This is a genomic window from Campylobacter estrildidarum (assembly GCF_005406205.1).
Taxonomy (GTDB): Bacteria; Campylobacterota; Campylobacteria; order Campylobacterales; family Campylobacteraceae; genus Campylobacter_D; species Campylobacter_D estrildidarum.
Genome location: NZ_NXLZ01000011.1, coordinates 1 through 57,671, shown reverse-complemented (window position 1 = coordinate 57,671; position 57,671 = coordinate 1). Strand labels below are relative to the sequence as shown.

The following is a 57,671-nucleotide window of genomic DNA, read 5'->3' as shown; positions in this document are numbered from 1 at the left end:
CCTGAATTAACAGCATCTTGCATATCTGAAATGAATTTAATATTTATTTTAACATTTTTGTCAAGCCCAGCACGTATAATACCTACATTCTTAAAATCAACATCTCGAAACTCTAAAAAATTACTAATATCAAATTTATCTCCGTCTTGAACTACAAAACCTTTTTTTAAAGCAACGTAGTCTGTAAAATCTTCTTCTTCTATAGCTTTAAAAGCAGAAGAGCAATTAAATTTTACTTTATTTTCATTTGCACTTAATACTTTTAAAGTACGTAAATTAAGATCTTTACCTTCTTTTCCCTGTTTAAATTTAGCGTGTCTTAATACTACCTCGTTTTCATCTACAGCTATAATTCCTGATCTTTTTTCATCAATTGTATAATCTTTTGTTTTTTCTTTATAAAGCAAAATTAACTTTTCATCTTGACTTTGCATAGGTTCAACACCTCTTGCTATAACAACTTGAATTAACTTATTTATAGGATTTTTTCTATGTTGATTGCAAATAGCAATAAGTTCTTTTTTAAAATTAAAAATGCGTATGCCTATTAAAAATTTAAGCTTAAGCATTTTTTTGTAAATATTTTGTAGAATTTCAAAAGCTAGTTTTTCGTGAAAATCCAATACGCTAAAATCAATTTGTGCAACAATTTTTGTAAGATTTTTATTAGCTGTAAGTTTAATAGCTTTAGCGACTTTATCTTGGTTTGCATGATGAAAAATTTCTATTTTATATTCTTGTTTAATCTGTAAATCATTTCTTAAAAATACTTCATCTTTTTCGAAAAAGTTCAAATCTTTTTCAGAAATTTTTTCCCATTTACCATCACCAAAACAATATTGAGTTGAGAAAGCCAAGAGATTAAAATCAAGCTCATTTAAATTAATGCTTGTTCTTGAAGAAACTTCAAGTAATTCTTGATCCGGGCTTTCAGTATAAGAAATAATTTTTTCATCTAGTGCCAAGACTTTTCCTTAATTATAGTAAATTGATTTTTGAAAATTAATCTTTATAAAATTATAGTCAATTTTTAATCAATTTTAGTTAAAATAAAATCTTTAATATCTAAAAAATTATGAAAAATTTTCAAAAAAATATGAAAAATTTAGTATTTAAAAATTTTATTATCAATGCTTTGGGAATTTTATGTTCTCGAGTTTTAGGTTTAGTTAGAGATATTTTAATAGCACTTTTTTTAGGAGCTGGCCTTTATAGCGATATCTTTTTTGTAGCTTTAAAAATGCCCGCTTTTTTTAGAAGAATCTTTGCGGAAGGCGCTTTTGGACAAAGTTTTTTGCCAAATTTTGTAAAAGCAAGAAAAAAAGGGGCATTTTGTGTTAATATAATGATGCAATTTAGTTTAATTGTATTACTATTTTGCCTTTTAGTGAGCTTTTTTTCTTCTTTTTTTACTAAAATTTTCGCTTTTGGTTTCAATCAAGAAACTATAAATATTGCTTCTCCTTTGGTGGCAATTAATTTTTGGTATTTGTTTTTTATTTTTTTGGTTACTTTTTTAGGTGCAATTTTAAATTATAAACAAAAATTTTTTATTACTTCTTTTAGTGCAGCATTTTTTAATTTAAGTATAGTTATAGCCGCATTTTTTGTAGATAAAAATTATCCTTTAAAAACTCTTTATTATTTTTCTTACGCAACGGTTTTAAGTGGTGTGGCACAATTGATTTTACATTTAATTATCTTAAAAAATAATCCGGTTATTAAGGCAATGATATTAAGCATAAGGTTAAAAAAATCCAAAACAAAAATGAAATCATTTTATGGGAATTTTTTTCATGGAGTTTTAGGATCTTCTGCAACCCAAATCAGCTCTCTTTTAGATACCACAATAGCGAGTTTTTTAATCAGCGGAAGTATTTCTTATTTGTATTATGCAAACCGTGTCTTTCAGCTTCCTTTGGCTCTTTTTGCTATAGCTTTAACTCAAGTTTCTTTTCCTAAGATTTTAAAACACATTAAAAGTAATCAAGAAGTTTTAGCTTCTAAATTTATGCAAAAGGCAATGGCATTTTTAAGTATTTTACTTTGTGTTTCTAGTATAGCAGGTTCTATTTTTTCTTTAGAAATTTGCCAACTTTTATTTCAAAGAGGTAATTTTACCCGCGAAGATAGTATTCAAACAGCTTATGTTTTAATAGCTTATCTTGCAGGGCTTTTACCTTTTGGTTTGCAAAAACTTCTTTCATTATGGCTTTATGCGAAATTTAAACAAAAAACAGCCGCTTTAATTGCCTTTAAAGCTTTATTTATAAGTCTTTTGTGTTCGATTGCTTTTGTAATTTTAATCAAAGATGAAAATTTGAAAGTTATAGGAGTGGCTTTTTCTAGTTCTTTAAGTGCTTTTTATTTGCTTGGAGCTAATATTAAAGAATTTGGTTTTAAGAAATTTTTTGGTTTAATATCGTTTAGATTTTGTTTTTTAACAATAATTGCTTTAATTATTTTTGCTGCAATGCTTTATTTAACAAAACCTTATATTTTAAACCTTTTTATTTGGATTTATATGGGTATTAAAGGGTGATTTGATGAAGTTGATGGATAGTGTTAAAAAAGAAAAAATTCATTTAGATCAAAAAAAAATCAATATTTATTTGTGCGGTCCTACTGTTTATGATGATGCGCATTTAGGACATGCTAGAAGTAGCGTTTGCTTTGATTTATTACGTAGGGTTTTAATTGCTCAAGGCTGTGAAGTGAATTTTGTTCGAAATTATACAGATATTGATGATAAAATTTTAAAAAAAATATCTGAAAGCGGGAAAAGTATCAAAGAATTGACTGAATTTTATATACAAAGCTATGAAGAGGATATGAAAAAATTAAACGTTTTAGATCCTAATTTAAAACCTAGGGCAACTCATTTTATTGAGGAAATGATTGACTTGATTTCAAGATTAGAAGAAAAAGGTTTTACTTATATTTTGAAAGATGGTGTGTATTTTGATACAAGTAAGGATAAAGATTATTTAAGTCTTTCTAAGCGAAGTTTGGATGAAAATATTTCTCGTCTTGTAAATGATGTTAAGAAAAAAAACGAAAGCGATTTTGTACTTTGGAAATTTGATAAAAATTTTTATGAAAGTAAATTTGGAAAAGGTCGTCCAGGCTGGCATACAGAATGTGTAGCTATGATTGATTCTATTTTTAAAGATACGCTTGATATTCATGCGGGTGGAATTGACTTGCTTTTTCCTCATCATGAGAATGAATCAGCGCAGTGTCGTTGTGGCTGTGAAAGATCTTTAGCTAAAATTTGGCTTCATAATGGTTTTGTCAAAATCAATGGCGAAAAAATGAGCAAAAGCCTTAACAATAGCTTTTTTTTAAAAGATGCACTTAAAGATTTTATGGGTGAGGCATTGAGATTTTATCTTTTAAATTCGCATTATAGGGCGCATTTTAATTATTCTTTGGAAGATTTGTATGCTACTAAAAAACGTCTTGATAAATTTTATCGTCTTAAAAAGAGACTGGATATGGATGAAATTTTAGATTTTGATATGGTGCAAAATACAACATTTCAAAGCGATATTGCACAAAAAATTTTAGAAATTTTAAATGATGATCTAAACATCTCTAAAGCTTTAGCCTGTTTGGATGATTTTATCAATAATGCTAATTTAGAATTAGATAAAAAAAATAAAACTTTAAAACAAGATATTAAGAATTCTTTAGATGAATTAGCTAAAATTTTTGGCTTTGGTTTTATAAATACAAAAGAATATTTTCAATGGGGTGTGAGTGAAGATAAAAAAGCTTGGATTGAAAATGAAATTTTAAAAAGAAATGAAGCAAAAAAAGAAAAAGATTTTAAAAAAGCTGATGAAATAAGAGAGAATTTAATCAAAGAAGGTATCTTTTTACAAGATACACCAAATGGAACAATTTGGGAGTATGAAAATGCATAAAGAAATGAATTTAAAAGAGGTTTTAATCCGCTTTAAACCTTTTTATAAAAGGTATTGGAAGCAATTTTTTATTGTTGGAATTGGAATACTTTTGGCAAGTGGCGGAACTTCGGCAACTGCTTATATGATAAAGCCTATTTTGGATCAAATTTTTATAGAAAAAAAAGAAACTATGCTTTATTTTGTTCCTTTTTTGTTCGTTTTGGTTTATTTTCTTAAAAATGCAGGTTCTTATTTGCAAACTTATTATATTTCTTATATTGGTACAGATATGTTAAGGGTTTTGCGTTCTAAGGTTTTGAAAAATATTTTGCGTTTGGATATGGATTTTTTTAAGCAACATAGAAGTGGGGAATTAATTAGCCGTTGTACTAATGATATAGGTGCTTTACAAAGCATTGTTTCTAATATTATCCCAGATTTTTTAACCCAATTAATTACCGCTATAGGGCTTTTAGCTGTAGTTGTGATTCAAAGTCCAAAATTGGCTTTTTTTGCTTTAATTGTTTTACCAATTGCTATTATTCCTTTATTTTATCTTGTTAAAAAACTAAAGCTCTATGCAAGAAATATCCAAGAAAAAAATTCAGATCTTTTATCTCGTTTGGGAGAAATTTTTTCAAATATAGAATTAGTCAAAGCTAATAATGCACAAGAAAAAGAAAGACAAAAATTCGATCAAGAAAATGAGTCTTTTTGCAAAGTTATTTTAAAAAGCACAAGAATTAATGCTTTAACAAGTCCGATGATGGAAATTGTAGGTTCTATCGGGGTTGCTGTTGTTATCATTGTTGGAGGACGAGAAGTTATTAATGGAACTATGAGCGTTGGAAGTTTTTTTTCTTTTATTTCGGCACTCTTTTGGGCTTATACACCTATAAAGAGGCTTTCAGCCTTATATGGAAGTATTCAAGGAGCGGTAGCAGCAAGTGAGAGAACTTTTTATTTGTTGGATTTAGAGCCTCAAATTAAAGGAGGAAAAAAAGAATTAAAAAATATAGAAAATATAAAATTTGAAAAAGTAGAATTTGCTTATGATAATTCATTTAAAAATGTATTAGATGGTATCGATTTTGATTTTAAAAAAGGAGAAACTTTAGCACTTGTTGGTGCTAGTGGTGGTGGAAAGTCTTCGATTATTAATCTTTTAATGTATTTTTATGAAAAAAAACAAGGTAAAATTTTGCTCAATGGTTTAGATATTAGTGATTTTAATATCGAGAGCTTAAGAGATAGAATAGGACTTGTAACTCAAAATATTTATCTTTTTAATGATAGTTTTGCTGAAAATGTAGCTTATAGTGAATATTTGGATGAAAAAAGGGTGGTTGAAGCTTTAAAACTTGCAAATGCCTACGAGTTTGTAGAGTCAATGGGTGGAATTTACGCCGAAATAAAAGAGCATGGAAAAAATTTAAGTGGAGGACAAAAACAACGCATTGCTATTGCTAGAGCTTTGTATAAAAATCCGGATTTATTGATTTTTGATGAAGCAACATCTGCGCTTGATAATGAAAGTGAAAAAGCTATAATGAAAACCATAGAAAATCTTAAAAAAGAGAGATTGATTTTAATGATCGCACACCGGTTAAGTACAGTTGAAAATGCCGATAAAATTGTAATGATAGATCAAGGAAAGGTTTTAGCTATAGGAAAAGATGAAGAGCTTTTGAAAACTTGTGAGCTTTATTGTAAATTTAAAAATAAAGAAAAGGAAATAAAAGCTTAACTTTATTTTCATTTAGTTAAAATTTACATTATTTTTTATATTTTTAAAGGAAAAAAATGTATGAACAAATAAAACCTTTGCTTTTTAAACTTGAACCAGAGTCCGCTCATTATTTAGTAGAGCATTCTTTAAGAGGTCTTAATGCTATTTTTCCAGCTGCATTAGGTTTGATGGCTAAAAAATTTGTCATCAACGATGCAAGCTTAAAACAAAATTTACTAGGGCTTAATTTTAATTCTCCTGTTGGTATAGCAGGTGGTTTTGATAAAAATGGAACTATGGTTAAGCCTCTTAGTGCCTTGGGTTTTGGGTTTTTAGAATACGGCACTTTTACTCCTAGACCGCAAGAAGGAAACGAAAAACCAAGAGTTTTTCGTTTGGTAAAACAAGAAAGCATTCAAAATGCTATGGGCTTTAACAATAAAGGATCATATGAAGTGCGTTCGCATGTTTCAAAAGTTTATCCTTTTGCTTTGCCTTTGGGTGCAAATATTGGTAAAAATAAAGACAGTCAAAATGCTTTGGAGGATTATTTTATTTTGCTAAGAGAATTTAAAGATTTGTGTGATTATTTTGCTATAAATATTTCATCTCCAAACACTAAAAATTTAAGAGATTTACAAAACGATCAGTTTTTAAATGATTTATTAACAGAAGCAAAAAAAATCACTTCAAAGCCTATTTTTATAAAAATAGCGCCTGATTTAGAAATTCCTATAGCTATAGCTCTTTGCCAACAAGCTATAGAAAAGGGAGCTGATGGTTTTATAATTGCCAATACAAGTACAGATTATTCTTTAATTGACAATGGGCGAACCTTTGGAGGTATCAGCGGAAAGCTTATTCAAAAGAAAAATGGCCTTTTCTTTAAAGAGTTAGCCAAAGAGTTTTTCTCTCATACTCTTTTAATTTCTTGCGGGGGTATTGATAGTGGAAAAGAAGCGTATGAGCGTATTAAAAATGGGGCAAATTTAGTTCAAATTTATACTGCTTTAATCTTTAAAGGACCGAGTATAGTTAAAAATATCAATCAAGAATTAATTTCTTTATTAAGGCAAGATGGTTTTATGCATATTAGCGAAGCTGTGGGAGTTAATCTTAAATGATTCATTTTGAAAAAATTCGCCTAAAGAATAAACTTGAAGTTTATTCTTTTCCAATAAATAAAAATAGCGATGTAATCAGTGTCGATATTTTTTATAAAGTGGGATCAAGAAATGAAGTTATGGGTAAAAGCGGAATTGCTCATATGCTTGAGCATTTAAATTTTAAAAGCACAAAAAACCTTAAAGCCGGTGAATTTGATGAAATTGTTAAAAGCTTTGGAGGCTTAGATAATGCAAGCACGGGCTTTGATTATACACATTATTACATAAAATGTGCTAAAAAAAATTTAGATAAAGCCTTAGAGCTTTTTGCTGAATTAATGGCTAATTTAAATTTAAAAGATGAAGAATTTCAGCCTGAAAGAAATGTTGTTTTAGAAGAGCGTAGATGGAGAACGGATAATAATCCGCTTGGTTATTTATACTTTAGACTTTTTAATCATGCTTTTATGTATCATCCTTATCATTGGACTCCTATAGGATTTTACAAAGATATAGAAAATTGGACTATTGAAGATATTAGAGATTTTCATAGTGTATATTATCAACCTAAAAATGCTATTTTACTTGTTAGTGGAGATATAGAACATCAAGAAGTTTTTGATCTTTCTAGAAAACATTTTGAAAACATTAAAAATACAAAAACTATCCCAAAAATTCATACACAAGAACCTAAACAAGATGGCGCAAAAAGAATTATTGTAAAAAAAGAAACTCAAACTCAAATTTTTGCAATAGGATTTAAAATTCCAAATTTTAAACACAAAGATATTCCAACCTTAAATGCCTTATCAGAGCTTTTAGGAAGTGGAAAAAGTTCTATTATAAATGAAATTTTAGTAGATAAACTCCATTTAATCAATGATTTTTATGCTTTTGCTAATGATTGCATTGATGAAAATTTATTTATTTTTATTTGCAATTGCAATGTAGGAATTAAAGCTGAAGAAGTTGAAAAGGAGCTTTGGAAAATTTTAGAGCAAATTAAAAAAGGAAAATTTTCAGAAAAAGATTTACAAAGAGTTAAAAATAATATAAAAAGCGATTTTATTTTTTCGCTTGATACAGCGAGTGCAGTTTCTAATATTTATGGATCTTATTTGGCAAGAGGAGATTTAAATCCGCTACTAAGCTATGAAGAAAAAATTGAAAAGCTAACCTTATTGGATTTGCAAAAATGTGCTAAAAAATACTTTAGTGAAGAAAATTCCACGACTTTGATTTTAAGAAAGGAATAAAATGGATAGTAATGTCATCATTGGAGCAATGACCGCGCTTATTACTCCTTTTAAGGATAATAAAATCGATGAGCAAGGTTATGCAAAACTCATTCAAAGACAAATTGATAATGGGATTGATGCGGTAGTACCTGTAGGTACAACCGGCGAAAGTGCAACTTTAACACACGATGAACACAAAGCTTGTATCGAGATCGCAGTAGATGTTTGTAAAAATACAAGAGTTAAAGTTTTAGCAGGTGCTGGAAGTAATGCAACACATGAAGCGGTTGATCTAGCACAATTTGCAAGAAATTGTGGAGCAGATGGTATTTTAAGTGTAGCTCCGTATTATAACAAGCCAACGCAAAAAGGGCTTTATGAGCATTATAAAGCGATTGCAATGAGTGTGGATATTCCTATTCTTTTATATAATGTTCCAGGAAGAACAGGTTGTGATATTGCAACTGAAACTGCTATTAATCTTTTTAGAGATTGTGAAAATATTTATGGGATTAAAGAAGCAAGTGGAAGTATTGATAAATGCGTAGATTTACTTGCCCACGAACCTAAGATAGTTTTAATTAGTGGTGAAGATGCGATTAATTATCCTATACTTTCAGATGGAGGAAAGGGAGTTATTTCCGTCACTTCAAATTTATTGCCCGATAAGATTAGCTTACTTACGCATAAGGCTTTGGAAGGAAATTATAAAGAGGCAAAACAGATCAATGATGAGCTTTACAATATCAATAAAATTTTATTTTGCGAAAGCAATCCAATCCCTATAAAAACAGCTATGTATATAGCTGGATTGATAGAAAAATTAGAATTTAGACTCCCTCTTTGTCCTCCTAGTAAAGAAAACTATGCTAAAATACAAGAAGTAATGAAAAAATATGATATTAAAGGATTTTAATGAATCAAGAATTTCAAGGAAAAACTTTAGTAATTAGCGGTGGAACGCGTGGAATTGGGAAGGCTATTGTATATGAATTTGCAAAGGTGGGCGCGAATATAGCTTTTACTTATAATTCCAACGTTCAAATCGCAGAAGAAATGATAAAAGATTTGGAAACAAACTATAAAATTAAAGCAAGAGCTTACGAATTTAACATTTTAGAACCTGAAACGTATAAAGAGCTTTTTGAAAAAATCGATCAAGATTTTGATCGCATAGATTATTTTATTTCTAATGCAATTATTTCTGGCCGTGCAGTAGTAGGCGGATATACTAAATTTATGAAATTGAAACCTAAAGGGATTAATAATATCTTTACAGCTACAGTCAATGCTTTCGTTGTAGGTGCTCAAGAGGCAGCTAAGAGAATGGAAAAAGTAGGGGGAGGAAGTATTATTTCTATTTCTTCTACTGGAAATTTAGTTTATATAGAAAATTATGCAGGGCATGGAACAGCAAAAGCAGCGGTTGAAGCTATGGCAAGATATGCAGCTACCGAACTTGGAGAAAAAAATATCCGTGTAAATGTTGTCAGTGGCGGTCCTATTGAAACAGATGCTTTAAGAGCTTTTACAAATTATGAAGAAGTTAAGCAAGCCACAATTGATTTAAGCCCACTTAATCGTATGGGTCAGCCTGAAGATTTGGCGGGTGCTTGTCTTTTTCTTTGCTCTTCAAAGGCAAGCTGGGTAACTGGACATACTTTCATTGTTGATGGAGGAACTACTTTTAAATAAGATTTATCATCTTGAATATTCAAGATGATAAAGACTAGATTTTTTCTATTTTTACCATAAACGCTTGTCTTGCATTTGATCCTATAATAAAATCACTTAAATTTGGACTATTGGGTCTTGTAATATCTCTTAAACCTAATTGATTGTAAGCAATCCCATTTTTTCTTCTAATTCTTGCTTTAAGAGTTTTACCGTCTATGCTTAAATCTTTTGCACCTTCCGCACCTCTTCCATCCCCATATTCTAAGCCAACAGCCGATGGATGGATGCCTTCTTTAACTCTTACATAACCTATAATCGAACTTTCATAAGTGCTCAATTTTACCTTATCGCCATTTTTGATATTGTATTTTTTTGCACTTTGTGAATTAATATCTATATAGGTGCTATATTTTATTTCTTTTAAAGACTCAAGGGTGGCGGAATAAGAAGAGAAAATATTAGATTTATAATTAAACGCTAAAAGATCAAAACCTTCTTTTTGGATAATTTTTTTCCCATTAGCATATCTTGCATCATAATATTTTATAGCTCCACTATATCTTTCTCCACTGAGTGCATTTTTGGCAGTCCCAAGTTTTTCATTGTAAATCGCGATAGCTTTTTTATAAGAATTACTTAAAGCATTACCTTTATAGGCACTTTCTTTATTAGAAAATCTTCCTCCACGACTCATTATAAAAGCTACTTTTCTCCAATGCTCTTTACAAATTTCTTTTAAGATTTTTTCATATTTTTGTAATCCACTTATCTTAAATTCTTCATCGCTGATATCATTTACAGGATTTTGGGTATCCAATGCAACATTTAAAAAAGCTCTTAAATAAAAATCTTCCGGTTTATCTAAAGGATAATAATTTCCATCTTTATCTTTAATGGCATCTTTTCCAAAAGATGATAAATTTAAAGCTTTTCCAAGTTCAATTAAAAAACTATCCATGCATATACTTTGACCATTTTTAAATTTTTCATTTGGACTTTGGACAATAGGAAATCTTAAATGAGTTGTTTTTGTAGCATAACCAGCCCAAGGAGATAATACTCCCCAAGTTTCAAAAAGAACACTATCAGGAATGATATAATCAGCATATAAACTTGTTTCATTAATAAAAGGATCTATAGCTATAAATAATGGAATTGATTTTTTGGGATCTTTTAAAAGTTCGATAGTTTTTGAATTTAAACTTTGCCCATAGACAAGACTAGTTCCCCAGGTTATTAAGGTGCCAAGTTTATACGGGTAAGCATTAGCACTGCTTGTTAAAACTTCATTTTCTAAAGCATTACTCAATGGATACCATTGATCTTTAGCAGGATATGGATTTTGATTGTTTTTGATTTTTTCTTGAAATTCCGTACTGGTTTCGTAGGCTTTTCTTGCGCGATCTATTCTTGTTCCATAAGGTTTCTTTTTACCTTCATAGGCTAAAAGATTAAACATTTTTCCATTAAAACTATTGAATTTTCCACCTCCTATACTCATACCTCCTTTATGGTTTAAATTTCCTACCATGCTTCCTAGCATCATGATCGCATAAGCGGTATAAAATCCTGTTGTATGCATAGTTCCTCCGTGACAATCAGTCGCCACAGCTCTACCATACGAAGTAAATTCTTTTGCTAAATCAGCTATGATATTTGGTTCAATTTCACATTTTTGTGCATATTCTTCTAAGCTATATTCAAAAATATTTTCTTTTAAAATTTCAAAGCTAGTTTTTACTCGATACATTTTGCCTTTGTATTCTACATTCCCGTTAAATTCAAGATCAGCTTGTTTGACTTCATCGGCATTTTTAAGAATGCCATTTTCAAGGACTAAAATTTGATTATTTTCATCTCTTAAAAAAGTGCCATAATTTTCTTCATCTTGCAAGACAAGATGAGTTGCATTGGTAAAACTAACATCATTAAGGGCAATTTGCGATTTTAAACTTGGAATTTTTAAATAAGAAAGATTATAAAGTTTGTTTTCTATGATCACTCTTAACATTCCCATAACAAAAGCAAGATCGCTTCCTGGTTTTATAGGTATCCATCTTGATTTGTTTTCTACTGCAAAGGTATCAGCGTTGGTTAAATTTGGAGTTATGGTAACGTATTTCATTTCTCCTTCACTTCTAGCTTTTGCGAGTAAATGCGCTTGTCTTTTAAAAGGATTTCCAGCTTGTGCGGGTGCGGTTGCTATATTAAGAAGAAATTTACAGTGTTCAAAATCAGGTTTTAAATGGGGGTATTTTTGAAAATCATTCAAATAAGCAGCTTCACCCGCACGCATAGAAAGACCACAGATTGCAGTATGTCCTAAGTAATTTATCGTTCCAAAACTTTGAGCAAATCTGTGAGTGATAAAATTTTGCCTTCCTTCATCTCCTGTGCCTAAAATACACAATTTATTTGCTAAAGGACCATAATCTGGATTTTTTTCATCAATTAAAGTTTTTGTATCGCAAAATGTTTTAAGTCCTTCGATATGTCCTTCATTAAATAGATCTCCACCATTTACAATTTCAGAAATTAATTCTTCAATGCCAATGCTTTTCCATTTATTTTCTCCGCGTTTTCCTACTCTTTTTAAAGGCTTTGTGATTCTAAATTCATCATCAAGTTTATGATGGACGAAATTGCCTCTAACGCAACACGTAGAACGCATATTTAAACCATTTTCATTATGATTTGATAAGGCAATAAAACTTTCCTTTAAAGGTGTATTCATATCAAGATAAGGATCGCTTGAAAGTAGGCTGTAAGGATTTCCACTTACCCTAAGAACCTTTTGACTTTTTTTATCTATTTTAGCACGTACAGAGCAAAAGGTAACACAACCATTACAAACGCTTGGCATTATGTTAAATTTATCATTAAAATTAATTCCATTTTGATTTATAGTCGCTTCGCATTCTTGCGCGTTTGCATAGATAGTATTTTTTGCTTTAGTTCCTTTATCTGAAAAAGTTAATGTATGCTTTAAAGTATCAGAATATCCAAGTGCTGAAATCGCTCCAATGCTTAATCCTGAACCGATTAAAAATTTTCTTCTTTTCATTTTAATTTCCTTTTATAAGTATATTTTTATTAAAAAATGCCAAAACAAGGCAAAAAAGTGCAATTAAAAGTCCATAATTGCAAATTATGCCTATAAGATTTGAAAAATCTATGTGATATTCTAAAAAAGAAGGTGTGGTTTTTGGAAAAGATTGTCCTTTAATAACTAGAGTATATCTAAACAATAAACTTCCAAGTACACCTAAACAACCAGCTAAAAAAATAAAAGGTAATTTTTGATTTAGTCTTGAAAAACCTATAATTAAAGGTAAAAGAAGACAAAGCCCCATATCTACAAAGATGATAAAAAATCCTTCTTTTTGAAAGAAAATTTGAGCTATAAATTTATCTTCTGTGTTAAAAACCAATAAAAAGCTAAACCAAAAAATTCTTATAATCAAATCGAGTAAAGCAAAACAAGCTAGAAATTTAGAAAGAGTAGTAAATAAGCTAGAATCTAATTTTTCTTTTGTAAAAAATTTGATATAAAATCCAGCTATTAATATTAACATTCCACTTCCACTTACCAAGGCAGATATTAAAAATAAAATAGGCATTATCGAAGTATGTAAGAATATAAAGGAAGTTAAAATAGCAATTAAATAAGCAGTATAAAATTCTATTCCTAAAGCTAAAATAAAGCCTAAGATACTACAATAAAAAAGTGATTTTTGATATTTTAATTTTTGTTTAAAAACTACTTGATAGCTAAGATAAAGTTCTAAAAAGATAGTAAAAAAGAAGAAAATCAATAGCAAAACTCCCCATTTCATAGGACTAGTAAAGAAATTTTCCCATCCATATAAAAAAACATTGACTATTCTTCCAGGTTGAGTTAAATCATCAATCAAATTTAAGGGTGCTACCATTAAAAAAATAAAAGCAATGATTAAAGCTAAAAAGGCAATATTTTTAAAGTTTTTTTGCTTAAAAATAAAATATAAACTAGCAAAAATAAAATTAGCCGCTGAAATACCTGTAAGAAATAAATAATTTGCTATATTTAAACCCCAAGGTCTTTCAGGGGTAATACTTATAATTGAATGAATAATATTAAAGTCCATATTAAACTCCTTTACTTTGCCATGTTAATTTTTCATTTTTTGATTTTAATGTATCGTCTAAATCATCCATAGAAACTACATTGTCTGATAATTCTCCATTTAAACCTATATAAAAAACTTGAGGTTTTGTTCCACTTTTTTGTTTTAAAACGGAGCTTGGAAATTGAGTTAAAAATTTAGAAATTGAAGAATTTTTGTCATTTAAATCACCTATAATTCTTGCGCCTCCAACGCAAGTTTCAACGCAAGCCGGAAGTAATCCAGCATCTAGTCTATGGGCACAAAAAGTACATTTATCTACTACTTTGGTTTGAGAATTGATAAATCTTTTATCATAAGGACAAGCATTGACGCAGTATCCACATCCCCAGCACGTTTCATTATCGACAACAACAATACCATCTAATCTTTTAAAAGTTGCACCCGTTGGGCAAACACTTACACAAGGAGGATTTTCACAATGATTGCAAAGTTGAGGCAAGAAAGCTTTTCTAACATCAGGAAAAACTCCAATTTCAAATTCGGCAACATTAGTTCTAAATTGATCTTTAGGAACTTGATTTTCAACTTTACAACTAGCAGTACAAGCGTGACATCCTACACATTTTCTTAGATCGATTACCATTGCAAATCTTTTATTTTTTTGTCCTAATGCTCCAGGATTTTTTGTATTCCTGCTAGGATTTTTTAAACTAAAAGCCTTTGCGCTAGAAAATAAAGCTAGGGTAGTAACTCCTTGTTTAAGAAAAAAGCGTCTTTTATTCATATGATATCCTTAAAGTTTTTAATACTAAATTATTTTAAAAAAATAAAGAGAGAAAATAGAGAGATTTTTTGATTTGGCTAAAAATTATGTATAATATACTCATGGAAGAGATTTTAGCTTTATTCGGTAATTTGACTGTCTTAAATGTTGAAGATGAAGAAGGTGTAAGAAGATCTTTAAGTGCCAATTTGGAATTATTTTTTAAAAATGTTTATGAGGCTAAAGATGGAGAAGAGGCTTTAAATTTATTTTATAAAAAAAATCCCGATGTAATTTTTATGGATATTTGTATACCAAAATTAAATGGACTTGAAGTCTTAAAAGAATTAAGATCCACATATAAAAAAACTCCTATTGTAATTGTGAGTGCTTATAGTGAAAAAGAATATTTTTTAGAGGCTATTGAACTTAATATTTGCAAATTTTTAATCAAACCTTTTACTAAGGATGAATTTTTAAATACTTTAAAAAGTGTAGCTAAATGGATGTATGAATATACTGATGATTATAGGATAATATTGCAAAATAATGTTTTTTATGAGCCTTTAAAGTCTAGTATATTTTATAATAATCAAACTTCTATTCTTACAAAAAAAGAAAAACAAGTTTTTGAGTATCTTTTAAGAAATAAAAATCGAGTTGTCAGTTTTGAGGAGCTAGAGCTTTCAATCTACAATGACGCTGAAAATCATAAAGATGCTTTGAAAGCTATTATTAAAGAATTAAGAAAAAAAGTTCCTGATAAAACAATAGAAAATGTATTTGGTATAGGTTATAAATGCGTTTGTATTTAAAATTTTCAACCAAAACAAAGACAATGATTTTAGTTATAGTTTTATTTATTTTAACTTGCATAGTATTTAGTTTTTTAAGACAGATTGATATAAGGAATTTAATCAGTTTATCAAAAGAAGAATTTAAAGGCGAAATTGCAAATATTTACACTACAACTTTAAAGCGTACTAAAGAATTTTATACAAGTAGGGCGAAAGCAAATTTAGAATCTGACAATATAAAAAACTATATAAAAAATCAAGATATAGAAAAAATAAAAATTTTAACTCAAGCAAGATTTAAAGTCTTAAAAGAGGAAAATCCTTATTTACTTAATATGAAATTTTTTAACAATCAAGGACAACTTTTAACTTTTTTAGGAATAAAAAATCGATCTTTAAATCCGAAAAATGCAAAAAATGAATATTTTTTTCTTGATAAAGATATCTTAACTTATCACATTTTAACTCCTTTTTATGAGAAAAACAAATTACTTGGTTGGATTGAATTTTGCTTAGCGGCAGAATATTTTTTAAAAGAAATACAAGATTTTTCAGAATTAAAAGGGAATATTGTTTTTAATAAAGAATATCAAGATGGAAACTTAATAACAAAAGGCAGTCAAACCTTTATACTTCATTCTTTTACTTTATTTGATGTTGATGATAAACAAGCAAAAATGATTTTTTATCAAGATATTACTGAACAAGAAGATATTATAAAGAAATCTTTTATTGAAGCTTTAATATTGTCTTTATTTTTAATTTTAATTATTTTATTGATTTTACATTATGGCTTTAAGGTATTAATCAAAAGATTAGAGATTAGTGAGAATTCTTTAAGACACTTAAATGCTAATTTAGAGCAAAAAATTCAAATTGAACTCCAAAAAAGAAGAGAGCAAGAAAGAATTTTAATGCATCAAAGTCGTTTAGCTAGTATGGGTGAAATGATAGGGAATATTGCCCATCAATGGAGACAACCTTTAACAGAACTTAGTGCAATCATTACTCATTTAGGTTTAATGATGGAATTAAAAAGATTAGATTGCGAGAATTTTAAAAAACAAGAAAAAAGTGCCGAAAATTTAATATCCTATATGTCAAAAACTATAGATGATTTTAGAAATTTTTTTAAGCCAAATACAGAAAAAATAGTTTTTTCCATAGAAAAAACTTTAGATAAGACTTTGAAATTGTTAGAATCTTCTTTTAAAGAGCACTCAATAAACGTCAAAAAAGATTTTAAAGAAGAAATTGAATTTTATGGATTTCAAAATCAATTTTCTCAAGCGATTTTGAATATACTTTGTAATGCTAAGGATGTTTTAATAGAGCGAAAAATTAAAAATCCTTGTATAAAAATATCACTTACAAGAGAAAATCAAAATATTTTTATTAAAATTAAAGATAATGGAGGAGGAATTACTATTTCGCCTGTAGAAAAAATTTTTGAACCTTATATCAGTACAAAACATGCCAATATGGGAACGGGTATAGGCTTGTATATGAGTAAAGTAATTATAGAGAAAAATTTTAAAGGCAATTTATATGCAGAAAATAAAGACAATGGAGCAGAATTTACAATCAATCTAATTTTAACTTCCAGCCCAAAAATGCAGATGAAAGCGTAAGAATTAAAATCACGTTTAAAGCCCAGTTTCCAAACCCTATAAGTCCAATCGAAAGCATACTGTAAAAAAATCCTCCTATTGCACAATACATACAAATCGTGCTTAAGGAACCGTTTTCAGCCATTCTTTTACAGGGGCAAATTCTATAGAATTTTTTTTCATTGAATTGATTTTTTTTATTATTTCCAAAAAGTAAGCCCAGTAAAGCAAAAATGTTTAAAAATATAAAAAAATAAACTAAAAATAAGTCCAAACTATCCAAATTTTACTCCTAAAAAAATCTTAGCCAAGAAGGCAAATGTGCTTGCTCAGCTTTTAGAGTTGTTTCTTGTCCGTGTCCAGGTAAAAGTTTAAAATCATTTTCATAACTCATTACTCTTTGCAAGCTTTCTTTCATAAGATTTGGATCTGAGTATGGAAAATCCCATCTCCCTATACTTCTATAAAACAAAAAATCTCCGCTAAACATTAAATCTTCACCGACAACTTCTATCATAGTACAGCCTGGGGTATGTCCAGGCAAAAAATGAAATTTAAAATTAATCCCATTGATATCAAATATATTTTCATCTTGAACCAAAAAATCAGCCTTGCTATGTTCAAATCCTTTTTCAAATGGATCGTTGAGCATAAATTCATCGTTTTTATGTATATAAATAGGGATATTGTATTCTTTTTTTACCTTAGCATTATCCCACACATGATCATAATGTCCGTGAGTATTTAAAATAGCTAAAGGATTTTTAACGTGCTTTTGTATAAATTTTAAAGCTTCAAATCCAGGATCGATTATAAATTCGCCTTTTTCTGTAGATAAAATATAACAATTTGTTTCATAAGGGCCACAAGCTTGTTTGATAATTTGCATTTTTTAGCCTTTTTGTTTGGAAATTTATATATAATTATACTACTGAATTATTTTAAAGGCAAGTGATGCAATGCGAGTTAATTTTTAAAAATTTATGCGCTTTTATTAAAGAACAAATTCAAAAAAATAAAAAAAATGGTGTTGTTTTAGGGCTTAGTGGAGGAATTGATTCTGCTTTAGTAGCGACACTTTGTAAAAAAGCTTTAAATGAAAATGTTTTTGCACTTTTAATGCCTACGCAATTTTCAAGCAAAGAACACTTAAATGATGCTTTAATGCTTTGTAATGATTTGAAAATAGAATATAAAATCATTTCAATTCAAAAAATACTTGATGCTTTTATAGAACAAAGTGAAGATATTGATAAAATTCGTATAGGAAATTATGCTGCGCGTATTAGAATGAGTTTGCTTTATGATTATTCTATGATGAAAAATTCTTTAGTGGTAGGGACCTCCAATAAAAGCGAGCTGCTTTTAGGCTATGGAACGATTTATGGAGATTTAGCTTGTGCTTTTAATCCTATAGGAGAGCTTTATAAAACACAAGTGTATAAACTAGCTAAATTTTTAAATTTGCATGAAAATTTTATCAAAAAAATTCCGAGTGCTGATCTTTGGGAAAATCAAAGCGATGAAAAAGATTTAGGTTTTACTTACGAGCAAATAGATGTAGGCTTGAAAGCGATAGAAAGAGATGATAGGCAAGTTATGGAGCAATTAGATAAAAAATTACTTGATATGTTAAAGTCAAGGATTGCTAACAATGCTTTTAAAAGATCTATGCCTAAAATTGCCAATTTGATGGATTTTAAGAGTGAGTGAAGATAAAAAATATAAACTTTGGCTAGATCGTTATTTTTTTAACCCTAGCTTTTTTCAAAAATGTTTAGCTTACACACTTTTGCCTTTGAGTATGCTTTATGCTTTAATTGCTATTTTAAATACCTGCTTTAGAAAAAAAATCAATTTTGAAAAGCCTGTTATTAGCGTAGGTAATTTAAGCTTTGGAGGAAATGGCAAAACTCCGCTTTGTAAAGCAATCGCAGGAGAATTTGAGAATGTTTTCATTGTGCTTAGGGGTTACAAAAGGAAAAGTAAAGGTTTGGTTGTTGTTAAGTGTAATGATGAAATTTTAGTTGATGTTTTACAAAGTGGTGATGAAGCGATGGAGTATGCTTTTGAAGAAAAAATTTCAGGTGTACTTGTAAGTGAAAATAGGGTAGAGGGAATAAAAAAAGCTTTTGATTTAGGCGCAAAGGTGGTTTTACTAGACGATGCTTTTTCTAAATTTCATATTCAAAAATTCGATATTTTACTAGAGAGTCAAGTAAAACCTTATTTTAATTTTACTTTACCTAGTGGGGTGTATCGTTTGCCAAAATTTTATAGCAAAAAAGCTGACTTTATAGCACTCGAAGGTAGGGATTTTATCCGCTATTCTTATACTAAGGAAAATCCTAAGGCTATATTAGTAACAGCCATTGCTAAACCTTTTAGGCTTTATGAACATTTTATAAAGGCTAGGGCTTGTTATTTTTTTAAAGATCATTATGAATTTAAAAAAGATGAGCTTGAAGATTTGCTTAAAAAACATAATTGTGATACTTTAATGCTTACTTTTAAGGATTATGTTAAAGTAAAAGATTTTGGCTTTAAGTGTCAAATTATAGAATTAAATATAGAATTAAAAGAAAATTTTAAAGAAAGATTACATCAGTATGTAAGGAGTTTTGATTGACTTTAGTTGAAAGTAGAAATATTAATAATAAAGCAGATTTTAAAGAAGCGTTGATCAATCCTAATGCGCCACAAGGAGGACTTTATTCGCCTTTAAATTTGCCTTATTTTGATGGGGAGAAATACAGCGAACTTTCTTATAATGATTTTGCTTTAAAATTGATAGAAAGCTTTGAATTTGGTTATGAAGAATTATTTAAAAAAGCTCTTCAAAGTTATGAAAAATTTGATCATCACTCTGCTATAGAATTAAAAAAAATAGATGATAAGATTTATATTAATGAGCTTTGGCACGGACCCACAAGAGCTTTTAAAGATATGGCTTTGCAACCTTTTGGAGTTCTTTTAAATGAATTTTCAAAGGATAAAAAAATTTTAATCATGTGCGCTACAAGTGGAGATACAGGTCCTGCTACACTTAAAAGCTTTGAGAATTTAGAGAATATTAGAGTTGCTTGTATGTATCCAAATGGAGGAACAAGTTCCTTGCAAGAACTTCAAATGAGAGCTTTAGATAAAGATAATTTAAAAGTTTTAGCCATTGAAGGAAATTTTGATGATACGCAACGTATTTTAAAAAATCTACTTTCAAAAGAAGAATTTAGAAAAAATTTAAAAATACAAGATTATGAACTTTGTGCTGCAAATTCTGTCAATTTTGGACGCATTTTATTTCAAATAATCTATCATTATTATGCAAGTTTAAAATTATGGAATGAATTTAAAGAAAAAGTTGAAATTATAGTTCCTAGTGGAAATTTCGGAAATGCTTTAGGAGCCTATTATGCAAAAAAAATGGGTGCTAAAATTGCAAAAATAAAAATCGCATCCAATGCAAATAATATTTTAAGCGAATTTTTCAATGAAGGCGTTTATGATCTACGCGATAAAATTCTTAAAAAGACTATATCTCCAGCTATGGATATACTGATTTCTTCTAATATAGAAAGATTACTTTTTGATAAATTTGGAGATTTAAGAACAAATGAATTAATGAATTTACTTAAAAATCAAAATTATTTTACCCTTAATCAAAAAGAATTGCAAAGTTTACAAGAAGATTTTGAAGCTGATTTTTGTGAAGATAATGAATGTATGAGATTTATAAAAGAAAGTAAAACCTTAATCGATCCACACACCGCAACTTGTTTTAAAATGCTAGATATTTCAAAACCAAGCATTATCACTTCAACTGCTGAATGGACAAAATTTACCCCAAGTATGATTAAGGCAATTTTTGAAAGAGATTGTATTGATGAGAAAGAAGACTTTAGACTTTTGGCCAAGAAATTTAATCTAGAAATAAAAGAAGAAATTTCTAAACTTTTTGATTTAAATTTAAAAGATAAAAGAGTTTGTAAAAGCGAAGAAGTTGAAAATGAAATTTTAGAATGGATGAAAAAATGATTATTATACCTACAAGATTAAACTCAAGTCGTTTTCCTAAAAAAATTCTTTGTGATATAGGTGGCGTTCCTATGTTTATAGCAACTGCTAAGCAAGTTCAAAGCGTCGATGAAGTTTGCATAGCGGTTGATGATGAAGAAATTTTAGAGCTTGCTACAAAGTATCATTTTAAAGCAGTTTTAACGAGTAAAGAACATGAAAGCGGTACAGATAGAATCAATGAAGCTTGTCAAAAACTTGCTTTAAGAAATGATGAAATTATCATTAATGTGCAAGCGGACGAGCCTTTTATAGAAAGTAAAAATTTGCTTTTATTTAAAGAATTTGCACATTCTTGCTTAGATAAAGAAGCTTTTATGGTAAGCTGCTATAAAAGTATAGATAAAAAACAAGCCGATGATCCTAATTTGGTTAAAGTAGTTTGTGATAAAGATAATTTTGCCTTATATTTTTCAAGATCAAAAATTCCTTATGAAAGAGAAGATTATCAAGATGATTTTAAAGGGCATTTAGGAATTTATGCTTATAGTGTAAAAGCTTTAAGAGAGTTTTGTACTTTAAAAAATTCTATGCTTGAAAGGACTGAAAAGCTAGAACAATTAAGAGCGATTGAAAATGGAAAGAAAATCAAAATGCTTGAAATTGTGACTAATAGTATGGGTATAGATACTAAAGAAGACTATGAAAGAGCTTTGAAATTTTATAAAAATTTTTAAAATTTTATGTATTTTAATACATATTTAAATTTTAATTTAAGGAGTAATAATGAAAAAAATTTTTTATTTTTTAATGGTATTTTTTGCTTTAAACTTAGCAGCAAAAGATCTAGTAGTAGGTATGGAACTTGGTTATCCACCTTTTGAAATGAATGATAAGAGCGGTAAAGCCTCTGGTATTAGTGTGGATTTTTTAGAAAAATTTGCTAAAGAAAATGGTTATAATCTTGTGGTAAAAAATATTGCTTGGGATGGTCTAATACCTGCTCTTAAAACAGGAAAAATAGATCTTATTATATCTTCTATGACGATTACTGATGATCGTAAAAAGGTTGTGGATTTTAGCATCCCTTATGCACAGGCTAATTTGGCAATTTTAACTCCTATTAACTCAAAGATTAAAAGTATAAAAGATTTGGATAAAAAAGGAGAAATTTTAGCTTTAAAACGTGGTTCTACTGGTCATTTATATGCAAATAAAAATCTTAAAAATGCCACTATACATCTTTTTGATAAAGAAAATGCGGCAATTTTGGAGGTGATACAGGGAAAAGCCGATGGATTTTTTTATGATCAGCTTACGATTTATCGTACTTGGCAAAAACATCAAGATGCAACAAGAGCTATTTTAGCACCTTTTCAGGAAAATCCAGAATTTTGGGGTATAGCCGTAAAAAAGGGCAATATAGAACTTAAAAAACAACTTGATGATTTTATAGGTAAAAGCAAAAAAGATGGATTTTTTGATTTTCTTGGAGAAAAATACTTAAAAGATGTTAAAGACACTTTTAAAAAGAATCATTTACAATTTTTCTTTTAAATATTTTCAAAAAAAAGGTCTAAAAAGGCCTTTTTTAAGTCACAAAACTTTCTACTAATCTTTGAACTAATAAATTCCAACCATCTACAAGAACAAAAATTAAAAGTTTAAAAGGCAAAGAAATCATTACAGGCGGAAGCATCATCATACCCATAGCCATCAAAACAGAGCTTACAACCATATCGATAACTAAGAAAGGTAGATAAATTAAAAAGCCTATCTCAAAAGCAGTTTTTAGTTCGGAAATCATAAATGCTGGAACTAAAACCGTTAGAGGGACATCATCTATTGTTTTAGGATTTGGTAAATGACGAATACGATAAAATAAAGCTAAATCTTTTTCTCGCGTATTTTTAAGCATAAAGTCTTTAAAAGGCTTAACTCCTTTAGCAAAGGCTTCTTCATAGCCAATTTTTTCGGCCAAATAAGGCTTTATACCTTCATTGTAAGATTTGGTTGCCACAGGCTCCATAATAAAAAAAGTTAAAATAAGTGCTAAAGTAACCAAAATAGTATTTGGAGGCATACTTTGAGTTCCCATAGCTTGACGCAAAAATGAAAATACCACAATAAGACGTAAAAATGAAGTCATTACAAAAACGATACTTGGGGCGAGCGCAAGAATGGTTAAAACGACAACTATGTTGAGGGTTGTAACAAGCTGATTAGGCGTATTTGGAGCACCAAGGCTTAAATTAACCGTCGGAATTGTTGCTTCAGGAGCTGCAAAAAGAGTATTAAAACAGGCACTCATTATCAATAAAAAAAATATTTTTTTCAAAACCAAACCTTAAGCAATTAATTTTAATAAAAATGCATTTTATTTTAACTTTTGATGACTAAAAAAAAGTTTAACTTTTATCCAAAATATCTAAACTTTGGACGAATTTTAACTTTAAAATGATAAAATAAATTAAAATTTATTTATAAAATAAGGCTTTAAAATCATGAAAACTTCCATTTTGATATTAGCAGCAGGGCTTGGTACAAGGATGAAATCGCAAAAACCAAAAGTTTTACAAGAACTTTGCCAAAAAAGCATGATTTTACATATTTTAGAAAAAGCCTATGAATTAAGTGATGATGTGAGTGTGGTTTTGTCTCATCAAAAAGAGCTTGTTGAAAAAGAAATTCTCTCTTTTTTTCCAAAAACAAAAATTTTAGAACAGGATTTGCAAAATTACCCTGGAACTGCAGGTGCTTTAAAAAATTTCAAATCAAGCAAAGAAAAAGTTTTAATTCTTTGCGGGGATATGCCTTTAGTTGAAAGTGAAAGCTTAAAGCAATTATTGCAAAATGATGCTGATTTGAGCTTAGCGGTGTTTCGCGCTAAGGATGCAAAAACTTATGGGCGAGTTTTGATAGAAAATGATAGAGTGGAAAAAATCATAGAATTTAAAGATGCCAACGAAAAAGAAAGATTAATTAATATTTGCAATGCCGGAGTTTATGCGATCAAATCAAAACTTTTATCAGAAATATTGCCTTTAATTGATAATAATAATGCCGCCAAAGAATACTATCTAACCGATATGATAGCTTTAGCCAAAGATAAAAATAAAATCATTAAAGCTATCTATGTAGATGAAAATGAATTTATGGGTATTAATGATAAATTTGAGTTAAGCATAGCTGAAAATTTAATGCAAGAAAAAATCAAAAAGCATTGGATGAAACAAGGAGTGATTTTTCATTCGCCTCATAGCACTTTTATAGGATTGGATGTTAAATTTGTAGGAGAATGTGAAGTTTATGAAAATGTGAGAATTGAAGGAAAAAGCAAGATTGTTAATTCTGTCATCAAAAGTTCTAGCGTAATTGAAAATTCTATCGTTGAAAATAGCGATGTAGGACCTTTAGCACATTTGCGTCCAAATTGTGAAATAAAAAATACCCATATAGGTAATTTTGTAGAATGCAAAAATGCAAAATTAAACACCGTAAAAGCAGGGCACTTAAGCTATCTAGGCGATTGTGAAATCGATAGTGGTACCAATATAGGCTGTGGGACTATCACTTGCAATTATGATGGGATTAAAAAACATAAAACTATTATTGGAAAAAATGTTTTTGTGGGATCAGACACACAATTTATTGCTCCAGTAAATATAGAAAATGATGTTATTATTGCGGCTGGAAGTTCGGTTGATTGTAATGTTTCTAGTGGTTCTTTGTTTATCAATAGAGCTAATAGAAAAGTGGTTAAAGATTATTTTTATAAAAAATTTAAAAAATGAAAACTATACTTTTAGCAGTTAGCGGTAGCATAGCTTTTTATAAAGCTTATGAACTTATTTCTTTATTTAAAAAAGAAAAGATTAGAGTTAAAGTCTTACTTAGCCAAGGGCTTTTAAAATTTGCAAATAAATTAAGTTTTGAAGCTTTGGCAGATGAAATTTTATGTGAAGAAAATGAAAGTTGGGAAAATAAAAAAAATCATATAGATTTTAGCAAAGATTGCGATCTTGTTCTTTTTGCACCCGCGAGTGTCAATTCGATCAATAAATTAGCCCTTGGTATAGCGGATAATCTTTTTATCCAAACCTTAATCGCTTGCACCAAACCTTTAATCATAGCTCCAGCGGCTAATACAAAGATGTATCATCATTTTAGCACACAAAATTCTTTAAAATTACTTCAAAAAAATAAAGCCTTAATCATCCCTCCAATTTCTAAAGTTTTAGCTTGCAAGGATGAAGGAATAGGGGCTTTAGCAGAAGTTGAGGATATATTTAATATCACCAAAAGAGAGCTTTTTAAAAAGAAATTTTGGCTTGATAAAAGCGTGGTGATCAGCGGTGGGGGCACAAGAGAAAAAATAGATGATGTGCGTTGTATAAGTAATTTTTCAAGCGGAAAAATGGCAAAATCAATCGCTGATGCCTTTTATTTTTTAGGAGCTAAGGTTATATTTTTAAGTTCTGTAGATTTTAAAACCCCTTATGAAATTTACAAATTTGAAGATTCAAAAGATTTAAAGGCGTTATTGCAAAGATTTTGTGAAAGTGATTTTTTGATTATGGCGGCAGCTGTGAGCGATTTTATCCCGCAATCTCAAAAAGGGAAAATCAAGAAAAATCAATTTTTAAAAGGCTTAGATCTTCACTTAAAACTTAATGAAGATTTGCTAAAAAATATCAATTTTAAAGGCAAAAAAATAGGCTTTAAAATGGAATTTGATGCAAAAAATGCCATAGAAAACGCTAAAAAATCTTTAGCAGAAAAAAACTTAAATTTGGTATGCTTAAATATCCTAAATGAAAAAAATACTTTTGGAAGCGATCAAAACGAATTTCATTTTATAAGTAAAGACGCTTGTGAAAAAAGCGGTTTAAAAGATAAAAAAGATTTGGCTTTTGATTTGATTGATTGGTGTGAAAGATTATGATTAATGCTACCTTACCTATTCAAATGAAAGTATTAGGAAAAACAGGATATGGGCATTATACTTTGCTTTTAAATCATAAAAAAATCCAAACTAAGAGTATGATTGAATTAGAAATTGGAGCAGAATATTTAGCAGAAATTTACAAAGAAAAAAGTGGCGCGATACAATTTAAGCACTTGTCTAAAAGACCTGTTTTTACACCTTTTGAAGAAGGTTTGCCTTTGATGGTAGCGATTTTGGAAAATAAGGTTAATTATAAAGAATATATTATTTCAAATCTTATAGAATGTAAAAATAGAGAAAAGTATCAAATTTTAAAAGAAATGCTTTTTGCAAGTTTTGAAAATATTTACCATATTCCTTTTATTTTTGAAAACAAAGCTTGTTTATTTCAAATGAAGAAAAAAGCTAAATTTTTAGAAATTTATCTTTATTTTAGTGTTTTTGGAGCTTTAAGAATTTTAATCGATCAAAATGGAGTTTCCATTTTTACTCCTTTTTTAAAGGTGCAAAAATTTTTAAATGAGCATTTAAATTTTAATGTTATGCAGGATACTAAGTTTGAACCTTTATTTACATTTAAAAAATTATTTGATTTTAAAGGGTAATAATGAATGATTTAAAACATCTTGCAATTGTAATGGATGGTAATAGACGGTGGGCTAAGGCTAAAGGTTTTTTAGCAAAATTAGGTTATTCTCAAGGTGTTAAAACTATGCAAAAAATGATGGAGGTATGCGTTGAAGAAGGAATTTCTAATTTGAGCTTATTTGCTTTTAGTACTGAAAATTGGAATAGACCTAAAGATGAAATTGATTTTATTTTTGAGCTTTTAGATCGTTGTTTGGATGAAGCATTGGAAAAATTTGAAAAAAACAATGTTCGTTTAAGGGCAATTGGAGATTTGACAAGGCTTAGTGAACCTTTAAAGGATAAGATTAAATTAGTAGAAGAAAAAACTAAACATTGTAATTTGCTTTGTGTTAATTTAGCAATTAGCTATGGTGCTAAAGATGAAATTGTTCGCGCTACGCGTCGCGTTATAGAAAAAGGTTTGGAAATCAATGAAAAAAATATCAGTGAAAATTTAGATCTTCCTTTAGATGTGGATTTGATGCTTCGTGTAGGCAATGCAAAGAGACTTTCGAATTTTTTACTTTGGCAATGCGCTTATGCTGAAATTTATTTCAGTGAAACTTTATTTCCTGGGCTTACAAAAAGGGAATTTAAAAAAATCATAAAAGAATACAGAAAAAGAGAGAGAACATTTGGAAGGTGAAATTTTAATTCAAGGTTATATTTTAAAATTTGCTTTTTTGACTATTTTAGGATTAAGCTTAGGTTCGTTTTGTATGTGTTTTATTGATCGTTTTTATAAAAATTATCCAATTTTTAGCGCAAGGTCTTATTGTTTTTCTTGTTATAAGAAGCTTGAAATTTTAGATCTTATACCTTTTTTTTCATATATATTTTTAAAAGCTAGGTGTAGGTTTTGTAAAGAAAAAATTCCTATTCGTGTATTTTTAAGTGAAATTTTAGGTGCGATTTTTGTTTTTATTGCTTATTTTTTCAGTAAAAATTTATTAGAATTTCTAGTTTTAACATTTTATTTATTTGTTTTTTTGGCACTTTCTTATATAGATATTAAATTTAAAGCTGTTCCGCAATTGTTACTTTGGTTTTTATTTTTTCTGGCTTTAATTTTAAAGTTGGATATAAATGAATTTGTTCATTTTCTTATTTTTGAAGACTTTAAGAGCGGCTTTTTAGTGCAAGCATTTTCTTTTGCAGGTTTTTTGTTTTTACTTAAAAGTTTTACAGCCTATATAAAGAATTTTAGATCAAAAGGCATACAAGAAAATCTAGGAGATGCGGATATAATCGTGTGTGCAAGTATAGCTCGAATTTTCGGATTTAAAGAGAGTTTTATGATTATTTTTTGTTCTGCTTTGTTGGCTTTACCTTTTTTTATTTATAACAAAAAAAATGAACTCCCATTTTTGCCTTTTATAAATACTGCTTTTATAGGATATTTAGTTTTTTTAATTTTTAATCAGGAATTAAAATGAAACTCGTTTCAAAATATATTTTAAATCAGTTTTTAAGCACTAATCTTTCTATTTTTTTTGTGCTTTTTAGTATAGTTTCTATGGTATTTTTTATCCAATTAGCTAAATTAACTTCAAGTATAGAAATAGGTTTTTTAGACTTGTTGGAACTTTATTGTTTTATGTTGCCTAGAATTTTAATTTTTACTTTGCCAATATCCTTTTTTATAGCTCTCACTTTAACTTTATTTAGACTTTCTAGAGAAAATGAAAGTATAGTTCTTTTTACGCTTGGATTTTCTCCAAAAATTTTAGCTGCATTGTTTTTAAAAATTGCTAGTTTGGTTAGCATCTTGATGTTATTTACGTCTTTAGTTATGATACCTTTGGTGCTTGAACTTCAAGATAATTTTATTGACTATAAAAAAACACAGGTAAAATTTAATTATAAAACAGGAGAGTTTGGACAAAAATTCTTAGACTGGATGATCTTTATAGAGAAGCAAGAAAATAATAAATATGAAAATATCATTATGTATCATCCAAAAAAATCTGTTAGCGATAAAGAACAACTTATTATCGCCAAAGAAGCTACAGCCCAAAGAGAAGCTACAGGTTTTGCTTTCAATCTTATAAATGGAAAGATGTATAATTTTGATAATACTAAAATGATATTTACTGGAGAATTTGAAAATCTTATTTTAAACACACAGTTTAATAATAGTAATTTGAAAGTAAAAAAATTTTATGAATATTGGTTTGATATCAACTCAAATACAAAACGTGCTAAAGAATTTGTAATCTACACAGCAATAGCACTTTTTCCATTAGCAAGTACTCTTTTTGCACTTTCTTTTGGTATTGTGACTTATCGTTATGAAAAAGGTTTTGTTTATATTGGAATGTTTGGAGTAATTGCTGTATATTTTGGACTTTTAAGCTTATTTTATAAACCACCTTTATTAGCGTGTTTTAGTATTTTTATAGTGAGTTTTATTGCATCAATGATTTGTTTTAAAAAAATGATTTTAAGTCGCTATTAATGAAATTAAAACTCGTTTTTTCCTATGATGGATCAGCGTTTTTAGGCTCAGCTACCCAACCGCATCAAAGAAGTGTTCAAGATACTTTACAAAAAGCCTTGGCCCATCTTGGAATTTTTTCTAAGATTTTAATGGCTTCAAGAACTGATAAAGGAGTTCATGCAACTTTTGCCGTTGCTTGTGTTGAATGTGGTGAATATTTTCAAGATTTAAATTATCTTAAAAAACAGCTTAACAAATTTGCACACCCTTATATACATATTAAATATTTAAAATTTATGCCATTTGATTTTGAAGTAAGATATGATGTTAAAAGTAGAGAATATCGTTATATTTTTCATCATGGAAAATTTAATCCTTTTTTGTCGCGATATGTTTATTTTTATCCACAAATAGATATTAAAAAAGCTAACGAAATCTTAAAATACTTTATAGGTGAATATGATTTTAAATATTTTTGTAAAAGTGGTGGAGATTCGAAAACTACTATTAGAAAAATGCTTAAATCTTACGCTTATGCTTATAAAAATATGACAATTTTTCATTTTAAAGCTAATGGTTTTTTAAGAGGACAAATAAGATTAAGTATAGCGTCTATTTTAAAAGTTTTAGAAAATAAAATGAGTATAGAAGAATTAAAAGATCAGCTTGGAGCTAAAAAACAATATAACCATATTTTAGTTCCGCCTAATGGTTTATATCTTAGTAGAATTTGCTATTGAACATATAAACTTCTTGTTATTATCTACCGATATACAGGGTAGAAATGGTAAATATTATCTACTACACTAATCAAAAGGCAGTAAAAAATGATAAATAGTATAAATTCTTACTCAAATTATAATTACTATACAAATACTTTAAATTCTAAAAAGAATTCTAAAACAAATGATTTAGTAGATAATAATAAAGAAATAAATAACAATATAAATTCAAACAATAACATAAATTCAAATAATATCTCAAACAATACTTCTTTAAAACAAATTAAACAAACAAATTCAAATTTAGTAAGTGATAAATCACAAGCTATAGATAAAATACTAGGTTATGGTGTAGATGAAGATGGTTTTTTTACAAGTGATTTCAATGAAGCTGCAGGAATACCTAAAGATTATAAGATTTATGCTAAAGGAGTTCAAAATTTAGCTGATTATATTACAAAATCCGATCATAAATTTTTTGATAATGTCAATATAGCTAAAACCATAGGAAATGCTTATAAAGTTTTTTCACAACTTATTGATGATCCAAAAGGAAATTTTACAACTGAAGATATAAATAAAATTCCTTTAGGATTTGATTTCAATAAAAAAACATTACAAATAACAAATATTTATCACACCAAAGAAGAATTTGAAAACGCCTTAAAGACTGACAATCTTCCAATTTATGAAAACCCTATAGAACACTCTTTAAGTTTTCCAAGTTGGCAAGATAGTGATCCAAATGGTTATATTAAAAAAAATGATAATATATTTGCTTCAAGTAATTTAAAGACAGATATAGGAGAAAATTTTTATAAAAATCATGATGGCACTATAAGCAAGGGTGGTGTATTAATGACATTTTTATCAGGTATGATGGGACAAAACTCTCTTATAGAGGGAGAAACAACTATAGCAGGAAAACTCAATGGTTATGATAAAAATATGAGCATAGAAGAGGTGCGAGATTTAAATAGCTTTGCTAACAACCTTAATATCAGTAATTCTACTCTTGTATTAAATGATCCTAGTTCAATTAATGAATTATTTAAGAAATTATTGGATTATGAAAGTTTAACATATAAATATACAAATATAGAAGATTTTAAACAAGCTGTCCAAGAATGGGTAAAAAATAATACTAAAAACCAAAATAATAATATCTCAAGTATAATTACAGAACAAAATATCCAAGATCAAAAAACACAAAATGACAATACTCAAAAACCCTTCAAACCCATCCAAGCAGAAAGCAAAAATAAAGAAACTTATAAAGATGATAATATAAGAAATGAACTCATAAAAAAACTTCTTGAAAATAAATTTGATTTAGCAAAAGAATTAGAAATTCTTTTTAATGTAAAAATAGATAATGACAATACAAATAACAATTCTAAGAGCAATAACAATAATTCTAATGATAACAATTCCAACTCTAATCACCTTAGTAAATTAAGTTCTAAAACTAAACATAGAAGTGTAGATGTTAAGGCTTAATTTTGTAAGTTTTACGTAGTAAAAATTAAGCATTTAAATTCATAGGAGTATTTTTAACTCCTATTATTTTTTTAATAAATCTTAGCAGGAATAACAAGTTTTAAACTCATAAGCGGTAGGTCGTGCTTCAACAGGCCATACTTGAGTTTCGAATTTTAAATGTTGATAATCATCTATAAAAAGATCGCTCATCACAGGTTTTAGATAGGTATTGTTGCGAATGAGTGCTTCTAGACTCCCTCTTAAAGTATGGGGTAGCTGCTCGATGCCTTTTTCACGAATTTCATCTAAGGTTAAATCAAATAAATTTTCATCCATTGGTCCAACCGGAATGGTTTTGTTTTTTATTCCATCAAGGCCTGCCATTAATAAACTTACAAAAGCAAGATAAGGATTAGCGGTGCTATCAGGAAAGCGGATTTCTATGCGAGCAGAATTTTTACCAATACCATAAGGTATGCGACAACTTGCACTCCTGTTTTGACAAGAATAGGTTAAAATACAAGGAGCTTCGAAACCCGGAACTATCCTTTTATAAGAGTTTGAGCTAGGATTTGTAAAAGCAGCGACACTTCTTGCATTTTTTAAAATACCTCCTATATAATTTATAGCAGTTTGACTTAAATGGCTATATCCTTCTTTATCATAAAATAAATTCACTCCATCTTTCCATAAACTCATATGTACGTGCATTCCGCTCCCATTATCTCCATAAAGCGGCTTTGGCATGAATGTTGCAGTTTTTCCATTTAGGTGAGCGATCATTTTGATAACGTATTTATAAATTTGAACATTATCAGCGGCTTCTACAAGCGTATCATACTTTACTCCAATTTCTACTTGACCTTGTGCAACTTCGTGATGATGGACAAAAGTTTTAATTCCAACTTTTTCAAGAGTTTGAATCATTTCGGCTCTAATATCCACCGAAGAATCTACAGGTTGAACAGGAAAATATCCTCCTTTTTTTCGAGGACGATGACCCGTATTGTAACTATCTACAAATTCTCTATCATCATTCCATTCGCCTTCTTCGGTATCTACTTCATATTTTGAACAGTGGGTTGCATCTACTATTTTTACACTATCAAATATAAAAAATTCATTTTCTGGTCCAAAATAAGCTGTGTCGGCTATACCACTATCTTTAAGATATTGTATTGTTTTTTTTGCAATACTTCTTGGACATTTTTCATACATTTGTTCTTTGTAAATATCATATACATCACAAAAAACTATAATTGTTGGATCCGCTGTAAAAGGATCTAAAAATGCACTTTGTGCATCAGGCTTTAAAATCATATCTGATTTTTCAATCGGTTGCCATCCTTGCAAAGAACTGCCATCAAATGGAATTCCTGTATCAAACGTTTCTTTGCTAATTGAATGTATATTGTAGGTAATATGATGCCAAGTTCCTATCATATCTGTAAAACGAAAATCTACAAAAATCACTTCATTTTGTTTGCAAAAATTAAAAAATTCATCTATATTGCTAACAAATTTACCCATTTTCATCTCCTTATTTAAGTAATAATTTTATAAAATTTTATCATATCATAATTAAAAAATAGTATCAGTTGGTTTTATTGTAAAACATAAAAGTTTATTATTTTAATTTTAGATAAATTTTATTATAATTCTACCACTATGAAATATTTTTTGAAAATAGAGAAGGAAAGAGATGACCCAAGAAGAACTTGATGCTTTGATGGATAGTGATGATATAGACTCTAGTAATTTAGAATTAGAAGTTGGAAATGAATCTGATTTACAAAGTAATGAAGCACAAAAAGAAGAAGTGCAGCAATTAGAAGATGCCAAAGTATCTGGATATAGACCAAATCCTGATGTTGCATGGCCACCACCACCACCGAGTCAAGAACATAAAGTAGTCCATCAATTAGATGATGTAACAAGAGATAGTGAGCAAAAAGCTACTGAAATGATGGAAAAACTTGAAAATATTAATAATTTTTTTGCTGATTCTGAAGGTTTGCTTAGTGAGATTGGTAAAATTTTAGATAAAAATATTGAAATATTTTCTAGATTAAATGAGAAGTTTCCTAATGTCGAGAGTTTTAAAGAAGCTTTAGAATTAAACAGAAATGTTAAAAAAACAAGTGATGAAATTGCTGAAAAATTACAAAGTGGCCAAGATGAAGTTATGTTGGCTATGGATTCAATGCAATACCAAGATATCCATCGTCAAAAAATAGAACGCGTAATCAATGTAATGCGTGCATTGAGCCACTATATGAATTCTTTATTTGAAGGTAAAATCGACGATAGTAAGCGAGTTGGTTCCGCAGTTCATATAGAAGGTGATAGCACAGCAGATGTTGTAAGTAATGATGATATAGAAGCATTGATAGCAAATTTAGGTAAAAAATGATTATTCCGGAGATCGTAGCTCCTGCTGGGAATTTTACAAAACTAAAAATAGCCCTAGCTTACGGAGCTGATGCGATTTATGCCGGGGTAAATAATTTTTCTTTGCGTTCTCGCACTGCAAAAGAATTTAACTACGAAACTTTCGAAGAGGCTGTAAAATACACACATGATAAAGATAAAAAAATTTATGTTACCTTAAATGGTTTTCATTTAAGTGGTCAAGTTGAGGGTCTTAAGCGACATATTTTAAAACTTCGTGATATGAAGCCAGATGCCTTTATTATTGCTTCGGTTGGAGCTATGAAGTTAGCAAGCGAATTAGCACCCGAAATTCCTTTGCACATATCTACGCAGGCTAATGTTTTAAATTATCTTGATGCACAAGTTTATAAAAATATGGGAGCTAAACGCATTGTAATTGCAAGAGAGTTAGGGCTTAAAGATGCTAAAATTTTAAAAGAAAACTGTGATATAGAACTTGAAGCTTTTGTGCATGGTTCTATGTGTTTTGCTTATTCTGGGCGTTGCTTGATTAGTTCTGTTCAAAGCGGAAGAATGAGTAATAGAGGATCTTGCGCTAATGATTGTCGGTTTAATTACGAACTTTATGCTAAAAACCCTGAAAATAATACACTTTTTAGGCTTGAAGAAGATGAAAACGGAACCCATATTTTTAATTCCAAAGATCTTAACTTATGTTCTTATATAGAAAAAATTATGCAAGAAAATTGTATCAGTGCATTTAAAATAGAAGGACGTACTAAAAGCGAATATTATGTTGCACTAACTACAAGAACTTATAAAATGGCAGTCAATGATGTTTTAGAAGGGAAATTTGATTCTAATAAATATGAAAAAGAAATTTATACTCTTAAAAATCGAGGCTTTACAGATGGTTATTTGGTATCACGTCCTTTAGAAAAAATAGATACTCAAAATCATTATTCTAGTATAGAAGAAGGGACGCATCAAGTTCATGCTATTGTTGAAGATGGAGAGCATTTTAAGTGCAAGGGTAAAATTGTTTTAGATACGCCTTATGAAATTTTAACCCCATTAGGTGAAAAAATAGAAAGTTGTGACAATGAAATTGGTAAAATTTATAAAAAACAAGATAAATATTTTATAGAATTTAAAAAATTAACTACAAAAAACAATAAAGAATTAACAGAAATTCACAGTGGAAATGAAAATAAGGTTAAAATGCCGATTAAAATTAGTGCTTTTAGTTTTCTAAGAAAGGAAGTTTTATGAAATTTATTTCAATTTTAATGGGGAGTAAGAGCGATTATGAAATAATGAAAGAATGCGCAAAAGTATTTGAAAATTTTGAAGTAAAATATGAGCTTATAATCACTTCAGCACATCGTAGCCCAAAACGCACTAGAGAATATATTAAAAAAGCAGAAGAAAAGGGTGCTCAAGTTTTTATAGCAGCTGCAGGTATGGCAGCACATTTGGCAGGAGCGGTTGCCGCTTATACAACTAAGCCAGTTTTAGGAGTTCCTATGCCAGGAAGTAATTTAGCAAGTATGGATTCTCTTTTTTCAACCGTGCAAATGCCAAGTGGAATTCCTGTTGCAACTTTAGCCATAGGCAAAGCTGGAGCTCAAAATGCTGCTTATTTAGCTATGCAAATTCTTGCTTTAAATGATGATAAATTGGCTCATTCTTTAAAAAAAGATAGGGAAATAAAAGAAGAGAAATTGATAGTTGATTCTAATAGCGTGGAAGTTTTATTATAAAGGATAAAAATGCAAACATATTTGGAACTTGAGGAGTTTTGTAAACTTGTTCACTTAAATGAAGATGTTGTTAGGGGTATGATGGCAAATGGTGCTTTAAATTTTAAAGAAGAAGATGGAAAAATTTATATAGAGGCCAATCAGGGTACTTTCAGTGTCGTTCCAACCTCTTCTAATTCTCAATCTGCTATGGTTAATTCTATGACTTTAGCTGGAGAGAGTTTTGTAGAAAAAACTATAGGCACAATTTTAAATTTGCATGAAAAAGTTTTAGATGCAAAAGATGAAACCTTAGAAGCTTTAAAAAATGAGAATAAATTTTTAAAAGACGCTCTTTATTCTATGCAAGAGCTTTATGATGAAGATAGAAAAACAATAGATACTTTAAATAACGAATTAAAGCACGCAAGAGAAGAGATTGAATTTTTAAAACGCAAATATAAACTTATGTGGAATAAAACTGCTGAAATCTTTGGAGCAAAAGGTGAGCCTGATTTAGAGATGAAAAAAGATCAAGATAATACAAAAGAAGGCTAAAATGAATTTTTCTCAAATGATATTAAGATTACAAGAATTTTGGCAAGAGCAAGGTTGTGCTATTATGCAACCTTATGATATGCCCGCAGGTGCTGGAACTTTTCATCCTGCTACTTTTTTAAGGAGTCTTGGAAAGCAGCCTTGGGCTGTAGCTTATGTTGCACCTTCTCGCCGCCCAACAGATGGAAGATATGGAGAAAATCCAAATCGTTTAGGAGCTTATTATCAATTTCAAGTTTTGATTAAACCTAGTCCAGAAAATATACAAGAACTTTATCTTAGAAGTTTAGAAAATTTAGGTTTTGATTTAAAAAATCATGATATACGTTTTGTAGAAGATAACTGGGAAAGTCCAAGTTTAGGAGCTTGGGGGCTTGGTTGGGAAGTTTGGCTTGATGGCATGGAGGTAACTCAATTTACTTATTTTCAGCAAGTTGGTGGTATATCAGTAGATTTAGTAAGTGCAGAGATTACTTATGGACTTGAAAGAATAGCTATGTATCTTCAAAATATTGATAATGTTTATGATATAGTTTGGAGTGAATTTCAGGGACGAAAAATAACTTATGGTGATATCCATAAGCAAAATGAATATGAATTTAGTAAATATAATTTTGAAATAAGTAGTGTTGACTTTTTAAATCAACAATTTGAAAATGCTTATAAGGAATGTAAAAATATCTTAGATCAAGAATTAGCATTACCTGCTTATGATTATTGTATGCTTGCTGCACATACTTTTAATCTTCTTGATGCAAGAGGTGCTATTTCTGTAGCACAAAGACAAGATTATATGTTAAAAATTCGCGAACTTTCCAAAAATTGTGCTCAAGTGTACAAAAAGACAAATGAAACTGATTGAAATTTATAATTTTTTAGATCGATTAAGCCCCTTTGATAGTCAAGAGAACTGGGATAATAGCGGTCTTTTGCTTGGAAATAATCAAGATGAGATTAATACTGTATATTTAAGTTTAGATATAGATGAAAATTTAATAGAACAAGCTGAAAATAATTCTTTATTTATTACTCATCATCCTTTGATTTTTAAAGGTTTGAAAGATTTAGCAAATTTAAATTATCCTAGAGCATTTATAAAAAAAATGATTGAAAAAAATATAGCATTAATTTCTATGCATACTAATTTTGATTTAAGCCATTTAAATTCTTATTTTGTTGAAGAAATTTTAAATTTTAAAATAGCTTTAAAAGATGAATTTTTGATTTATATTGACAAGCAGATTGATTTTTTTGATTTATGCAAGTACTTAAAAGAAAAATTAAATTTATCTGTTTTAAAGTTTAGCCATTGTGGAAAAGAAAAAATTAATCGAATTGCTGTTTGCACTGGAAGCGGTGGAGATTTAATTTCTAAAGTTGATGCGGATTGTTTTTTGAGCGGTGATTTTAAATATCATCAAGCTATGGAAGCAATAAGTAATGATTTAAGCTTGATAGATTTAGGGCATTTTGAAAGCGAACGTTATTTTTCACAATGTTTAGCAAAAGACTTGAAAAATTTGCCACTAAAGGTTATAATATCAGTTTCAAAAAATCCATTTCAATATTTTTAAGGAATTTATATGAATAAATATCTCGAACAATTAGTGCTTTTATCAAAAATAGATCAAGAGATTGATAGTTTTGAACCAAAAATAGAGAGTATAAGTAAAAATTTAAAAGATGCTGAAAATAAAATAAGCAAGTTAAATATTCAGTTAAATGATCTAGATTCTGATATTAAAGATATAGAAAATCAAAAAATTCAAAATAATGCACATATTGCTGAATTTTCCGCTAAGATTAAGGAGCTTAGCAAAAAAAGTGGAGCGGTTAAAACTGAAAAAGAAGCAAATGCTTTAAAAATTGAAGAAGATATCGCCAAAGAACAGCTTGATGCAGCTAATGACGAGATAATTCGCTTGGATAAAATTTTAGAAAATAAAGAAAATTTCAAAAAAGAACTTTTAGAAGAGAAAACAAAGGAAGAAAAAAATATAGACGAGATTAAAAAAAATGTTAATTCTCAGATAGAAATTTTAGAAAAAGAAAGAATGGATATATACAATAAAAAAACTAAACTTGTTGCAGATATAAATCAAAAGGTTTTGAGTTTTTATGAAAAAGTTAGAAAATGGGCTAAAAATACAGCTGTAGTTGCAGTTAAAAAACAAGCATGCTATGGTTGTTTTATGAAAATTTATGATAAAACTTACTTAGCTGTAATAAAGGGTGAAGAAATTGTAACTTGTCCACATTGTGGTAGAATTTTATATAAAGAACAAGATAAGAGTTGATTTTTTTTTATTATATTTTAATATGGATGGTTTTTTTAATTTGCGCCATTCCTATTTTTGTACTTTCGTTTTTTAAGCAAAAATATAAAAATAGCCTAAAAGCTCGTTTTTTTTTGTTTCGAAATATATGTCAGAAAAAATCTGATGTGCATTTTCATGTTTGTTCTTATGGAGAAGCAAAAAGTATTAAGCAACTTGCCTTAAATTTTGACTCAAGAATCACCACTATAACTCAAACCGGTTTTGAGTGTGCTAAAGAATTTTGCAATAAGGTAAATTATCTTGCTTTTGAAAATTGGATACCATTTTGGTTGAAACCTTCAAAGGTTTTAGTTATTTTTGAAGCAGAATATTGGTTAATGCTCATTTTTACAGCAAAATTTCAAAAAAGTAAAATCATTTTGCTTAATGCTAGAATTTCAGATAAGTCGTATAAAAATTATCAAAAATTTAGTTTTTTTTATAGAAAAATTTTTTCTTATATAGACGAAATTTTTGCTCAAAGCGACATAGATAAATCTAGACTGGAAAAATTGGGTGCCAAAAATATTAAAATTATAAAAAATATTAAAGCAAATTTAGAAATTGTACCGAATGAACAGTATTTTAAACCTAAAGAAAAGTTAATTATTTTTGCAAGCACTCACGCAGGTGAAGAAGAATTATTGCTTGATTATTTTAACTTAAGAGCAAATGAAAAACTTATTATTGCGCCAAGACATCCTGAACGTTTTTTAGAGGTTGAAAATTTACTTAAAAATAGAGGTTTAGAATTTGATAAATTTAGTTTTTTAAATACTCAAAATAAGAAATTTGATAAAAATATTTTATTGCTTGATGCCTTAGGTGAGCTTGTAAATTTTTATGCTATTTCTGATGTAGTTGTACTTGGAGGATCTTTTTTGAAAGATATAGGGGGTCATAATCCTATAGAAGTGGCTTCTTTTGAAAATGTTTTAATATCTGGAATTTATATACATAATCAAAAGGTTCTATTTGGCGAAGTTGAAAATGTTTATTTTTGTGAAAAATTAAAAGAATTAGATGATAAGATCCATCATAGCAGTATAAAAGCAAAAATAAAAAAAAGCAATGATTTATCGATTGTATTGCAAGCAATAGAGAAAGGAATTGATGCAGGAAAAAGCATATAAAATTTTAGCTTTACAAGAAAACATTTCTAATCGTGAAGCAAAGGATTTGATAGACAAGGGTTGCGTTTTTGCAAGCGGAAGAAAAGTAACCATTGCAAGAGCTTTAATGAATCATAAAACAAAATTTAATATTTTAAAGATAGTAGAACCTAAAGTGATTTTTGAAGATGATAAAATTATTGCTATAAATAAGCCCTATGCATATATTAGCGAAGATCTTGAAAAAAAATTTTGTGCGAAATTGCTTAATCGTATCGATAAAGAAACTAGCGGAGTTGTTTTGCTTTGTAAAGATGAAAATTTTAGAAAACTTTGCATTGATGAGTTTAAAAAACAAAGAGTTTATAAAAGTTATTTAGCAATTTTAGATGGAATTTTAGCAGAAGAAGTTGAAGTTAATGAGCCAATTTTAACCATAAAAACTCACAAAGGTGCTTTGAGTAAAATTTCTAGAGAAGGCTTAAATGCATCTAGTATATTTATACCTATTATGGTACAAGCTAAGAAAACTTTAGCAAAGGTGATTATTAAAACAGGCAGAACTCATCAAATTAGAGTTCATGCTAAATTTATTAAGCACGCAATTATAGGAGATGAGAAGTATGCAAAGATTTCTAGTAATAGAATGTATTTGCATAGTTATGAGATACAAATTTTTGATTATAAATTTAAAGCAGAATTAGAAAATAATTTTTCACAATTTGGTTTTGAATTAAAAAGTTTGGATTTTTAAAGGCTTTTAAGAAAAAATTTTATATAATACAAGCTTTGATTAATATTTAGAATAGAAAGGTGATTAAGTGTTTGAATTAATTGGTGAATCTTTTAAGTCAGCGATTAATAAATTGCGTTTTATTGATGACGAAAAAGCACTGAAAAACGCTTTAGAAACCTTAAAAAAATCTCTTCTTAAAGCAGATGTACATCATAAAGTAGTTAAAGATTTGCTCATTTTTGTTGAAGAAGATGTTAAAAAAAATGGTATAGGGCAAAAACAATTTTTAAATGCTATTAAAATTAATTTAGAGCGTATTCTTAATGTTGATGGGAAGAATCAAGGTTTTGTTTTTGCTTCAAAACCTCCAACAATCGTTTTGATGACAGGTTTACAAGGTGGTGGTAAAACTACTTCTACAATTAAACTTGCAAACTATTTAAAACTCCGTAATAAAAAAGTTTTAGTTGCCGCTTGTGATTTACAACGTTTAGCAGCGGTAGAGCAACTTAAGCAGCTTTGCAGTGCAAATGAGATTGAACTTTTTTATATTGAAAATGAAAAAAATCCTATAGAAGTAGCTAAAAAAGCTTTGGAAAAAGCTAAAAATTCTATAGTAGATGTTTTGCTAGTTGATACAGCAGGTCGTTTAGCTATTGATGAAATTTTAATGGATGAATTAAAAAAAATAAAAGAAGTTTTAAATCCTAATGAAATATTTTATGTTGCAGATGCGATGAGTGGTCAAGATGGAGTTAAAACAGCAGCGAGTTTTAATCAAGCTTTAGGCATCAGCGGTGTGATTTTATCCAAATTTGACGCAGATACCAAAGGCGGTATTGCTTTGGGTATAGCTAAACAAATAGGAATCCCTTTGAGATTTATAGGGGTTGGTGAAAAAATACCAGATTTGGAAATTTTTATACCCGATAGAATCGTAAGCCGTATTATGGGCGAGGGTGATTTAGCAACTTTAGCTGAAAAAACTGCTACTATAATCGATGAAAAAGAGGCCAAAAAACTTAATCAAAAAATTAAAAAGGGTGAATTTAATTTTAATGACTTTTTAAATCAAATGGAAAGTATTAAAAAGCTTGGCAATATGAAATCTCTTATTGGTATGATACCTGGACTTTCTAATATGGCTTCTGGAATAAAAGATCTTGATCTTGATAATTCAAAAGAAATTTTACACATTAAGGCAATGATTTCTTCTATGACTCAAAAAGAACGAGAAAATCCAGATTTGCTCAATAATGCTAGAAAATGTCGCATAGCAAAAGGTGCTGGTTTGTCTCAAATGGAGGTCAATCGTTTTTTAAAACAATTTAGCAATGCAGCGAAACTTGCTAAAAGATTTTCGGGAAAAAAAGGCATGGATAGCTTAATGCAAATGATGAATCAATCTAGAAGACAGTTTTGAAATTTTATTTATAAATATTTTGTAATATTTATAAATAAAATTTTATTTTTAAGGAGAAATAATGACAGTAATTAGACTTACAAGAATGGGAAGAACAAAAAGGCCATTTTATCGTATAGTAGTAACTGATAGTAGAAAACGCCGTGATGGTGGCTGGATAGAAAGTATAGGATATTATAATCCTATGGTTGAACCTGAAGTGATTAAGTTTGATTCTGAACGTTTAGCTTACTGGAAAAGCGTAGGTGCTAAGTTAAGCGATAAAGTTGCTTCAATTACTAGTAAATAATTATGGTTGAGAATTTTTTAAAAGAATATGCTAAGCTTATAGTAGATTATCCGAATAAAATTTCAACTGAAAGAATTGAGCTTGGCGAGAATTTTGCTGAAATTATACTTTATGTTGATAAAGCCGATACAGGAAAACTCATTGGTAAAAATGGAAAAATGATCAATGCGATTAAGACTTTTGTATCTGCTTTTAAGAGTAAAGATGCAACAAGTTATCGTGTAACGGTTAAAGCGCTTGAGTGAAAACGATTTTGTTCAAGTTGCAAAGCTTGGAAAAACTATCGGCCTTAAGGGCTATATAAAACTTCATAATCTTAGCGATTTTGCATCTCAATTTAAAAAGGGCTCTTCTTTTTTTATTAAGAAGGGTCAGAAAAAAATAACAATAAAATTTTATAATCCTTCAAATTCTTCTGTATTATTTGAAAACTATGAGGATATTGAAAAAGCAAAAGATCTTGTCAATACGATCTTATATCAAAGCATTGAAACTACGCGAAAAACCTGCAAATTAAAAAAAGATGAATTTTTTTATTTTGATATTTTAAAATGCCAAGTATTTTATAAGGAACAAAATTTAGGAAGGGTAATCGATATTTTAGAGGTCGGAAGTTCATTTTTATTTGAAATTCAAACAAGCGAAATTTTTGTTGATCTTTATGCTAAAACATTTTTTATTCCTTATATGGACAAATTTATAACTGATATAGATATAGGAAAAAAAAGCATTTTTTGCACCCAAGATGCTTTTTCAATTTTGGAAAATTCATGAAATTTAGTTTCGTTTCTTTATTCCCTAATCTACTTGAATTTTATTTTCAAGATTCTATTTTGGCAAAAGCAAGAAGAAAAAATCTTTTTGAAATAGAGTTTTATAATCCAAGAGATTATACTATAAATTCTTACCATAAAGTAGATGATTATAAAATAGGCGGTGGAGCCGGACTTTTGATGCAAATTGAGCCATTATACAACACTTTAAATTTTATAAAACAAAATGAAAAAAAATCGCATTTTGTTTTTTTAACCCCAAGTGCAAAGCTTTTTCAGCAAAAAGATGCAAAAAGATTGAGCAAAAAAGAACATATCGTTTTTGTATGTGGCAGATATGAAGGTATTGATGAAAGAGTGATAGAAATTTTTGCCAATGAAGTTTTTAGCATAGGAGACTTTGTTTTAACTGGAGGTGAACTTCCAGCTTTGGTATTGTGTGATGCAATTTTAAGGAATGTAAGTGGAGTTTTAGGCAATGCAGATAGCTTAGAAGAGGAAAGCTTTGAAGATAATTTATTAGAAGCTCCATCTTTTGCAAAACCTTTTGTTTTTGAAAATAAATTTAAACATTTTTATACTCCTTCAGAGTTTTTAAAGGGTAATCACGCTAAAATTACAGCTTTAAAAACTACTTTAGCGTTTTGTAAAACTAAATTTTTTCGTCCAGATTTATTTTTAGAATATAAACGCAAAAAATAAGGAATTTTTTATGAAAAATAAATATATAGAACAATTTGAAGCTAAACAAATCGAAGGTAAAAATATTCCGGATTTTCGTGCAGGCGATACTTTAAAACTTGCTATTCGTATTAAAGAAGGAGATAAAACAAGGATTCAAAATTTTGAAGGAGTTTGTATTGCTAGAAGAGGTAATGGAGTTGATGAAACCTTTATAGTTCGCAAAATTGGCGCTAATAATGTAGGTGTTGAAAGAATTTTTCCAATTTATAGTGAAAGCTTAGAAAATATAAGTGTATTAAGAAAAGGTCGCGTTCGTCGTGCAAGATTATTTTATCTTAGAGATAGACGCGGTAAAGCAGCTCGTATTAAAGAACTTAAAAAATAATATTTACAGCGATTGTATCGTTGTAAATATTTAATATTACCCATCTAAAAAATATCTTTTTAAATAATTTTTATCATTTGATTATATTTGTTAAGAATATTTTATTATAATCAAAATGTATTAAAATTATTTATTAAGGAGAAAAAATGTTTTCGGTTAAAAAAATTGTTGCGTTTTTAATTATTAGTGTTCCATTATTTTTAAATGCTGCACAGTATCAATTGAGTACCCATGTTTTGGATATTATTTCGGGAAAACCTGCACCTAAAGTTAAGGTAGAACTTTATAAAATGGAAAAAAATCAAAAATGGCAGAAAATAGGTGAAGAATTTACAAAAGATGATGGAAGAATAGGCGATTTTTTACCTTATAGTAAACCAGAAAATAGGGTAAATGGAATTTACAAGCTTAAATTTTACACTAAAGATTATTATATGTCTCATAAAATTGATACGTTTTATCCTTTTATAGAGGTTAGTTTTGAGCTTTCTAAGGATCAAAAACATTATCATGTCCCAATCACTCTTTCTCCATTTGGCTATTCTACCTATAGAGGAAGTTGAGAGTTAAAAATTTATTATGAAATGGGATATTAATTCTTGGCGTAATTATCCTGTTAAGCAGCAACCTATTTATCCAAATCGAAAGGATTTGGATAAAGTTTTATCTAAGCTTCAAAAACTTCCACCTTTAGTTTTCGCAGGAGAGGTTAAAGAACTTAAAAAAGCTTTAGTAAAAGTTTCACAAGGGGAAGCTTTTTTGCTCCAAGGTGGAGATTGTGCAGAAAGTTTTAAAAATTTCGGTGCTGTTAATATACGTGATATGTTTAAAATTTTGCTTCAAATGGCTATAGTTTTAACATTTGCAGGCGGATGTCCTGTAGTTAAAATCGGTCGTATAGCTGGTCAATTTGCAAAGCCAAGAACAAGTGATTTTGAAGAGATTGATGGAGTTCAACTCCCTAGTTACCGTGGAGATATTATTAATGATTTTAAATTTGAACAAAAATCTAGAATTCCTGATCCTAATAGAATGATTGAGGCTTATTATCAAAGTGCTGCAACTTTAAATTTGTTACGTGGTTTTGCTAAGGGTGGTTTAGCGGACTTGCATGAAGTGCATCGCTGGAATTTGAGATTTTTGAAAAAAAATAAATTACATAAACAATATGCTGATATGAGTGAGAAAATTTCGCAAGCTTTAAATTTTATGGAAGCTTGTGGTATTAATACGCAAAATACACCCAGCTTAAAAGAGGTTAGTATTTACACCTCACACGAAGCTTTACTTTTACCTTACGAAGAAGCTTTAACTAGAGTAGATAGTTTAAGCGGAGAAATTTATGATTGTTCTGCTCATATGCTGTGGATTGGTGAGAGAACCAGAGCGCTTGATGAAGCACATGTTCATTTTTTAAGTGGAGTGAAAAATCCTTTAGGTGTTAAAATGGGTGCAAATATTAACGCTGAAGATATTATCGCTTTAGCAAACTCCTTAAATCCAAATAATGAAGAGGGTAAGTTAAATATTATTTTTCGTATGGGAGCTGAAAAAATCGCTCACAATTTGCCAAAAATTTTTTCTAAGCTTAAAAGTGAAGGTTTAAACTTAATTTATAGTATCGATCCTATGCACGGAAATACTACAAAAGTTGGTAATTATAAGACGCGTGAATTCGATAAAATTACTCAAGAGATAAAAAATTTTTTTGAAATTGCAATTAGTGAAGGAGTTTATGCTGGGGGAGTACATCTTGAGATGACAGGTCAAAACGTTACAGAATGCATAGGTGGTGCGTGTAATATTACAATGAGAAAATTAAACAAGCGTTATAAAACCCAATGCGATCCGAGATTAAATGCAGATCAAGCTTTAGAGCTTGCATTTTTAATTGCAGACTTATTAAAAAGGAATAGAGAATGTTAAAATTTTATGGTATAAAAAATTGCAATAGTGTTAAAAAAGCACAAGATTTTTTGTCTAATAAAGAACTTAAATTTGATTTTTTTGATATTAAAAAATTAGATGAGAAAACTTTAGATGATTGGCTTAGTAAAAGAGATATTTTAGAATTTATAAATACAGCCGGTACAACTTCTAAAAAGCTCGGACTAAATAAAGATAAAATTATTAATTTAGATAAAAACGATTTAAAACAAATTGTATTGAATAATCCAAGCTGTATTAAACGTCCTATAATAGATAAAAATGGACAAATTTACATAGGAAAAGAATATGAGAGTTTTTTATAAAAATTAATAAAGCATAAAGATTTATGCTTTATTAATTAGCTTGCTTATCTCTCCATCGTAAGGAAACCTTTCGCTTTCACAATTTATCAATTGCATTTTGGAAAAAATAATTTTAGAATCAATTTCTACGATAAAATCACCTTTATTTCCAATTACAAATTCAACTTTGACATCTTTAAAATTACTTTTTAATTCTTCTGCAACCCTTGCAGCTTGTGGGCGATAATTTCAAAGATTGCAATAGATAATTTTAATTTCCATTTTTGTACTTCACCTTTCTTATATATTTTGACATCATTATATTAGAATTTATCTTGATTTTAAATTTAAAAAATAATTTCTTAGAAATTCAGGGATAAAAAAATATAATTTTGTTATAAGGCGCTATAGAATTTTAAGGATAAATAATGAGTCAATTTACGCATTTGCATTTACATACCGAATATTCTTTGCTTGATGGGGCGAATAAACTTAAAGAATTAGCTAAAACTTTAAAAGAACAAGGTGCTACAAGTGTAGCGATGACAGACCATGGCAATATGTTTGGAGCAATTGATTTTTATCAAACTATGCGTTCAGAAGGCTTAAAGCCTATTATAGGTATCGAGGCGTATTTGCATAATCATGAAGATATTTCTGATAAAAGTTCTCGTCAGCGTTTCCATCTTTGTTTATATGCAAAAAATGAAGTTGGATATCAAAATTTAATGTATTTAAGCTCTCAAAGTTATATCAAAGGCTTGTATTATTATCCGCGTATCAATAAAAAACTTTTAGAAAAACACAGTGAAGGACTAATTTGTTCATCAGCTTGTTTACAAGGGGAAGTTAATTGGCATTTAAATGTTTATAGCGAGAGAAATGTTCGTTTTGGATCCAAAGGTTATGAAGCAGCAAAAGAAGCTGCTTTATGGTATAAAAGTGTTTTTGGAGATGACTTTTATTTAGAAATAATGCGTCATGGCATTAACGATCAAAGAATGATAGATGATGATATTATAAGACTTTCTAAAGAATTAAATATCAAAATAATTGCCACAAATGATACTCATTATACCTTCAAAGAAAGGGCTGCTGCACATGAAGTTTTTATGTGTATTGCTATGGGTAAAAAGCTTAATGATCCTGATCGCTTACGTCATAGTGTACATGAGTTTTATGTAAAATCCCCAGCACAAATGAATGAGCTTTTTGCTGATATACCAGAGGCTATTGAAAACACACAAGAAATTGCCAATAAATGCAATCTTGAACTTAATTTAGGAAATCCAACTCCTCCAAATTTTAAATTTGCAAGAGAATATGCCAAGGAATACGATATTGATTTACCTTGTAAAGAAGAAGAATTTAATTTCGATAATGATGATATAGTTTTTGAAACTTTGTGTCGTAAAGGTTTAAATGAAAGACTTGAATTTATAGATAAGGATAAACACCAAAATTATAAAGATAGACTAGAGCTTGAGATTAAAATTATTAAAAATATGAAATTTTCTGGTTATATGCTTATAGTTCATGATTTTATCAAAATGGCAAAAGATAAAGGAATTCCAGTAGGTCCTGGAAGAGGATCGGCCGCTGGAAGTTTAGTCTCGTATGCTTTAAAGATTACAGATTTAGATCCTATCCCTTATAATTTACTTTTTGAGCGCTTTTTAAATCCCGAGCGTGTTTCAATGCCTGATATTGATGTTGATTTTTGCCAAGATCGAAGAGGTGAGGTTATCGATTATGTTATTGATAAATATGGAGCTGATAAAGTGGCTCAAGTTATTACTTTTGGTAAGCTTTTGGCACGTGGAGTTATTAGAGATGTTGCAAGAGTTTGTGATATGAGTATTTCTGATGCAGATGAGCTTGCAAAATTAATCCCTGAAGAACTTAAAATTACTTTAGATTCAGCTTATAATAAAGAACCAAAAATTAAAGAATTTATAGAACACCATCCCAAAGGTCATGAGGTATGGGAGTATGCTAAAGCTTTAGAGGGACTTAATCGTAATGCAGGTATGCATGCGGCTGGAGTAGTGATTTCTAATGAAAGTTTATGGAAAAAAACACCTCTTTTTAGACAAAGCAAGAATGATGAAAGACATTTAGTAACTCAATATTCCAAGGATCATTTAGAGGATGTAGATTTAATCAAATTTGACTTTTTAGGCTTGAAGACCTTAACTTTAATAGATAATGCAATCAAACTTATAAAGAAACGTTACAATAAAGACATACTTTGGGAAAGTATTGATTTAAATGATATTAAAGTTTATAAAACAATACAAAGTGGAAATACTTTAGGAATTTTCCAAATAGAATCAGGTGGAATGCAAAGCTTAAACGCAAGATTAAAACCGGAACGCTTTGAAGATATTATCGCAGTTTTGGCACTTTATCGCCCAGGGCCTATGGAATCTGGAATGCTCGATGATTTCATAGATAGAAAGCATGGTCTTAAAAAAATAGAATATCCTTTTAATGAATTAAAGGAGATTCTTGAGCCAACTTACGGTGTTATAGTTTATCAAGAACAGGTTATGCAAATAGTGCAAATCATAGGCGGATTTTCTTTAGGTGGTGCTGATGTTGTCCGTCGTGCTATGGGTAAAAAAGATCCTGAAAAGATGAAAAAACTTAAAAGTGAATTTGCTGATGGAGCCCAAAAACAAGGATATGATCGAACAAAAGCAGAAGAACTTTGGGAATTAATTGTTAAATTTGCAGGTTATGGTTTTAATAAATCACATTCTGCAGCTTATGCACTTATCACTTTTCAAACCGCTTATTTGAAAACTTATTATCCTAGCGAATTTATGGCAGCTTTACTTACTAGCGAAGAAAATAATGTAGATAAGATAGCTGTTTATATTGATGAGATGAAAAAAATGAATATTAAACTTTTACCTCCTTCTATTAATAAGGCCATACGTGAATTTAGTGCGGTAGAACAAGAAGATGGGAGAGATGCTATTGTTTATGGACTCGGCGCTATTAAGAGTGTGGGAATTCCTGCGGTTGAAAATTTACTTGAAGTAAGAGAACGTGGAGAATTTAAAGATATAAACGATTTTTTAAATAGAATTGAACCTGCTAAAATTAACAAAAGAACTTTGGAAAGTCTTATCAAAGCAGGGGCCTTTGATGAATTTGGTTATACAAGAAAATGCCTATTCGATAATTTAGAAAATCTTTCAGAAAGTTCTCGCAAAATGTCTGAAATAAGAAAAAATGCAGCCAGTTCTCTTTTTGGAGAAGATGAACTTTCTACAGGCTTACAAGCGAATTTGTTAGTTAAAAATGAAGAATTTGAAATTATAGAGAAGCTTGATTTTGAAAAAGAAATTTTAGGAATTTATGTTTCAGGACACCCATTAGATCGTTTTTATGAAAAATTCAAAAATATTGATTATATAAAGAGTATTGATTTTACTTCTCTTAAAGGCAACGGTGAAATTTTAAGCATAGGTAAAATTGAAAATTTTAAAACTATGATGAGCAAAAATAATAAACGCTATGGAAAACTTGAAATTTTAGATTTTTACTCCACTTTCGATGTTACTGTCTTTGAATCCAATATAGAAGAAATAGAGAATATATTTAAAGATCAAAATCTTAAAAATGAAGCTTATGGATTTTTATTAAATTATAAATCAGACGAAGGTAAAATAGATAGTTTTTCTCTAAGATCAATTAAAAAAATAGAAGAATTAAATGAAAAAGATTTTAAGGCAATTAAAAAATTTATAAACAAAAAAAATCCTGATGATAAAGAATTTACAGCTGAACCTAAAGAATTTGAAAATAATATTATTGAATTAGATCTTTCGAGATTAAATCGAGAACTTATTTATGAAATTCATGATATAGCAAGAAATGCCCATAACCCAAACGAAAAAGGAAATAAAAAACTTGTTTTAAAAATTATTAGCACTGGCTCGTGTTTGCTTTATCATACTGATTTCATAATTTCTGAAAGTATTAGCCAAAAAATTATGGAAAAATATGTAGGATAGTTTTTAATTTTTAAATAGAATACTTCCTAATCTAACCATATTTGAGCCACATTTTATTGCTAATTCAAAATCGTTGCTCATTCCCATGGAGCAAATTTTGGCTCCATATTTTTGCAATGCTTCATAAATTTTAAATGTTTCTTCAAAGCTTTGTTTTATTTCCTTTTGATTCTTGCTATGTTGTCCTATACTCATAACTCCACAAAGATTTAATTTTGGGCATTTTTCTTGAATTTGCAAATATTCTTCTATTGCTTTATTTAGTTCAATTCCACTTTTGCTTGTTTCATAAGCACTATTGATTTCGAGTAAAGTATCAAGCTTATAATCAAGTCTTTTATTTACAGCTTCTGCAATTTTTAAACCATTACAAGATTGCCAAAGTATAGGTTTTTGTTTAATCAAAAGATTGATTTTATTGCTTTGTAATGTTCCTATAAAATGCCATTTAATATCTAAATTTTGATTATCAAGAATTTCTTTTTTTTGAGCTAGAGCTTGAACTTGATTTTCTCCAAAATGATCAATTCCTAGATGAAAAAAATTTTTAATTGTACCAGAATCAACATACTTACTTGCAGCAATCAAGCGAACATTTTTTGTTTTTTCAAAGATCTCATTAAGTTTCATATATTTTTAAGCTAGAGTCCTGAAGAAGGACTCTAAATAAATTTTTCTAAAGCTATTATTGTAACAAATTTGCAATTTTATTTTGTAATTGCATATTTGATTGAGCAGCTACAAAAGCAGCAGCATTTTCTTTTAGATAATTGGCATTAAAATCATTGACATTTTGCGCCATATCGTTATTTAGTAAATTGTTTTCAGCTGCCTTTGTATTTATGCTATTTTGTACACTAGCATTAATATTGGAAGTTATAGCATTAATACCAGATCCAATTTCACTTCTAAGGCTGCCAAGTTGATCCATAAAGGTAGCAATACTACTTTGATCATCTATGCTAAGTTCATCTGTAGAAAGCGAATTTAAATTTGTTGTTTCAGTTCCGCTGCCTACAACAAAATCCATAGTTTGAAATACATTCTTTCCATTATAAGTCGCATTGTTAAAAGAATCATTAATAGAATCTTGTATGCGCGTAGCTTCTGTTCTTAGCATACCTTTTTGAGAATCATTCAAAGCAGCATTATTCATTCTAACTGAAAGCTCATTCAACCTATCAGCACTTTGAGAAATATTAGTTAAGCTAGCATCAGCAATTTGCAAAACTCCAATTGCATCATAAGCATTTGCAACACCTTGATCTATAGTGCTTGATTGAGATCTTAATGAATCAGCAATCGCTAAATTTGCACTATCAACTCCACTGATGGCACGAACTGCGGCAATATTTTCTAAAGCCTTATCGCTAGACTTTTTAGCATTATCTAAGTAATAATTTTGTTGCATCATAGTAGCATCAGAGATTACCATAGCTTACTCCTTATCGTTTTAATCTTAATACTATATCATTTTTTTACTATTTTAAAGCTTAAAAAATATAAAAATATTTGCATTATTAGAATAATTTTAATTGTAATTTCACTTGCATTATGAATACTTGCAAAATCAGAACTACTAGTAGCTTGTTCTCCTAAGGTCTGCATAGAGATAATTTGATTTGTGAAATAAAATACAAATACTAAACTTAATATCAAAATCAGTATACTTAGTATTAGTTTTGAAAATTTTAACTGAAATTTAACTTGAACTTTAAAACAAGATAAAATTTCAAATAATACATTTATAGTTGAAATAATAATCAATAATTGTCCCATTTTTATAAAAATTTGTGTCATCAAAATTCCGCTTTGAAAATGACTCAAAATGCCTTCTCCGATAAAATTTTGTGGATAAAAAATTATAGGTGCGACAACAATTCCAATTATCAGCTCGATACCTATCATACTTGCAAGCAAGAATAAATTAATAGCTTTTAACAAGATATACTCCAAAATTAATTTTTATACCTACATCTTAACAAAGCAAATTTACCACTTGGTAAATTTAGCAACAAAAGCACGATTGTATCCGAGTTCATCTTTAAAAAATAAGCCTTCAAAACCATATCTATTTAAAATTTTATTTAAAATTTCTTTTTGATCGTAGCCAAATTCACAAGCTAAAAATTTTACGTTTTTAAGTTGGCTAAATTTAATTATTTTTTCTAAAATTTCGTATCCCTCTTCTCCACCAAATAAAGCTTCTCTTGGTTCACTTTGTACCCAAATATCTATAGGGTAGGAATTTTTTATATAGGGAGGATTTGAAAAAATAAAATCATAATTATCTTTTAATGTGGAAAAATCACAAAGTTTAAAATCGATTTGCTTTTCAACTCCATAAATCTTTGCATTTTCTTTAGCAATTTTTAAGGCTTTTGGGCTAATGTCACAAGCTGTGATATAAATTCCTAATTCTTTAGCTAAAATAATACTTAAAATTCCACTACCAAATCCTATTTCTAAAATATTTTCAAATTGATATGTTTTACACAAATGTAAAATTTGAGAAAGCAATATTTCGCTATCATATCTAGGAATTAATACTCCTTTGTCTATTTTAAATTCTAAACCCCAAAAATTTGCCTTTTTAAAAAGGTATTCAAAAGGTTCTCCTTTGCTAAAACGATCTATGAGTTTAAAATAATCTTTTGGATTAAAATCAAAATCTTGATTTAAAAAAAGCCAAGTTTTGTCTTTTTTTAAATACTCGCAAAGTATAAAAATAGCTTCATCTTTATGATTAAGAAGCTTAGTTTTTGCTTGTTTTATTACCTCTTTTATAATCAAGAAAGAGCCTTAATTCTATCATAAATGCTTGGATGGCTAAGATAAAAAAAAGTATAGATTTTACTCATTTTAACAAAGGCTTTATTTTCTTTAGCTAGTGCTAAAAGTGCATTTTTCATATCTTCTTTGTTTGTAACTTTAGCTCCGTGTAAATCAGCAGCAAATTCATTTTTTCTACTCATAAAATTCAATAAAGGTGAGATTAAAAAAGTAAAAATATTACCAAAAATTAATAATAATGCGAATACTCGAGCATTAACATTTTCTAGATGAGCTTCTATATATAAATTTTGAGGTAAGTGTGCAAAAACAAAAAAAAGTAAAAAAACCATAAAAGCACTATTGAATAAATTTTTTAAAATATCTTTATGAACAAAATGTCCAAGTTCGTGCCCTAAAACGGCTAAAAGTTCTCTTTCATTTAAAGCTTTTATTAGGGTATCAAAAAGCACTACTCTTTTGCTTTTAAAAAGACCTCCAAAATAAGCATTAAGTCTTTTATCTCTTTTACTCGCATCTATTACGTAAATACCATTTGCTTGAAAACCGCATTTTGTCATTAAAGATGAAATTTTGTTTTGTAAATTTTCATCTTCTAGTTTTTGAACTTTATTGAAAATAGGAGCAATTAGGGTAGGATAAATAAGATTTATAATCAAAATAACAAGAAATGAAAAAATAAAAGCAGCAATCCACCATATTGAATTAAAAAAATCGTAACAAAAAAGCAAAGCATAAATGATCAAAAAACCAAATATTAGTGTTAGAAGAATAGTCTTGAAAAAATCTTGAATAAAAATTTTTAGAGTCATATTAGAAAATCCGTGAGCTTTATCTTTGATAAAGTTTTCATATAAATTAATAGGTAAATTCACAAGGCCTGTTATAAGTAAAAATGCTAATAAAAATAAAGTGTTTTCAAATCGTGAATTAGTCTCAATAAAAAATTCTTTAAGATAGTAAAAACCAAACCAAATCCAACAGACATTGACTATAAATGTATATAAATTAGAGAATAATTTAAATTTCTCGTTTTCTATAGCAATATTAGCAGCAGTTATATACTCATTTTCGCTTAAAATTTGAGCCTTCTTGCATCTCTCTTGCTTTAAAAAATAAATTTGTTTGTAAGAAATTAAAGATAATAAAATTATATAAAGAAATAAAATTGCAATTAAAATCATATTTTTCCTTTCAATAAAGACATTTTTTTGACAATTTTAACTTAAAATTAATGAAATAAAGTTAATAATTTTTAAGAATTTTATTCTTATAATAGTAGGTATAAAATTTTTTAATTATTTTAAGGGCTAAAATGTTTAAGAAAAAAACTACTCAAAAACAGATTTTAAAAGCTAAAGTTTCATTTAATGATGCGATTTTAGACGATAGACTTTTTGAATTTACAAAAAAAATTCAAAAAATTAGCAAAAACGAGGATTCGGCAAGTTTACTCGCTAGGCAACTAAGCAAACTTATTAAAGCTAATAAATATTAATCATTAGCATTTTTTCTTTGGGCGAAATACATTAATAACTTCTTCATTATTTTCTATATAAGAACTACCAATTAAATCTAAACAATACGGAATAGCTGGAAATACAGGTTGTAAGCATTCTGCTATGGCTTTAGGATTTCCAGGAAGATTGATAATAAGGGTTTGATTGCGAATTCCTGCTGTTTGTCTTGAAAGTATGGCAGTAGGAACAAATTTTAAACTTTCAAAACGCATTAATTCACCAAATCCAGGTATCATCTTATCACATACTGCTTCAGTAGCTTCTGGAGTTACATCACGCAAAGCTGGTCCTGTACCTCCACTTGTAATAATCAAATCACATTTTTGCTCATCAGTCAAATAAATCAGTTTTTTTATAATCAAGTCATAATCATCAGGGATTAGTTCTTTACAATAATTAATTTCATTTTTTATGTATAAATTTAATATTCTTTCAATTTCGCTTGTTGCTTTATCTTCATATATTCCACTACTAGCACGATCGCTAAGAGTTAAAATTCCAATTTTAACTATGTCCATATTTTCTCCTTTTTAAAGCCATCCTTTTTTTTTGAAAAAAACTACAGGTAATATAATAGAAACAATCATAATAAAAAGTATAATAGGGTAAGCATAATGAAGCTCAAGTTCAGGCATAAATTTAAAATTCATTCCATAGATTGTTCCGATTAAAGTCGGTGGCATCATAGCAACTGTTGCGACAGTAAAAAGTTTAATAATTTTATTTTGTTCTATATTTATTTGACTTGCTAGTATAGTTTGTATATTATCCAAGATATTAAGCTGAGAAACACTAAATTCCACCAAGGAATTTAAGTCCTTAAGAACTATAGTTAAATTTTGTTTGATGTCTTTATCGATTTTATCGCTTTTTAACAAAGAAGTTATAGCTCTGCGTTTATCAAATAAAGAATCTCTTACACGCATATTTAATTCTTGCAAGTTTGAAATATCTTTGAGCATTTCATCGTAACTATATTCACTCTTCTTTTTAAAAACATTTATTCTTAAGTGTCTTGCTTCTTTGTCTACCCATTCTAATAAGTCCGCGTCTTTTTCTACACGTACTTCAAACATTTTATCTATGATATCATAACCATCTTCAAAATTTTTAGGACTTGCGAGAATTCTTGCTTGAATTTCTTCAAAAGTGCTAAATTCATTATATCTTATTGTAAATAAGATATTTCTAGTTGTGGTAAAAGTAACTATTTCCGTGTTAAGTTTGATGGGACTTGCATCATCTTTAAGATTTTTAAAATCTCTTATTAAAAAATGAGCATTGATTGTAATGGTTGCGTTATCTTCCCAATATTTAGCACTAAGTTCAATTTCTTCACTTTCTTCTTTTGTTGGAAATTCTAAATTGAAATGATTTGCAATAAAAGTAATTTCATTCTCATCAGGATAAAGTAAATCAATCCATAAAATATTCTCAGGTAATTTTTGCATACCTTTATTTAAACTAAAGTGAATTCTTTGAACCAAAGTATTTTGTGCTTTTGTGTAAATATAAAGCATAATTTATTCCTTAGAAAGATAAACTTTAAAATTATAGCTTTAATTTACTTAAATTTTATAATGATAGAGATATCTTTAATTTTTAGAAAAAAATTAAAGATATTTTTAAACAACGAAAGCTAAACTTCTTTATTACTCCAGACCATATTTTTCAAGAAGTTTTTTATAGAAACCACCGGCTTTTAATTCATCTATACTTTTATTAAATTGAGATAAAATTTCCTTATGTTTATTTTTATCAAAAGCAAAACTAAAGCCTTCACTATCATCATCTTCTTGATAGAAAGTTATCAATTCTGGATTTTCAGCAAGAAATCCTTTTGCTACATCTTGATCCATTACAATTGCATCTATTTTATTATTTTTTAATGCTAAAATTGCAATATTTAAATCTTTATTGCTTTGAATTTCTGCATCTTTAATTTTTTTTGCAGCATCTTCTTGTAAGGTTCCAAGCATTACTCCTATTTTTTTGCCCTCTAAATCATTTTTTGAATTTAGTGCATCATTAGCTTTTAACTTAATATAAAGATTTTTACTTTTAAAATAAGGTTTGGTAAAATCAACATTTTGTCTTCTCTCGTCAGTTGCACTCATACCAGAAGCAATCATATCTATTTTTTCTGCCTTTAAAGCTGGAATTAAACCATCAAAATTAGCTTCAACCCAAGTAATTTTAAAATTATTTTTTTTAGCAATTTCTTCTACTAAATCCACATCAAATCCTGTAAGTTTAGAGTCTATTTTATAATCAAAAGGTTTATAATTTGGGGCAATCCCAACCTTCAGATTTGTAACTGTTGAGCCTTTATTAGAATCATTACCGCAAGCAATTGTCAATAGAGCAATAAATGCAAGTGTTAAAAATTTGAATATTTTTTTCATATAAATTTACTCTCCTTTTTTAATAATATTTTCAACATTTTAAATTTTTAGAGTCTAGATTTTAGCATTTATTTATTTATGTTTTAATTAATTTTTGTAAATCTCTGTCAATAATAAATATAAAGCATAATTTATTCCTTAGAAAGATAAACTTTAAAATTATAGCTTTAATTTACTTAAATTTTATAATGATAGAGATATCTTTAATTTTTAGAAAAAAATTAAAGATATTTTTAAACAACGAAAGCTAAACTTCTTTATTACTCCAGACCATATTTTTCAAGAAGTTTTTTATAGAAACCACCGGCTTTTAATTCATCTATACTTTTATTAAATTGAGATAAAATTTCCTTATGTTTATTTTTATCAAAAGCAAAACTAAAGCCTTCACTATCATCATCTTCTTGATAGAAAGTTATCAATTCTGGATTTTCAGCAAGAAATCCTTTTGCTACATCTTGATCCATTACAATTGCATCTATTTTATTATTTTTTAATGCTAAAATTGCAATATTTAAATCTTTATTGCTTTGAATTTCTGCATCTTTAATTTTTTTTGCAGCATCTTCTTGTAAGGTTCCAAGCATTACTCCTATTTTTTTGCCCTCTAAATCATTTTTTGAATTTAGTGCATCATTAGCTTTTAACTTAATATAAAGATTTTTACTTTTAAAATAAGGTTTGGTAAAATCAACATTTTGTCTTCTCTCGTCAGTTGCACTCATACCAGAAGCAATCATATCTATTTTTTCTGCCTTTAAAGCTGGAATTAAACCATCAAAATTAGCTTCAACCCAAGTAATTTTAAAATTATTTTTTTTAGCAATTTCTTCTACTAAATCCACATCAAATCCTGTAAGTTTAGAGTCTATTTTATAATCAAAAGGTTTATAATTTGGGGCAATCCCAACCTTCAGATTTGTAACTGTTGAGCCTTTATTAGAATCATTACCGCAAGCAATTGTCAATAGAGCAATAAATGCAAGTGTTAAAAATTTGAATATTTTTTTCATATAAATTTACTCTCCTTTTTTAATAATATTTTCAACATTTTAAATTTTTAGAGTCTAGATTTTAGCATTTATTTATTTATGTTTTAATTAA

The 57,671-nt window shown here is 28.6% G+C and carries 60 protein-coding genes (1 of these 60 running past the window's edge); 42 read left to right on the top strand and 18 right to left on the bottom strand.

Annotation, left to right across the window (positions count from 1 at the left end):
- Nucleotides 1–965, bottom strand: partial view of a flagellar assembly protein A gene (locus CQA69_RS06710; RefSeq protein WP_137621015.1) — the 5' portion only. 895 nt of this gene lie to the left of the window's left edge; the window shows 965 of its 1,860 coding nt (coding positions 1–965); the start codon lies at nucleotides 963–965; its stop codon lies beyond the left edge, outside the window.
- 131 nt (nucleotides 966–1,096) lie between these two features.
- Here CQA69_RS06710 and murJ point away from each other — a divergent pair, with 131 nt between their 5' ends.
- From murJ to CQA69_RS06675, 7 genes are read left to right on the top strand one after another with little or no spacing between them, the layout of a single operon-like run.
- Entirely contained in the window at nucleotides 1,097–2,542 is a 1,446-nt protein-coding gene (gene murJ / locus CQA69_RS06705) for a murein biosynthesis integral membrane protein MurJ (RefSeq protein WP_137621036.1), read from the top strand.
- A 4-nt stretch (nucleotides 2,543–2,546) separates the two neighbouring features.
- Nucleotides 2,547–3,929 (top strand): cysteine--tRNA ligase, encoded by a 1,383-nt coding sequence (cysS, locus tag CQA69_RS06700; protein WP_137621014.1) that lies wholly within the window; start codon nucleotides 2,547–2,549, stop codon nucleotides 3,927–3,929.
- Nucleotides 3,922–5,658 carry an ABC transporter ATP-binding protein gene (locus CQA69_RS06695; protein WP_137621035.1) on the top strand — a complete coding sequence of 579 codons (1,737 nt, stop codon included), beginning with the start codon at nucleotides 3,922–3,924 and terminating at the stop codon, nucleotides 5,656–5,658. Before cysS ends, CQA69_RS06695 begins: the two co-directional genes overlap by 8 nt.
- 56 nt (nucleotides 5,659–5,714) lie before the next feature.
- Nucleotides 5,715–6,764 carry a quinone-dependent dihydroorotate dehydrogenase gene (locus CQA69_RS06690; RefSeq protein WP_137621013.1) on the top strand — a complete coding sequence of 350 codons (1,050 nt, stop codon included), beginning with the start codon at nucleotides 5,715–5,717 and terminating at the stop codon, nucleotides 6,762–6,764.
- Nucleotides 6,761–8,002, top strand: coding sequence for a M16 family metallopeptidase (locus tag CQA69_RS06685; protein ID WP_137621012.1), 1,242 nt, complete (start codon nucleotides 6,761–6,763; stop codon nucleotides 8,000–8,002). Before CQA69_RS06690 ends, CQA69_RS06685 begins: the two co-directional genes overlap by 4 nt.
- A 1-nt stretch (nucleotide 8,003) precedes the next feature.
- On the top strand, nucleotides 8,004–8,900 hold the full coding sequence (gene dapA, locus CQA69_RS06680; protein WP_137621011.1) for a 4-hydroxy-tetrahydrodipicolinate synthase: 897 nt from the start codon (nucleotides 8,004–8,006) through the stop codon (nucleotides 8,898–8,900).
- Entirely contained in the window at nucleotides 8,900–9,679 is a 780-nt protein-coding gene (locus tag CQA69_RS06675) for an enoyl-ACP reductase (RefSeq protein ID WP_137621010.1), read from the top strand. Before dapA ends, CQA69_RS06675 begins: the two co-directional genes overlap by 1 nt.
- 34 nt (nucleotides 9,680–9,713) lie before the next feature.
- Here CQA69_RS06675 and CQA69_RS06670 read toward each other — a convergent pair whose 3' ends face one another.
- The 3 genes from CQA69_RS06670 to dsrO are packed head-to-tail and all read right to left on the bottom strand — an operon-like array spanning nucleotide 9,714 to nucleotide 14,554.
- Nucleotides 9,714–12,725 carry a molybdopterin-dependent oxidoreductase gene (locus tag CQA69_RS06670; RefSeq protein ID WP_246023130.1) on the bottom strand — a complete coding sequence of 1,004 codons (3,012 nt, stop codon included), beginning with the start codon at nucleotides 12,723–12,725 and terminating at the stop codon, nucleotides 9,714–9,716.
- Between the two features lies 1 nt (nucleotide 12,726).
- Nucleotides 12,727–13,788 carry an NrfD/PsrC family molybdoenzyme membrane anchor subunit gene (nrfD, locus tag CQA69_RS06665; protein ID WP_137621008.1) on the bottom strand — a complete coding sequence of 354 codons (1,062 nt, stop codon included), beginning with the start codon at nucleotides 13,786–13,788 and terminating at the stop codon, nucleotides 12,727–12,729.
- Nucleotide 13,789: 1 nt separating this feature from the next.
- On the bottom strand, nucleotides 13,790–14,554 hold the full coding sequence (dsrO, locus tag CQA69_RS06660) for a sulfate reduction electron transfer complex DsrMKJOP subunit DsrO (protein WP_137621007.1): 765 nt from the start codon (nucleotides 14,552–14,554) through the stop codon (nucleotides 13,790–13,792).
- Between the two features lie 86 nt (nucleotides 14,555–14,640).
- On the opposite strand from dsrO, the gene CQA69_RS06655 reads away from it, so the two are divergent.
- Together CQA69_RS06655 and CQA69_RS06650 are read left to right on the top strand one after the other, a co-directional pair.
- Nucleotides 14,641–15,348, top strand: a complete 708-nt coding sequence (locus tag CQA69_RS06655) for a response regulator transcription factor (RefSeq protein ID WP_137621006.1) — start codon at nucleotides 14,641–14,643, stop codon at nucleotides 15,346–15,348.
- Nucleotides 15,333–16,961 (top strand): sensor histidine kinase, encoded by a 1,629-nt coding sequence (locus tag CQA69_RS06650; RefSeq protein WP_137621005.1) that lies wholly within the window; start codon nucleotides 15,333–15,335, stop codon nucleotides 16,959–16,961. The genes CQA69_RS06655 and CQA69_RS06650 overlap by 16 nt, the downstream gene beginning before the upstream one ends.
- On the opposite strand, the gene CQA69_RS06645 is transcribed toward CQA69_RS06650, so the two are convergent.
- On the bottom strand, nucleotides 16,915–17,223 hold the full coding sequence (locus CQA69_RS06645) for a hypothetical protein (protein WP_407924073.1): 309 nt from the start codon (nucleotides 17,221–17,223) through the stop codon (nucleotides 16,915–16,917). The two genes, CQA69_RS06650 and CQA69_RS06645, sit on opposite strands and share 47 nt — an antisense overlap.
- Before the next feature lie 9 nt (nucleotides 17,224–17,232).
- Nucleotides 17,233–17,829, bottom strand: coding sequence for an MBL fold metallo-hydrolase (locus CQA69_RS06640; RefSeq protein WP_137621004.1), 597 nt, complete (start codon nucleotides 17,827–17,829; stop codon nucleotides 17,233–17,235).
- 65 nt (nucleotides 17,830–17,894) lie between these two features.
- On the opposite strand from CQA69_RS06640, the gene CQA69_RS06635 reads away from it, so the two are divergent.
- Genes CQA69_RS06635 through CQA69_RS06615 form a run of 5 tightly spaced genes read left to right on the top strand, consistent with a single transcriptional unit; the run spans nucleotide 17,895 to nucleotide 22,511 of the window.
- A complete protein-coding gene (locus tag CQA69_RS06635; RefSeq protein ID WP_137621003.1) occupies nucleotides 17,895–18,653 on the top strand; it encodes an NAD+ synthase in 759 nt (252 codons plus the stop codon).
- Nucleotides 18,646–19,569: a tetraacyldisaccharide 4'-kinase gene (locus tag CQA69_RS06630; RefSeq protein WP_137621002.1), complete on the top strand. Its 924-nt coding sequence runs from the start codon at nucleotides 18,646–18,648 to the stop codon at nucleotides 19,567–19,569. Before CQA69_RS06635 ends, CQA69_RS06630 begins: the two co-directional genes overlap by 8 nt.
- Nucleotides 19,566–20,975, top strand: a complete 1,410-nt coding sequence (thrC, locus tag CQA69_RS06625; protein ID WP_137621001.1) for a threonine synthase — start codon at nucleotides 19,566–19,568, stop codon at nucleotides 20,973–20,975. Before CQA69_RS06630 ends, thrC begins: the two co-directional genes overlap by 4 nt.
- On the top strand, nucleotides 20,972–21,691 hold the full coding sequence (gene kdsB, locus CQA69_RS06620; protein WP_137621033.1) for a 3-deoxy-manno-octulosonate cytidylyltransferase: 720 nt from the start codon (nucleotides 20,972–20,974) through the stop codon (nucleotides 21,689–21,691). Before thrC ends, kdsB begins: the two co-directional genes overlap by 4 nt.
- A 49-nt stretch (nucleotides 21,692–21,740) precedes the next feature.
- Entirely contained in the window at nucleotides 21,741–22,511 is a 771-nt protein-coding gene (locus CQA69_RS06615) for a transporter substrate-binding domain-containing protein (protein WP_137621000.1), read from the top strand.
- 34 nt (nucleotides 22,512–22,545) lie between these two features.
- On the opposite strand, the gene fliP is transcribed toward CQA69_RS06615, so the two are convergent.
- Nucleotides 22,546–23,265, bottom strand: coding sequence for a flagellar type III secretion system pore protein FliP (gene fliP / locus CQA69_RS06610; RefSeq protein WP_407924075.1), 720 nt, complete (start codon nucleotides 23,263–23,265; stop codon nucleotides 22,546–22,548).
- Between the two features lie 193 nt (nucleotides 23,266–23,458).
- Between fliP and glmU the strand changes: the two genes are divergently transcribed.
- From glmU to CQA69_RS08985, 8 genes are all read left to right on the top strand, one after another.
- Nucleotides 23,459–24,748, top strand: a complete 1,290-nt coding sequence (gene glmU / locus CQA69_RS06605) for a bifunctional UDP-N-acetylglucosamine diphosphorylase/glucosamine-1-phosphate N-acetyltransferase GlmU (RefSeq protein ID WP_137620998.1) — start codon at nucleotides 23,459–23,461, stop codon at nucleotides 24,746–24,748.
- Nucleotides 24,745–25,899, top strand: coding sequence for a bifunctional phosphopantothenoylcysteine decarboxylase/phosphopantothenate--cysteine ligase CoaBC (gene coaBC, locus CQA69_RS06600; RefSeq protein ID WP_137620997.1), 1,155 nt, complete (start codon nucleotides 24,745–24,747; stop codon nucleotides 25,897–25,899). Before glmU ends, coaBC begins: the two co-directional genes overlap by 4 nt.
- On the top strand, nucleotides 25,896–26,507 hold the full coding sequence (locus CQA69_RS06595) for a hypothetical protein (RefSeq protein WP_137620996.1): 612 nt from the start codon (nucleotides 25,896–25,898) through the stop codon (nucleotides 26,505–26,507). The genes coaBC and CQA69_RS06595 overlap by 4 nt, the downstream gene beginning before the upstream one ends.
- A gap of 2 nt (nucleotides 26,508–26,509) precedes the next feature.
- On the top strand, nucleotides 26,510–27,178 hold the full coding sequence (gene uppS / locus CQA69_RS06590; RefSeq protein WP_137620995.1) for a polyprenyl diphosphate synthase: 669 nt from the start codon (nucleotides 26,510–26,512) through the stop codon (nucleotides 27,176–27,178).
- 7 nt (nucleotides 27,179–27,185) lie between these two features.
- Nucleotides 27,186–27,968, top strand: a complete 783-nt coding sequence (locus tag CQA69_RS06585; RefSeq protein WP_407924074.1) for a prepilin peptidase — start codon at nucleotides 27,186–27,188, stop codon at nucleotides 27,966–27,968.
- The gene (locus CQA69_RS06580; RefSeq protein WP_137620994.1) at nucleotides 27,965–28,990 is read left to right on the top strand and encodes an LptF/LptG family permease; all 1,026 of its coding nucleotides are present in this window, start codon (nucleotides 27,965–27,967) and stop codon (nucleotides 28,988–28,990) included. The genes CQA69_RS06585 and CQA69_RS06580 overlap by 4 nt, the downstream gene beginning before the upstream one ends.
- The gene (truA, locus tag CQA69_RS06575) at nucleotides 28,990–29,712 is read left to right on the top strand and encodes a tRNA pseudouridine(38-40) synthase TruA (protein ID WP_137620993.1); all 723 of its coding nucleotides are present in this window, start codon (nucleotides 28,990–28,992) and stop codon (nucleotides 29,710–29,712) included. The genes CQA69_RS06580 and truA overlap by 1 nt, the downstream gene beginning before the upstream one ends.
- An 87-nt stretch (nucleotides 29,713–29,799) precedes the next feature.
- Nucleotides 29,800–31,194: a Cj0814 family flagellar-dependent secreted protein gene (locus CQA69_RS08985; protein ID WP_171000353.1), complete on the top strand. Its 1,395-nt coding sequence runs from the start codon at nucleotides 29,800–29,802 to the stop codon at nucleotides 31,192–31,194.
- A gap of 81 nt (nucleotides 31,195–31,275) precedes the next feature.
- On the opposite strand, the gene glnA is transcribed toward CQA69_RS08985, so the two are convergent.
- Complete coding sequence (gene glnA, locus CQA69_RS06565) at nucleotides 31,276–32,706, bottom strand: type I glutamate--ammonia ligase (protein WP_137620992.1); 1,431 nt, start codon at nucleotides 32,704–32,706, stop codon at nucleotides 31,276–31,278.
- 172 nt (nucleotides 32,707–32,878) lie between these two features.
- Here glnA and CQA69_RS06560 point away from each other — a divergent pair, with 172 nt between their 5' ends.
- The 18 genes from CQA69_RS06560 to CQA69_RS06475 all read left to right on the top strand — a co-directional run bounded on the left by CQA69_RS06560 (nucleotide 32,879) and on the right by CQA69_RS06475 (nucleotide 45,842).
- Nucleotides 32,879–33,589 carry a chemotaxis protein gene (locus CQA69_RS06560; RefSeq protein ID WP_137620991.1) on the top strand — a complete coding sequence of 237 codons (711 nt, stop codon included), beginning with the start codon at nucleotides 32,879–32,881 and terminating at the stop codon, nucleotides 33,587–33,589.
- Nucleotides 33,586–34,842: a peptidase U32 family protein gene (locus tag CQA69_RS06555; RefSeq protein WP_137620990.1), complete on the top strand. Its 1,257-nt coding sequence runs from the start codon at nucleotides 33,586–33,588 to the stop codon at nucleotides 34,840–34,842. The genes CQA69_RS06560 and CQA69_RS06555 overlap by 4 nt, the downstream gene beginning before the upstream one ends.
- A complete protein-coding gene (gene purE, locus CQA69_RS06550) occupies nucleotides 34,839–35,333 on the top strand; it encodes a 5-(carboxyamino)imidazole ribonucleotide mutase (protein WP_137620989.1) in 495 nt (164 codons plus the stop codon). Before CQA69_RS06555 ends, purE begins: the two co-directional genes overlap by 4 nt.
- Before the next feature lie 9 nt (nucleotides 35,334–35,342).
- Nucleotides 35,343–35,870, top strand: a complete 528-nt coding sequence (locus CQA69_RS06545; protein WP_137620988.1) for a DUF3972 domain-containing protein — start codon at nucleotides 35,343–35,345, stop codon at nucleotides 35,868–35,870.
- 1 nt (nucleotide 35,871) lies between these two features.
- Nucleotides 35,872–36,732 (top strand): glycine--tRNA ligase subunit alpha, encoded by an 861-nt coding sequence (glyQ, locus tag CQA69_RS06540; RefSeq protein WP_137620987.1) that lies wholly within the window; start codon nucleotides 35,872–35,874, stop codon nucleotides 36,730–36,732.
- Complete coding sequence (locus CQA69_RS06535; RefSeq protein ID WP_137620986.1) at nucleotides 36,719–37,444, top strand: Nif3-like dinuclear metal center hexameric protein; 726 nt, start codon at nucleotides 36,719–36,721, stop codon at nucleotides 37,442–37,444. The genes glyQ and CQA69_RS06535 overlap by 14 nt, the downstream gene beginning before the upstream one ends.
- A 9-nt stretch (nucleotides 37,445–37,453) precedes the next feature.
- Entirely contained in the window at nucleotides 37,454–38,167 is a 714-nt protein-coding gene (locus CQA69_RS06530) for a zinc ribbon domain-containing protein (protein WP_137620985.1), read from the top strand.
- Entirely contained in the window at nucleotides 38,164–39,321 is a 1,158-nt protein-coding gene (waaA, locus tag CQA69_RS06525) for a lipid IV(A) 3-deoxy-D-manno-octulosonic acid transferase (protein WP_137620984.1), read from the top strand. The genes CQA69_RS06530 and waaA overlap by 4 nt, the downstream gene beginning before the upstream one ends.
- On the top strand, nucleotides 39,302–40,054 hold the full coding sequence (locus CQA69_RS06520) for a pseudouridine synthase family protein (RefSeq protein ID WP_137620983.1): 753 nt from the start codon (nucleotides 39,302–39,304) through the stop codon (nucleotides 40,052–40,054). Before waaA ends, CQA69_RS06520 begins: the two co-directional genes overlap by 20 nt.
- A gap of 67 nt (nucleotides 40,055–40,121) precedes the next feature.
- Nucleotides 40,122–41,459, top strand: coding sequence for a signal recognition particle protein (gene ffh, locus CQA69_RS06515; protein WP_137620982.1), 1,338 nt, complete (start codon nucleotides 40,122–40,124; stop codon nucleotides 41,457–41,459).
- A gap of 61 nt (nucleotides 41,460–41,520) precedes the next feature.
- The gene (gene rpsP, locus CQA69_RS06510) at nucleotides 41,521–41,748 is read left to right on the top strand and encodes a 30S ribosomal protein S16 (RefSeq protein WP_137620981.1); all 228 of its coding nucleotides are present in this window, start codon (nucleotides 41,521–41,523) and stop codon (nucleotides 41,746–41,748) included.
- A gap of 2 nt (nucleotides 41,749–41,750) precedes the next feature.
- A complete protein-coding gene (locus CQA69_RS06505) occupies nucleotides 41,751–41,993 on the top strand; it encodes a KH domain-containing protein (RefSeq protein WP_137620980.1) in 243 nt (80 codons plus the stop codon).
- Nucleotides 41,986–42,522 (top strand): ribosome maturation factor RimM, encoded by a 537-nt coding sequence (gene rimM / locus CQA69_RS06500; protein WP_137620979.1) that lies wholly within the window; start codon nucleotides 41,986–41,988, stop codon nucleotides 42,520–42,522. Before CQA69_RS06505 ends, rimM begins: the two co-directional genes overlap by 8 nt.
- Complete coding sequence (gene trmD, locus CQA69_RS06495) at nucleotides 42,519–43,223, top strand: tRNA (guanosine(37)-N1)-methyltransferase TrmD (RefSeq protein ID WP_137620978.1); 705 nt, start codon at nucleotides 42,519–42,521, stop codon at nucleotides 43,221–43,223. The genes rimM and trmD overlap by 4 nt, the downstream gene beginning before the upstream one ends.
- A 10-nt stretch (nucleotides 43,224–43,233) precedes the next feature.
- Nucleotides 43,234–43,590: a 50S ribosomal protein L19 gene (gene rplS, locus CQA69_RS06490; protein WP_137620977.1), complete on the top strand. Its 357-nt coding sequence runs from the start codon at nucleotides 43,234–43,236 to the stop codon at nucleotides 43,588–43,590.
- A 146-nt stretch (nucleotides 43,591–43,736) separates the two neighbouring features.
- Nucleotides 43,737–44,153, top strand: coding sequence for a hydroxyisourate hydrolase (gene uraH, locus CQA69_RS06485; protein ID WP_137620976.1), 417 nt, complete (start codon nucleotides 43,737–43,739; stop codon nucleotides 44,151–44,153).
- A gap of 16 nt (nucleotides 44,154–44,169) precedes the next feature.
- A complete protein-coding gene (locus CQA69_RS06480) occupies nucleotides 44,170–45,516 on the top strand; it encodes a class II 3-deoxy-7-phosphoheptulonate synthase (protein ID WP_137620975.1) in 1,347 nt (448 codons plus the stop codon).
- Nucleotides 45,510–45,842, top strand: coding sequence for an arsenate reductase family protein (locus tag CQA69_RS06475; protein ID WP_137620974.1), 333 nt, complete (start codon nucleotides 45,510–45,512; stop codon nucleotides 45,840–45,842). Before CQA69_RS06480 ends, CQA69_RS06475 begins: the two co-directional genes overlap by 7 nt.
- Before the next feature lie 21 nt (nucleotides 45,843–45,863).
- Here CQA69_RS06475 and CQA69_RS09285 read toward each other — a convergent pair whose 3' ends face one another.
- Nucleotides 45,864–46,103, bottom strand: a complete 240-nt coding sequence (locus CQA69_RS09285; protein ID WP_281275586.1) for a SelT/SelW/SelH family (seleno)protein — start codon at nucleotides 46,101–46,103, stop codon at nucleotides 45,864–45,866.
- 146 nt (nucleotides 46,104–46,249) lie between these two features.
- On the opposite strand from CQA69_RS09285, the gene dnaE reads away from it, so the two are divergent.
- Nucleotides 46,250–49,849, top strand: a complete 3,600-nt coding sequence (gene dnaE / locus CQA69_RS06465) for a DNA polymerase III subunit alpha (RefSeq protein ID WP_137620973.1) — start codon at nucleotides 46,250–46,252, stop codon at nucleotides 49,847–49,849.
- Nucleotides 49,850–49,852: 3 nt separating this feature from the next.
- Here dnaE and CQA69_RS06460 read toward each other — a convergent pair whose 3' ends face one another.
- The 5 genes from CQA69_RS06460 to CQA69_RS06440 form a co-directional block, all read right to left on the bottom strand.
- Entirely contained in the window at nucleotides 49,853–50,479 is a 627-nt protein-coding gene (locus CQA69_RS06460) for a YggS family pyridoxal phosphate-dependent enzyme (RefSeq protein ID WP_137620972.1), read from the bottom strand.
- 55 nt (nucleotides 50,480–50,534) lie between these two features.
- Complete coding sequence (gene flaC / locus CQA69_RS06455; RefSeq protein WP_137620971.1) at nucleotides 50,535–51,284, bottom strand: flagellin C; 750 nt, start codon at nucleotides 51,282–51,284, stop codon at nucleotides 50,535–50,537.
- A gap of 35 nt (nucleotides 51,285–51,319) precedes the next feature.
- Nucleotides 51,320–51,757, bottom strand: a complete 438-nt coding sequence (locus CQA69_RS06450; protein ID WP_137621031.1) for a DUF4149 domain-containing protein — start codon at nucleotides 51,755–51,757, stop codon at nucleotides 51,320–51,322.
- Nucleotides 51,758–51,841: 84 nt separating this feature from the next.
- Complete coding sequence (locus CQA69_RS06445; RefSeq protein ID WP_137620970.1) at nucleotides 51,842–52,642, bottom strand: HemK/PrmC family methyltransferase; 801 nt, start codon at nucleotides 52,640–52,642, stop codon at nucleotides 51,842–51,844.
- Nucleotides 52,639–53,826, bottom strand: coding sequence for a M48 family metallopeptidase (locus tag CQA69_RS06440; protein WP_137620969.1), 1,188 nt, complete (start codon nucleotides 53,824–53,826; stop codon nucleotides 52,639–52,641). Before CQA69_RS06440 ends, CQA69_RS06445 begins: the two co-directional genes overlap by 4 nt.
- A gap of 131 nt (nucleotides 53,827–53,957) precedes the next feature.
- Here CQA69_RS06440 and CQA69_RS06435 point away from each other — a divergent pair, with 131 nt between their 5' ends.
- Nucleotides 53,958–54,140, top strand: a complete 183-nt coding sequence (locus tag CQA69_RS06435) for a molybdenum cofactor biosynthesis protein (protein WP_137620968.1) — start codon at nucleotides 53,958–53,960, stop codon at nucleotides 54,138–54,140.
- Nucleotides 54,141–54,143: 3 nt separating this feature from the next.
- Here CQA69_RS06435 and mog read toward each other — a convergent pair whose 3' ends face one another.
- From mog to CQA69_RS06415, 4 genes are all read right to left on the bottom strand, one after another.
- A complete protein-coding gene (mog, locus tag CQA69_RS06430; protein WP_137620967.1) occupies nucleotides 54,144–54,680 on the bottom strand; it encodes a molybdopterin adenylyltransferase in 537 nt (178 codons plus the stop codon).
- A gap of 12 nt (nucleotides 54,681–54,692) precedes the next feature.
- Nucleotides 54,693–55,682, bottom strand: coding sequence for a magnesium/cobalt transporter CorA (corA, locus tag CQA69_RS06425; RefSeq protein ID WP_137620966.1), 990 nt, complete (start codon nucleotides 55,680–55,682; stop codon nucleotides 54,693–54,695).
- A 132-nt stretch (nucleotides 55,683–55,814) separates the two neighbouring features.
- Nucleotides 55,815–56,567, bottom strand: coding sequence for a transporter substrate-binding domain-containing protein (locus CQA69_RS06420; RefSeq protein ID WP_137620965.1), 753 nt, complete (start codon nucleotides 56,565–56,567; stop codon nucleotides 55,815–55,817).
- Nucleotides 56,568–56,827: 260 nt separating this feature from the next.
- On the bottom strand, nucleotides 56,828–57,580 hold the full coding sequence (locus CQA69_RS06415; protein WP_137620965.1) for a transporter substrate-binding domain-containing protein: 753 nt from the start codon (nucleotides 57,578–57,580) through the stop codon (nucleotides 56,828–56,830).
- Between the last annotated feature and the right edge of the window lie 91 nt (nucleotides 57,581–57,671).

Excerpts from the sequence above, each read along its gene's own strand:
- murJ (WP_137621036.1), top strand. The coding sequence starts at position 1,097 with ATGAAAAATTTAGTATTTAAAAATTTTATTATCAATGCTTTGGGAATT.
- cysS (WP_137621014.1), top strand. The coding sequence starts at position 2,547 with ATGAAGTTGATGGATAGTGTTAAAAAAGAAAAAATTCATTTAGATCAA.
- CQA69_RS06695 (WP_137621035.1), top strand. The coding sequence starts at position 3,922 with ATGCATAAAGAAATGAATTTAAAAGAGGTTTTAATCCGCTTTAAACCT.
- CQA69_RS06690 (WP_137621013.1), top strand. The coding sequence starts at position 5,715 with ATGTATGAACAAATAAAACCTTTGCTTTTTAAACTTGAACCAGAGTCC.
- CQA69_RS06685 (WP_137621012.1), top strand. The coding sequence starts at position 6,761 with ATGATTCATTTTGAAAAAATTCGCCTAAAGAATAAACTTGAAGTTTAT.
- dapA (WP_137621011.1), top strand. The coding sequence starts at position 8,004 with ATGGATAGTAATGTCATCATTGGAGCAATGACCGCGCTTATTACTCCT.
- CQA69_RS06675 (WP_137621010.1), top strand. The coding sequence starts at position 8,900 with ATGAATCAAGAATTTCAAGGAAAAACTTTAGTAATTAGCGGTGGAACG.
- CQA69_RS06670 (WP_246023130.1), bottom strand. The coding sequence starts at position 12,725 with ATGAAAAGAAGAAAATTTTTAATCGGTTCAGGATTAAGCATTGGAGCG.
- nrfD (WP_137621008.1), bottom strand. The coding sequence starts at position 13,788 with ATGGACTTTAATATTATTCATTCAATTATAAGTATTACCCCTGAAAGA.
- dsrO (WP_137621007.1), bottom strand. The coding sequence starts at position 14,554 with ATGAATAAAAGACGCTTTTTTCTTAAACAAGGAGTTACTACCCTAGCT.
- CQA69_RS06655 (WP_137621006.1), top strand. The coding sequence starts at position 14,641 with ATGTATAATATACTCATGGAAGAGATTTTAGCTTTATTCGGTAATTTG.
- CQA69_RS06650 (WP_137621005.1), top strand. The coding sequence starts at position 15,333 with ATGCGTTTGTATTTAAAATTTTCAACCAAAACAAAGACAATGATTTTA.
- CQA69_RS06640 (WP_137621004.1), bottom strand. The coding sequence starts at position 17,829 with ATGCAAATTATCAAACAAGCTTGTGGCCCTTATGAAACAAATTGTTAT.
- CQA69_RS06635 (WP_137621003.1), top strand. The coding sequence starts at position 17,895 with ATGCAATGCGAGTTAATTTTTAAAAATTTATGCGCTTTTATTAAAGAA.
- kdsB (WP_137621033.1), top strand. The coding sequence starts at position 20,972 with ATGATTATTATACCTACAAGATTAAACTCAAGTCGTTTTCCTAAAAAA.
- CQA69_RS06615 (WP_137621000.1), top strand. The coding sequence starts at position 21,741 with ATGAAAAAAATTTTTTATTTTTTAATGGTATTTTTTGCTTTAAACTTA.
- fliP (WP_407924075.1), bottom strand. The coding sequence starts at position 23,265 with ATGAGTGCCTGTTTTAATACTCTTTTTGCAGCTCCTGAAGCAACAATT.
- glmU (WP_137620998.1), top strand. The coding sequence starts at position 23,459 with ATGAAAACTTCCATTTTGATATTAGCAGCAGGGCTTGGTACAAGGATG.
- coaBC (WP_137620997.1), top strand. The coding sequence starts at position 24,745 with ATGAAAACTATACTTTTAGCAGTTAGCGGTAGCATAGCTTTTTATAAA.
- CQA69_RS06595 (WP_137620996.1), top strand. The coding sequence starts at position 25,896 with ATGATTAATGCTACCTTACCTATTCAAATGAAAGTATTAGGAAAAACA.
- uppS (WP_137620995.1), top strand. The coding sequence starts at position 26,510 with ATGAATGATTTAAAACATCTTGCAATTGTAATGGATGGTAATAGACGG.
- CQA69_RS06580 (WP_137620994.1), top strand. The coding sequence starts at position 27,965 with ATGAAACTCGTTTCAAAATATATTTTAAATCAGTTTTTAAGCACTAAT.
- truA (WP_137620993.1), top strand. The coding sequence starts at position 28,990 with ATGAAATTAAAACTCGTTTTTTCCTATGATGGATCAGCGTTTTTAGGC.
- CQA69_RS08985 (WP_171000353.1), top strand. The coding sequence starts at position 29,800 with ATGATAAATAGTATAAATTCTTACTCAAATTATAATTACTATACAAAT.
- glnA (WP_137620992.1), bottom strand. The coding sequence starts at position 32,706 with ATGGGTAAATTTGTTAGCAATATAGATGAATTTTTTAATTTTTGCAAA.
- CQA69_RS06560 (WP_137620991.1), top strand. The coding sequence starts at position 32,879 with ATGACCCAAGAAGAACTTGATGCTTTGATGGATAGTGATGATATAGAC.
- CQA69_RS06555 (WP_137620990.1), top strand. The coding sequence starts at position 33,586 with ATGATTATTCCGGAGATCGTAGCTCCTGCTGGGAATTTTACAAAACTA.
- purE (WP_137620989.1), top strand. The coding sequence starts at position 34,839 with ATGAAATTTATTTCAATTTTAATGGGGAGTAAGAGCGATTATGAAATA.
- CQA69_RS06545 (WP_137620988.1), top strand. The coding sequence starts at position 35,343 with ATGCAAACATATTTGGAACTTGAGGAGTTTTGTAAACTTGTTCACTTA.
- glyQ (WP_137620987.1), top strand. The coding sequence starts at position 35,872 with ATGAATTTTTCTCAAATGATATTAAGATTACAAGAATTTTGGCAAGAG.
- CQA69_RS06535 (WP_137620986.1), top strand. The coding sequence starts at position 36,719 with ATGAAACTGATTGAAATTTATAATTTTTTAGATCGATTAAGCCCCTTT.
- CQA69_RS06530 (WP_137620985.1), top strand. The coding sequence starts at position 37,454 with ATGAATAAATATCTCGAACAATTAGTGCTTTTATCAAAAATAGATCAA.
- CQA69_RS06520 (WP_137620983.1), top strand. The coding sequence starts at position 39,302 with ATGCAGGAAAAAGCATATAAAATTTTAGCTTTACAAGAAAACATTTCT.
- rpsP (WP_137620981.1), top strand. The coding sequence starts at position 41,521 with ATGACAGTAATTAGACTTACAAGAATGGGAAGAACAAAAAGGCCATTT.
- CQA69_RS06505 (WP_137620980.1), top strand. The coding sequence starts at position 41,751 with ATGGTTGAGAATTTTTTAAAAGAATATGCTAAGCTTATAGTAGATTAT.
- trmD (WP_137620978.1), top strand. The coding sequence starts at position 42,519 with ATGAAATTTAGTTTCGTTTCTTTATTCCCTAATCTACTTGAATTTTAT.
- rplS (WP_137620977.1), top strand. The coding sequence starts at position 43,234 with ATGAAAAATAAATATATAGAACAATTTGAAGCTAAACAAATCGAAGGT.
- uraH (WP_137620976.1), top strand. The coding sequence starts at position 43,737 with ATGTTTTCGGTTAAAAAAATTGTTGCGTTTTTAATTATTAGTGTTCCA.
- CQA69_RS06480 (WP_137620975.1), top strand. The coding sequence starts at position 44,170 with ATGAAATGGGATATTAATTCTTGGCGTAATTATCCTGTTAAGCAGCAA.
- CQA69_RS06475 (WP_137620974.1), top strand. The coding sequence starts at position 45,510 with ATGTTAAAATTTTATGGTATAAAAAATTGCAATAGTGTTAAAAAAGCA.
- dnaE (WP_137620973.1), top strand. The coding sequence starts at position 46,250 with ATGAGTCAATTTACGCATTTGCATTTACATACCGAATATTCTTTGCTT.
- CQA69_RS06460 (WP_137620972.1), bottom strand. The coding sequence starts at position 50,479 with ATGAAACTTAATGAGATCTTTGAAAAAACAAAAAATGTTCGCTTGATT.
- flaC (WP_137620971.1), bottom strand. The coding sequence starts at position 51,284 with ATGGTAATCTCTGATGCTACTATGATGCAACAAAATTATTACTTAGAT.
- CQA69_RS06450 (WP_137621031.1), bottom strand. The coding sequence starts at position 51,757 with ATGATAGGTATCGAGCTGATAATTGGAATTGTTGTCGCACCTATAATT.
- CQA69_RS06440 (WP_137620969.1), bottom strand. The coding sequence starts at position 53,826 with ATGATTTTAATTGCAATTTTATTTCTTTATATAATTTTATTATCTTTA.
- CQA69_RS06435 (WP_137620968.1), top strand. The coding sequence starts at position 53,958 with ATGTTTAAGAAAAAAACTACTCAAAAACAGATTTTAAAAGCTAAAGTT.
- mog (WP_137620967.1), bottom strand. The coding sequence starts at position 54,680 with ATGGACATAGTTAAAATTGGAATTTTAACTCTTAGCGATCGTGCTAGT.
- corA (WP_137620966.1), bottom strand. The coding sequence starts at position 55,682 with ATGCTTTATATTTACACAAAAGCACAAAATACTTTGGTTCAAAGAATT.
- CQA69_RS06420 (WP_137620965.1), bottom strand. The coding sequence starts at position 56,567 with ATGAAAAAAATATTCAAATTTTTAACACTTGCATTTATTGCTCTATTG.
- CQA69_RS06415 (WP_137620965.1), bottom strand. The coding sequence starts at position 57,580 with ATGAAAAAAATATTCAAATTTTTAACACTTGCATTTATTGCTCTATTG.